The organism is Bradyrhizobium sp. SZCCHNS1050, assembly GCF_032484785.1.
Classification (GTDB): domain Bacteria; phylum Pseudomonadota; class Alphaproteobacteria; order Rhizobiales; family Xanthobacteraceae; genus Bradyrhizobium.
Map to the genome: position 1 here is coordinate 1,905,359 of NZ_JAUETR010000001.1, position 57,671 is coordinate 1,963,029.

The 57,671-nt window shown below is 65.7% G+C and carries 42 protein-coding genes and 1 pseudogene (2 of these 43 running past the window's edge); 23 read left to right on the top strand and 20 right to left on the bottom strand.

The window, feature by feature from the left end; genetic code table 11:
* Positions 1-911 carry the 5' portion of a phosphatase PAP2 family protein gene (locus QX094_RS08685; protein WP_316187814.1) on the bottom strand. The gene continues 223 nt to the left of window position 1, outside the view, so only the first 911 of its 1,134 coding nucleotides appear in the window; its start codon is at positions 909-911; the stop codon falls past the left edge of the window.
* Positions 912-1,141: 230 nt separating this feature from the next.
* On the opposite strand from QX094_RS08685, the gene QX094_RS08690 reads away from it, so the two are divergent.
* From QX094_RS08690 to QX094_RS08775, 18 genes are all read left to right on the top strand, one after another.
* Complete coding sequence (locus QX094_RS08690) at positions 1,142-2,845, top strand: hypothetical protein (RefSeq protein ID WP_315716240.1); 1,704 nt, start codon at positions 1,142-1,144, stop codon at positions 2,843-2,845.
* A gap of 300 nt (positions 2,846-3,145) precedes the next feature.
* Positions 3,146-4,645 (top strand): bacterial transcriptional activator domain-containing protein, encoded by a 1,500-nt coding sequence (locus QX094_RS08695; RefSeq protein ID WP_316185416.1) that lies wholly within the window; start codon positions 3,146-3,148, stop codon positions 4,643-4,645.
* A 196-nt stretch (positions 4,646-4,841) separates the two neighbouring features.
* On the top strand, positions 4,842-6,098 hold the full coding sequence (locus QX094_RS08700; protein ID WP_316175730.1) for a cytochrome P450: 1,257 nt from the start codon (positions 4,842-4,844) through the stop codon (positions 6,096-6,098).
* A gap of 82 nt (positions 6,099-6,180) precedes the next feature.
* On the top strand, positions 6,181-7,260 hold the full coding sequence (locus QX094_RS08705) for a PEP/pyruvate-binding domain-containing protein (protein ID WP_315751486.1): 1,080 nt from the start codon (positions 6,181-6,183) through the stop codon (positions 7,258-7,260).
* 43 nt (positions 7,261-7,303) lie between these two features.
* Complete coding sequence (locus tag QX094_RS08710; RefSeq protein WP_315751484.1) at positions 7,304-9,112, top strand: PEP-utilizing enzyme; 1,809 nt, start codon at positions 7,304-7,306, stop codon at positions 9,110-9,112.
* A 54-nt stretch (positions 9,113-9,166) separates the two neighbouring features.
* Positions 9,167-9,769 (top strand): HD domain-containing protein, encoded by a 603-nt coding sequence (locus tag QX094_RS08715; RefSeq protein WP_315716245.1) that lies wholly within the window; start codon positions 9,167-9,169, stop codon positions 9,767-9,769.
* Between the two features lie 16 nt (positions 9,770-9,785).
* Positions 9,786-11,231, top strand: a complete 1,446-nt coding sequence (locus QX094_RS08720) for an aldehyde dehydrogenase family protein (protein WP_316187815.1) — start codon at positions 9,786-9,788, stop codon at positions 11,229-11,231.
* Complete coding sequence (locus QX094_RS08725) at positions 11,228-11,845, top strand: HD domain-containing protein (protein WP_315751478.1); 618 nt, start codon at positions 11,228-11,230, stop codon at positions 11,843-11,845. Before QX094_RS08720 ends, QX094_RS08725 begins: the two co-directional genes overlap by 4 nt.
* Complete coding sequence (locus QX094_RS08730; protein ID WP_315751476.1) at positions 11,842-12,603, top strand: SDR family NAD(P)-dependent oxidoreductase; 762 nt, start codon at positions 11,842-11,844, stop codon at positions 12,601-12,603. The genes QX094_RS08725 and QX094_RS08730 overlap by 4 nt, the downstream gene beginning before the upstream one ends.
* Before the next feature lie 16 nt (positions 12,604-12,619).
* Entirely contained in the window at positions 12,620-12,943 is a 324-nt protein-coding gene (locus QX094_RS08735; RefSeq protein ID WP_316187816.1) for a 2Fe-2S iron-sulfur cluster-binding protein, read from the top strand.
* A gap of 427 nt (positions 12,944-13,370) precedes the next feature.
* Positions 13,371-14,855: an aromatic/alkene/methane monooxygenase hydroxylase/oxygenase subunit alpha gene (locus tag QX094_RS08740; RefSeq protein WP_316187817.1), complete on the top strand. Its 1,485-nt coding sequence runs from the start codon at positions 13,371-13,373 to the stop codon at positions 14,853-14,855.
* Between the two features lie 89 nt (positions 14,856-14,944).
* On the top strand, positions 14,945-15,190 hold the full coding sequence (locus QX094_RS08745) for a toluene-4-monooxygenase system B family protein (protein WP_316187818.1): 246 nt from the start codon (positions 14,945-14,947) through the stop codon (positions 15,188-15,190).
* Positions 15,183-15,563, top strand: a complete 381-nt coding sequence (locus QX094_RS08750; RefSeq protein WP_316187819.1) for a Rieske 2Fe-2S domain-containing protein — start codon at positions 15,183-15,185, stop codon at positions 15,561-15,563. The genes QX094_RS08745 and QX094_RS08750 overlap by 8 nt, the downstream gene beginning before the upstream one ends.
* A gap of 9 nt (positions 15,564-15,572) precedes the next feature.
* Entirely contained in the window at positions 15,573-15,872 is a 300-nt protein-coding gene (locus tag QX094_RS08755) for an MmoB/DmpM family protein (RefSeq protein ID WP_315716254.1), read from the top strand.
* 21 nt (positions 15,873-15,893) lie between these two features.
* Entirely contained in the window at positions 15,894-16,919 is a 1,026-nt protein-coding gene (locus tag QX094_RS08760; RefSeq protein WP_316187820.1) for an aromatic/alkene monooxygenase hydroxylase subunit beta, read from the top strand.
* 56 nt (positions 16,920-16,975) lie between these two features.
* Positions 16,976-17,965, top strand: a complete 990-nt coding sequence (locus tag QX094_RS08765) for a 2Fe-2S iron-sulfur cluster binding domain-containing protein (protein ID WP_316187821.1) — start codon at positions 16,976-16,978, stop codon at positions 17,963-17,965.
* A gap of 7 nt (positions 17,966-17,972) precedes the next feature.
* Positions 17,973-18,503, top strand: a complete 531-nt coding sequence (locus tag QX094_RS08770) for a luciferase family protein (RefSeq protein WP_315716257.1) — start codon at positions 17,973-17,975, stop codon at positions 18,501-18,503.
* A 21-nt stretch (positions 18,504-18,524) separates the two neighbouring features.
* A complete protein-coding gene (locus tag QX094_RS08775; protein ID WP_316187822.1) occupies positions 18,525-19,022 on the top strand; it encodes a 2Fe-2S iron-sulfur cluster binding domain-containing protein in 498 nt (165 codons plus the stop codon).
* An 82-nt stretch (positions 19,023-19,104) separates the two neighbouring features.
* Here QX094_RS08775 and QX094_RS08780 read toward each other — a convergent pair whose 3' ends face one another.
* From QX094_RS08780 to QX094_RS08805, 6 genes are all read right to left on the bottom strand, one after another.
* Positions 19,105-22,209, bottom strand: a complete 3,105-nt coding sequence (locus tag QX094_RS08780) for a DEAD/DEAH box helicase (RefSeq protein WP_316188202.1) — start codon at positions 22,207-22,209, stop codon at positions 19,105-19,107.
* 875 nt (positions 22,210-23,084) lie between these two features.
* Positions 23,085-24,968, bottom strand: coding sequence for a hypothetical protein (locus QX094_RS08785; protein WP_316187823.1), 1,884 nt, complete (start codon positions 24,966-24,968; stop codon positions 23,085-23,087).
* Positions 24,961-30,630 carry a hypothetical protein gene (locus QX094_RS08790; protein ID WP_316187824.1) on the bottom strand — a complete coding sequence of 1,890 codons (5,670 nt, stop codon included), beginning with the start codon at positions 30,628-30,630 and terminating at the stop codon, positions 24,961-24,963. Before QX094_RS08790 ends, QX094_RS08785 begins: the two co-directional genes overlap by 8 nt.
* A 37-nt stretch (positions 30,631-30,667) precedes the next feature.
* Positions 30,668-33,964 (bottom strand): hypothetical protein, encoded by a 3,297-nt coding sequence (locus QX094_RS08795; RefSeq protein WP_316187825.1) that lies wholly within the window; start codon positions 33,962-33,964, stop codon positions 30,668-30,670.
* Positions 33,965-34,015: 51 nt separating this feature from the next.
* A complete protein-coding gene (locus QX094_RS08800; protein ID WP_316187826.1) occupies positions 34,016-37,522 on the bottom strand; it encodes a DUF6603 domain-containing protein in 3,507 nt (1,168 codons plus the stop codon).
* Complete coding sequence (locus QX094_RS08805; protein WP_315716266.1) at positions 37,515-40,031, bottom strand: M64 family metallopeptidase; 2,517 nt, start codon at positions 40,029-40,031, stop codon at positions 37,515-37,517. Before QX094_RS08805 ends, QX094_RS08800 begins: the two co-directional genes overlap by 8 nt.
* A 1,273-nt stretch (positions 40,032-41,304) precedes the next feature.
* Here QX094_RS08805 and QX094_RS08810 point away from each other — a divergent pair.
* On the top strand, positions 41,305-41,547 hold the full coding sequence (locus QX094_RS08810; protein ID WP_315716267.1) for a hypothetical protein: 243 nt from the start codon (positions 41,305-41,307) through the stop codon (positions 41,545-41,547).
* A 114-nt stretch (positions 41,548-41,661) separates the two neighbouring features.
* On the opposite strand, the gene QX094_RS08815 is transcribed toward QX094_RS08810, so the two are convergent.
* From QX094_RS08815 to QX094_RS08835, 5 genes are all read right to left on the bottom strand, one after another.
* Positions 41,662-42,288: a hypothetical protein gene (locus QX094_RS08815; RefSeq protein ID WP_315716268.1), complete on the bottom strand. Its 627-nt coding sequence runs from the start codon at positions 42,286-42,288 to the stop codon at positions 41,662-41,664.
* Positions 42,289-42,373: 85 nt separating this feature from the next.
* A complete protein-coding gene (locus tag QX094_RS08820; protein ID WP_315716269.1) occupies positions 42,374-42,595 on the bottom strand; it encodes a hypothetical protein in 222 nt (73 codons plus the stop codon).
* A gap of 126 nt (positions 42,596-42,721) precedes the next feature.
* On the bottom strand, positions 42,722-43,954 hold the full coding sequence (locus tag QX094_RS08825; RefSeq protein WP_315716270.1) for an MFS transporter: 1,233 nt from the start codon (positions 43,952-43,954) through the stop codon (positions 42,722-42,724).
* Positions 43,955-44,054: 100 nt separating this feature from the next.
* The gene (locus QX094_RS08830; protein WP_315826569.1) at positions 44,055-44,744 is read right to left on the bottom strand and encodes a substrate-binding domain-containing protein; all 690 of its coding nucleotides are present in this window, start codon (positions 44,742-44,744) and stop codon (positions 44,055-44,057) included.
* Between the two features lie 91 nt (positions 44,745-44,835).
* Positions 44,836-46,875, bottom strand: a complete 2,040-nt coding sequence (locus QX094_RS08835) for an NAD(+) synthase (protein ID WP_316187827.1) — start codon at positions 46,873-46,875, stop codon at positions 44,836-44,838.
* Between the two features lie 189 nt (positions 46,876-47,064).
* On the opposite strand from QX094_RS08835, the gene QX094_RS08840 reads away from it, so the two are divergent.
* Together QX094_RS08840 and QX094_RS08845 are read left to right on the top strand one after the other, a co-directional pair.
* Positions 47,065-47,916 (top strand): SDR family oxidoreductase, encoded by an 852-nt coding sequence (locus tag QX094_RS08840; RefSeq protein WP_316187828.1) that lies wholly within the window; start codon positions 47,065-47,067, stop codon positions 47,914-47,916.
* Positions 47,917-48,042: 126 nt separating this feature from the next.
* Positions 48,043-48,522 (top strand): hypothetical protein, encoded by a 480-nt coding sequence (locus QX094_RS08845; RefSeq protein WP_316188203.1) that lies wholly within the window; start codon positions 48,043-48,045, stop codon positions 48,520-48,522.
* Positions 48,523-48,618: 96 nt separating this feature from the next.
* Here QX094_RS08845 and QX094_RS08850 read toward each other — a convergent pair whose 3' ends face one another.
* From QX094_RS08850 to QX094_RS08865, 4 genes are all read right to left on the bottom strand, one after another.
* The gene (locus QX094_RS08850; protein ID WP_315716458.1) at positions 48,619-49,245 is read right to left on the bottom strand and encodes a hypothetical protein; all 627 of its coding nucleotides are present in this window, start codon (positions 49,243-49,245) and stop codon (positions 48,619-48,621) included.
* A 182-nt stretch (positions 49,246-49,427) separates the two neighbouring features.
* Positions 49,428-49,694 (bottom strand): hypothetical protein, encoded by a 267-nt coding sequence (locus QX094_RS08855; protein ID WP_315716274.1) that lies wholly within the window; start codon positions 49,692-49,694, stop codon positions 49,428-49,430.
* Between the two features lie 82 nt (positions 49,695-49,776).
* Positions 49,777-50,748, bottom strand: a complete 972-nt coding sequence (locus tag QX094_RS08860) for a nitronate monooxygenase (protein ID WP_315751444.1) — start codon at positions 50,746-50,748, stop codon at positions 49,777-49,779.
* Between the two features lie 57 nt (positions 50,749-50,805).
* Positions 50,806-51,435 (bottom strand): hypothetical protein, encoded by a 630-nt coding sequence (locus QX094_RS08865; RefSeq protein WP_315751442.1) that lies wholly within the window; start codon positions 51,433-51,435, stop codon positions 50,806-50,808.
* 154 nt (positions 51,436-51,589) lie between these two features.
* Between QX094_RS08865 and QX094_RS08870 the strand changes: the two genes are divergently transcribed.
* The gene (locus QX094_RS08870; protein WP_316187829.1) at positions 51,590-53,152 is read left to right on the top strand and encodes an AMP-binding protein; all 1,563 of its coding nucleotides are present in this window, start codon (positions 51,590-51,592) and stop codon (positions 53,150-53,152) included.
* A gap of 567 nt (positions 53,153-53,719) precedes the next feature.
* Here QX094_RS08870 and QX094_RS08875 read toward each other — a convergent pair.
* The 3 genes from QX094_RS08875 to QX094_RS08885 all read right to left on the bottom strand — a co-directional run bounded on the left by QX094_RS08875 (position 53,720) and on the right by QX094_RS08885 (position 56,382).
* Positions 53,720-54,127, bottom strand: coding sequence for a hypothetical protein (locus QX094_RS08875; protein WP_316187830.1), 408 nt, complete (start codon positions 54,125-54,127; stop codon positions 53,720-53,722).
* Positions 54,128-54,405: 278 nt separating this feature from the next.
* Complete coding sequence (locus QX094_RS08880; protein WP_315751438.1) at positions 54,406-55,422, bottom strand: hypothetical protein; 1,017 nt, start codon at positions 55,420-55,422, stop codon at positions 54,406-54,408.
* 546 nt (positions 55,423-55,968) lie between these two features.
* Positions 55,969-56,382 (bottom strand): DUF1801 domain-containing protein, encoded by a 414-nt coding sequence (locus tag QX094_RS08885; protein WP_316185446.1) that lies wholly within the window; start codon positions 56,380-56,382, stop codon positions 55,969-55,971.
* A 112-nt stretch (positions 56,383-56,494) separates the two neighbouring features.
* Between QX094_RS08885 and QX094_RS08890 the strand changes: the two are divergent.
* A pseudogene (locus QX094_RS08890) lies at positions 56,495-56,671 on the top strand (methyl-accepting chemotaxis protein); the annotation flags it as partial.
* Between the two features lie 332 nt (positions 56,672-57,003).
* Here the strand turns inward: QX094_RS08890 and QX094_RS08895 are convergent.
* Positions 57,004-57,671, bottom strand: the 3' portion of a protein-coding gene (locus tag QX094_RS08895; protein WP_316185448.1) for a thioesterase family protein. 106 nt of this gene lie beyond the right edge of the window; only the last 668 of its 774 coding nucleotides appear in the window; its start codon lies off the right edge, out of view; the stop codon is at positions 57,004-57,006.

Sequence of the window (57,671 nt, forward strand, 5' to 3'; positions counted from 1 at the left end):
ACCTGGCCGCAGCCAGAGCAGCGCGCAATGAACAGCTCCGCCAAGGTCCAGCCCAGCACCATACCGGCCACGCTGTCGACCGGAAAATGCACGCCGGCGACCGTCCGGTTGATGGCAATGCGCTCGGCGTGGCGCATCAGCTGCACGAACACTGGATCGGTCGCATCGACATCGTCTCGCCCGGTCCTCGCCTTGCGCATGAGCGCGTTGATCACGAAGGCCGCAGCAAAGGATTCCGTGGCATGGCCGCTCGGCAGCGACCCATGCCCCGGCGTCTGGATCATCGGCTGTATCTGCGGTGAATATTCGATTGGGCGCCGGCAGGTGAGCGCATGCTTGACCCGCATTTCGATCGTGGTCGTCACCTGCAGGATCAGCGCCAGCAGCTCGGCAGTGTACGGGCTGCGGCTCGGATTCCAGTATCCGACTAGGCCCAAGAAGCTGGTGAAATCGTGCAGCTCGGCCAGGATCTCGCTGCTGCGTTCCATCCGCAGCGCGGCATAGTTGAACACCCAAGCCGCTTGTTCGGCGAAGTCCGAGGCATTGGGACGGATCATGTGCACGATCGGCGTGAACGTCTCATCGCTGCGGCCACGGTACTGAAGCGAGATCGAGGTCTCGCCTTCGTCATAGACAAGGCCCGACAACAGCTCGCCAGCGAAGATGCGCAGTCGCACGTCGCGCGACCAGCGATCGAGCGCCTCTGGCCCGGCAGTATAGTGATCAGGCGTGTGTGACGGCTGGTTCCAGTAGCCGACGACGCCCTCCCGGCTGGTAATCAGCGCGCGTGCGCGCGATGAGGCGCGGACACGGCGGCCCTCGCCGCTCTCACCGCTTTCGCCGCTTTCGCCGCTTTCGCCGCTCTCACCACTTTCGCCGCTTTCTCCGCTCTCACCGCTTAGCCATGCCATCTGCCGCCTCCCTGCCTGGCCCGGCGGACTTGCTCCGCCCGTTACCACTGAATGGTCGTTTTGACGGCACGCGCGGTCAAGCCGCCCGCCTTCGAAATGACGGCGTTTCACGGATTTTTCACGTTGACAGCAAGGGTGTTGGAGACTTCACTACTCAATCATTGGTTTCCGTATTTTCACGACTGATTACATCATGGTTGTGGGCGACGAATGTGAGCTCAGATCCAAAATTGCTGATCAAGCTTCTTGGTCCGTTTCGCGTGGTCAAGGCTTCTGGCGAGGATTGCACGCCTAGAGGACGCAAGGCTTGCGCCCTCATTGCGATGTTGGCGCTGGCGCGGGAGCACAAGCGATCGCGGGTCTGGATCCAGGACAGGCTCTGGGGGAGCCGCGGCAAGGAGCAGGGCGCGGCTAGCCTTCGCCAAAGCCTGACCGAAATCCGCAAGGCGCTGGCCGACTGCCGCTCCCTGCTGTGCGCCGACAGCTTCGTCATTTCGCTCGATCCAAAGCTATTTGAGACCGACATCGCCCGTTACGCTACCGCGTCACCACTGCAGGAGATGGCGCCTCCCCAAGGTGAGCTTCTTGAAGGCTTTGACATTGCAGAGGAGGAGTTCGAGGATTGGCTGCGCGAGGAGCGTGCGCGATTCCAGATGCACGTCGCACCTTCGCCGGACCTCCGCCACGTCGTCAATCTCGCGACCGACCTTGCAGCGCACCTGCAGCCCGCCGAGGAGCGGCCCTCGCGAAACCGAATCGTCCTGATCCCCGGCTGCCGGACAGGTCCGTCGGATACTGCGGTCGTGACCGACAGCCTCGTCGATTCCATCGCCAAGACGATCAAGGAACTGGGCGTAGCCACGATCCAAGACCGGCGCGACATGAGCGCGTCGGCGGCCTGGCCGGCGGACACTTTGCCTGGCGATGGCTCGATCGGTGACGATGGCTCCTCGGCCGGCACGCTCTCCCTGCGTTCTGATGTGTTCGGGTCTGACACGAGCAAGATCGTTCGGCTCGCGCTGCTGCAGCGCCCCGCCAACACGCTGGCATGGTCGTCGACATTGCAGATCAACGGCGAGGGTACGCTCGACCTGAACGACACCAATGTGATGAGAACCATCAACCTGGTGGTCAACTTCGCCGTCGATCAACTCGCTCATATCAAGGATGGCGCTCCGAGGTCTGCCTCCCATCTATGCTATGCTGGTATCCTGCGCCTGTTTCGACTTGGCAGAGCCAACTTCGAGTCCGCCGACAAGCTGTTCGCGGCTGCTTTCGCGGCCGAGCCCCGCGGCATCTATCTCGCGTGGCGCGCCTATTTGCGCACCTTCATGCTCGCCGAGCGTCAATTCAACTGCCGCCAGACGCTTGAGGCGGAGGCTTTCGATCTGATGTACCGGGCGCTGGAGCTCGAACCCTACAACTCCTATGTTGCTGGCCTGAGCGCGCATGTCCATTCCATGATGCGACGCTCGTACGTTGCCGCCTATGAGCTGGCCGAGCGAGCCATTCAACTGAACCACGCCAACCCGATCGCCTGGGCCTGCCTGGGAATCGCAAAGAGCTATCTCGGCAAACCAGAGGACGGCTTCCAGCACACATTGCTTGCCCGTACGATCGCTGGTGCGGCACCTTTCCGTTTTCAGCTCGATGCCCTGAGCTGCATTGCGGGGACCATGGCGGGAGAACTCGACAAGGCCGTCCATCTTGCAGAAGCCAGCCATGCTCTTGCTCCGACCTTTGCTCCACCCTTGCGATATTTGTCAGCTCTCTATGCCCATAATGGGCACCGTGAGCTTTCTTTCGAGATGGTTCGCAAGCTGCAGACAACGGAGCCGGACTTCTCATATGACAAGCTGAGGGATAAAGCCTACCCCGCGGCTGGCCTCCATCGAACATCAATCATCAACTCGCTGCCAGCCCGACAGTTCTAGCGGCGTCACACTTCATCCGAGAGGTCAGGGAGCGGCGATCCACGAGCGCCTGACGGTCTAGAAGAGCCTCGCGTTGAGGCAATCAGCTCCGCTGGCGTGCTCAATCCGCATGTCGTTCCCGCAAACCCGAACATGCATCGTCGCTGGAAGCGATTCATTTCGCTGCCGCATTTCACGGCTTCTGGATCTCGCCAGCTTGCAGGAATGCTCGCGAAACAGGGCCTTGAAACCTTCCGGCGGCCGCTCTTAGACTACCTCCAGTCTGGCTAACTGCAATGGGGTTGCCTCGGGTGAGTACCCATGACCAAGAATAGTTGTGTCAACCTCGCGCAATTCGCGACGCAGCAAAAGCTTCTTTTTGCGGACTTCTTCAAGCTTTACCAGACTGTCGCACAGCCCTGCCGGATCTTCGTGATCGCGGCGGACGTCAACGCGGTCGCGCGGGTCGAGAAGCTCGCAAAGCGCATCAACAAGACCGGATTCGTCGAGGGCAAGAGCTTTGTCGAGATGGCGCTGCTGCGGGTGCCGATCTCGTTTCGAGATGTCGCAGGCCGAATCGAGAGGTGGGTGGCACCAACCCGCAAACAAGGTCCTGCCCTGCTCGTCGTCGACATGAGCTGGGGCCTCGAGACCAACTCGGCGACGGCCAATTTCGAGGGTTGGCCCGCACTTGCGGAAACGCTCACCCAGCAGTCCGAGGTCTCGATCGCCTCTCTCTATAACCGCCGGGTGCTGATCGACGAGCAGTTGCTCGTCGCGCTGCGCGGCCATCCGCAGATCCTCACCAGCGCCGGACTCGTGGACAATCCGCATTGGCTGCCGTCGCGGCTGCAGACGCGCGGCGCATTGCGCGAGCAGGTCGATTTCTGGCTCGGCGCGATCGCGCCGGAGTTGCGGATCGGGACATCGGTGGCCGCGCTGCACGCAGCCGAAGGCGCCGACCCCATGTGGCTGTTGCGGCGATCGGCGGAAGAGCCCAGTACAGTTCATCTCGACAGCCGCGACCGCTGGAAGATCCGCTGCTTCGGACGCTTGCGGATCTATCGCAACGACGGCAGCCAGGTGAACTGGGACCCGCCCGGCGGAGCGACCCGCAAGACTAAGACCCTGTTCGCCTATCTGCTGCAGAAGGGCGGCCATGGCGCAGCCACCGACGAGCTTGCGGATCTGCTCTGGCCCAACGCCGAGGACATTGAGGCTGCGCGCAACCGCCTCTATCACACCGTGCGCTATCTGCGGCTGGCGCTCGGCCAGCCCAACGGACGCGACGAGACGCGCAACTATGTCCGGCGCGAGGGATCGCGCTACGTGCTGGTGCCCCCGGAGCGCAGCTGGCTCGACATCTCGACCTTCGAACAGCTCTGCCGTCAGTCCCAGGGTCACATCAAGGCCGGCGCGAGCGACGAGGCGCTGATCTGTCTGCAGGCGGCGGACCGTCTGTACACCGGAGACCTGTTCGAGGACATTCCGGTCGAGTACGCCGACGATGGCGAGCGCGACTGGTGCTGGAGCAAGCGCTATTGGCTGCGCGACATGTTCTTCAAGGTGCAACGCGACGCGGCACGGATCTATCTCGAACGCAACGACCACTCGGCCGCGCTCGCGCATTGCCAGAAGGCGCTGGCGATCGACCCCTTGTGCGAGATGGCGCATGCCGAGGCAATGCAGGTGTTCAAGGCGCAAGGCCGACGCGAGGCGATCGACCGCCAGTTCAAGCTGTACCTCGACTCGCTCAAGCATTTCGACAACCGGCCGAAGAGCGCCTCGCTTCAGGAGCTGCACCGCAAGCTCACGGCGTGAGGCCGCTCGTTCGCGACCGGCTCGGTCACGCGACCTTTGCCGGCCAAGCCATGCGCCATGGGGGTGCCGCCGCCAGCAGAATTGACGATTTATCTCAATTTGCCATAGAGTTAGGGGCTAAAGAAAACCCAAAGGCCGCCGCTTAGAGTGAGCCCATGACAACGTCGCCGGCAAAGGCGGCGAATGGGAGGACGACATGCCAGGTTCGGCAGCTCAGCTGGCGCGGTGCCCCTATAGCGACGCCGCCAAAGACTTCGATCCCTTCGAGATGCGCGATCCGTTCCCGTTCTATGAATGGGCCCGCGCCGAGGCGCCGGTCTTCTTCTCCGACGAGCTGAAATACTACGTCGTCGCGCGCCACGCCGACATCAAGGCCGTGTTCGACGACTGGCGCACATTCTCCTCGGAGAACGCCCAGGCCCCGCTTCGCGCGATGTGCGAGGAAGGCAAGCGCATCATGCGCGAGGGCGGCTTCACCGCCTATTCCGGCCTGTCGGCGCGGGTACCGCCCGATCACACCCGCATCCGCAAGCTGGTCCAGGGCTGCTTCGGGCCGCGTCGGTTCAGGGCGATCGAGCCGGAGATCAAGGCGATCGTCAACCAGGCGATCGATGCCTTCGCCGATCGCGGACATGCCGACTTCTTCCGCGAGTTTGCCTATGATGTGCCGGCGCTGGTGCTGTTCAAGCTGGTCGGCATTCCCAATATGGACGTGCCGCGCGTGAAGTCCTGGGCGGTGAGCCGCGCGCTGCTGACCTGGGGCGACCTCAGCGACGACGAGCAGATCGTGCATGCGCGCAACATGGTCGAATACTGGACCTACTGCCGCGCGCTGGTGCGTCAGCGCCACGATGATCCGACCGACGATCTGCCCGGCGATCTGGTCCGACTGCAGAAGGACGGCGCCGAGATCAGCGACGAGGAGATCGCCGGGGTGCTCTACAGCGCACTGTTCGCCGGCCACGAGACCACGACGACCTTGATGGCCAACGGCATGCGCGAGCTGCTGCAGCGGCGCGACAACTGGGAAGCCATCATCGCCGAGCCGCAGCTCATTCCGAATGCGGTCGAGGAGTGCTTGCGCTTCAGCCCGTCGATCGTGGCCTGGCGCCGGCGCGCCCTGAAGGACACCCAGATCGGCGGCGTGCCGGTGCCGAAGGACTCCAATATCCTGCTGCTCATCGGCTCCGCCAATCGCGACGAGGCGGTGTTCTCCGCGCCGACCCGTTTCGACGTCCGGCGCACCGACGCGAGAAGCCATCTGGCCTTCGGCTACGGCATTCACACCTGCGTCGGCCAGCAGCTGGCCCGCATCGAGTTCGCGATCGCGCTCGGCGAGCTGACCCGCAGGCTTCCTGGCCTCCGGCTCGCTGCCGACCAGACCATCGACTTCGTTCACAACATCTCGTTCCGCGTGCCGACGGCGCTTCGGATCGAATGGGACGTGGCCTGACACGACGATCGTCATTGGACCGCGTTTCACAAGCAACAACAAGTCCGGAGCCGATCCGGGCCATAAGGTGGGGAACAGACGCATGGGCGCCAACGCAGCCGCATCCTTCATCGTGCCGTTCGAAGACGCACGCGAGGACGACTTCCCGCGCATCGGCGGCAAATGCGCGAGCCTGGCGCGCATGATCGCACAGGGCGTGCGCGTTCCTGCGGGATTTGCGGTCGCGACCGACGCCTACGCCCTTCATCTTCGAAGCAACGGACTCGAGGCGACGATCAGCGAGCGCCTGTCGCGGATCGTGCTCGACGATGTCGATGACGAAGAGAAGTTGTCGCACGAGATCCGCGACGCAATCATGGCGCAGCCGATGCCGGGCGCGGTCGAGCAGGCGATCCGCGAGGCGTATCGCCGGATGTCGCCCGACGGTCAGTTGCCGGTGGCGGTGCGCTCGTCGGCAACCGCCGAGGATCTGCCCGACGCCAGCTTCGCCGGCCAGCAGGATACCTATCTCTGGGTGGTCGGCGAGGACGCCGTGGTCGAGAAGGTCAAGGCGTGCTGGGCCAGCCTCTTCAACGCGCGCGCGATCTCCTACCGTGCCGAGAACGGGCTCGGCCAGATCGACGTGCTGATGTCGGTCGGCGTCCAGAAGATGGTCAACGCCGCCGCCGCGGGCGTGGCGATGACGCTGGATCCGATCAACGGCGACCGCACCAAGATCGTGATCGATTCCGCCTTCGGGCTCGGCGAGCCGGTGGTCTCCGGCGAAATCACGCCCGACAATTTCGTCGTCGAGAAGGTGCTTCTGCAGGTCATCAAGCACCGCATCGCCGAGAAGGATTTCGAACTCGTCGCCGATCGCGCCGAGCGCCGGACCGTCGAGCGCGTAATCGCGCCGGAGCGCCGCACCCTGCCCTCCCTGACCAATGCCCAGGTGCTCGCCGTCGCCAGGCTCGCCAAGTCGCTCGAGCGCAGCATGGGCTGTCCGCAGGACGTCGAATGGGCGATCGACGCCGATCTCCCTGAAGACGAGAACCTCGTGGCGCTGCAGAGCCGGCCGGAGACCGTCTGGAGCCAGAAGAAGAAGCAGTCGACCGCGATCTACGAGACCGGGATTGCGGGTGTACTTGGAACGCTGCTGGCCCCGGTCCAGGCCAAGCGGTGAGCATCACGACAACAAGCAACAGAGAAACCGAGGGGAAACGACAATGACGGCGCATGCGAAATTCCCAAGTCCCTATGACCTGAAGACGCCGGTCGGCGCCGAGGGCTGGGAGAAGCTCTATCCCTATTATCTCCAGTTCCAGAACAGCCTGCGCGACAAGGAGGACGGCAAGTTCTGGTTCTGCGACTCGCAGCACTGGCCGAGCCCGTTCAAGCCGTTCGACGCCGTCACCGTCGAGTTCGCGGTCAAGTGTCTCGGCCAGTACAACACGCGGCACTATCTGATCCCGCCGGCGAACGGCGTCGAGTACCGCATCCACAATGGCTATTGCTACATGAGCCCGGTGGCGGTGGCGCCCGAGCTGATCGCTGGTCGCGTACCGCATTTCATGGAGCGCGCCGGCTACTACTTCCAGAACTGGGACCGCCTGCTGGCGAACTGGGACAAGAAGGTCCGCGCCAACATCGCCGATCTCGAGGCGCTCAATTTCGAGCCGCTGCCCGAAGCCGTGCCGCTGGAGTGGATCACGGCCGGTGTCGGCCTCGACAACACCTACGCGCTGATGGAGACCTACGACCGGGCGATCCAGCTGCTCTACAAGACCTGGCAGTACCATTTCGAGTTCCTGAATCTCGGCTACGCGGCCTATCTCGACTTCTTCAGCTTCATGAAGGGGCAATTCCCCACCATTCCCGATCAGGCGATCGCCAAGATGGTGCAGGGCGTGGAAGTCGACCTGTTCCGTCCGGACGACGAGTTGAAGAAGCTCGCCAAGCTCGCCGTGAAGCTCGGTGTCGCCGATGCCCTGAAGAGCGGATCGGTCGACGAGGCGCTGGCTGCGGTCGGCCGTGCGCCGAACGGCGCCGAATGGCTGACGGCCTGGAACGAGGCGCAGGATCCCTGGTTCAACTTCACCTCCGGCAACGGCTTCTACTCGACCGACAAGTACTGGATCGAGCATCTCGACATCCCGCTCGGCTATGTCAGGGACTACGTCGTCCGCGTGCAGCGGGGAGAGGAGATCGACCGGCCGACGGAGGCCATTGCCAAAGAGCGCGACCGCATCACGTCCGAATATGCCGAGATGCTCGATGCCGACGCCCGCGCAGCCTTCGAGGGCAAGCTCGGGCTCGCCCGGACCGTGTTCCCCTATGTCGAGAACCACAATTTCTACATCGAGCATTGGTCGATGAGCGTATTCTGGCGCAAGATGCGTGAGCTCGGCGCCATCTTCCGCGATGCCGGCTTCTGGAAGGACGCCGACGACCTGTTCTATCTGAACCGTCAGGAAGTCCGCGACGCGCTGTTCGACTACGGCAACGGCTGGGCCGTTGGCGCACCGGCGATCGGTCCGACCTATTGGCCGCCCGAGATCGAGCGGCGGAAAAAGATCCTGGCTGCGCTCGCGACGACGCCGCCGCAGCCCGCGCTCAACAATCCGCCCGATGTCATCACCGAGCCGTTCACGATCATGCTGTGGGGCATCACCACGGAGAGCATCGGCCGCTGGCTCGATGGCGCCGCCAACACCACCAAGCTGTCCGGCATGGCCGCTTCCCCCGGCATCGTCGAGGGCCGCGCTCGCGTGGTGCGCTCCGCCGATGAGCTCGGCCAGATCCAGCAGGGCGAGATTCTGGTTGCGCCGGTCACAGCGCCGAGCTGGGCACCGATCTTCGGCAAGATCAACGCGATCGTCACCGACATCGGCGGCATGATGTCCCACGCCGCGATCGTGTGCCGCGAATACGGCCTGCCCGCCGTCACCGGCACGGGACGCGCCAGCTCCTCGATCAAGAACGGACAGATGCTGCGCGTCAACGGCTCGACCGGCGAAGTGACCATCCTGTCCTGACCCAATCGAGAGAGGCCGGCGGCGCCGGCCTCTCTCCGCATATGGAACATTGCAATGCTCGATAGGTCCGATGTCGGCAACCGCTATGACGAAGTCTGGCGCATCAGCGAGCCGTACATGCGCGCGCGCAAGAACGACGTCCACATTCCCCTGTCCTATGCGTATGCACGCAAGCTGCTCGCTCAATATCCGGACGCAGACGAGGACATCGTTTCGCTCGCAATCATCCTGCACGACATCGGCTGGTACACGATCGACATGAAGGACATCATCGAGAAGGGATTCGGTCCCAACATGATGCAGTCCGATGTGCGCTTTCTCCACGAAAGCGAAGGCGTCCGCATGTCACGCGACGTCCTCGAACAGGCCGATTGGCCGGAGAACATCATCGTCGCGGTCGGCGAGATCATCGACGGCCACGACACTCGCCCCTACCCGCGCTCGCTGAACGACCGGATCGTGCGCGACGCCGACAAGCTGTGGCGCTACACGACCACCGGCGTTGCGGTGGCCTGCGACTGGTTCAAGATGACGCCGCGCCAATATGCGTCGCGCCTGACGGCGCAGCTCGCCGTGCTCGAGACCGAAGCCGGACGACTGATGGCCGAGGAGGCGTTGGGCGAGACCCGTGCCGCGCTGATGCTCGACCTGATCTGAACCTGGGGCCGCGGACATGGACATGTTCATCGACGGCCGCTGGGTTGCAGCCCAAAGCGGCGCGACCTTCGACGTCGTCGATCCGGCAACGGGCGAGACGGTCGACAGCGTTCCGGAGGCCGGGCGCGCGGATGTCGATGCCGCCATCAACGCGGCCGACATCGCATTCCAATCGTGGAAAACAACGCCCGTGGCAGAGCGCGCCCGCCTGCAGAGGAACGCGGCGCGGCTGATGCGCGAGAGTGCCGGTGAGCTCGGTCGCCTGCTGACCAGGGAGCTCGGCCGTCCGCTGGCGGGAGCCGTCAGCGAAATTCAGCGCTCGGCCGAACTGCTCGACGTCTATGCCGAGGAAGGCCTGCGCCTGCACGCCGAGATGCCGCTGACGGGTGTGGCCGGCGAAAAGATCATCATCACACGCGAGCCGGTCGGCGTCGTGGTCGCGATCACGCCCTTCAACTATCCGGTGACGCTGCTCTGCTTCAAGCTCGGCGCCGCGCTGATGGCCGGTTGCACCGTCGTCGCCAAGCCCGCCGAGGACACGCCGCTGTCGACCTTGCGGCTCGCTGAACTCTTTCGGGCCGCTGGGTTTCCGGACGGCTGCTTCAATGCCGTGACCGGTCGCGGCCCTGACCTCGGCATGCAGATGATCGCGCATCCGACGCCGCGCAAGATTGCGTTCACCGGCGGCACCAGGGCCGGCAAGGCGATCGCTGCTGCTGCAGCCGGAACGATGAAGCGCGTCACCCTCGAGCTCGGCGGCCAGTGTCCGGCCATCGTCCGCGCCGACGCCGATATCGGCGCAGCGGCTGCTGCGATCGCCCGTCACGCCTTCGCCAATTCCGGCCAGTTTTGCTACCGCGTCAATCGCGTCTATGTCGAGCGCCCCATCTACGCGGCCTTTCTCGCTGCGCTCGCCGACAAGGTCGCGCAGCTCGACGTCGGCAACGGCCTGACCTCGAATTGCGCGCTGGGACCGCTCATCAACGAGAAGATATACCGCAACAGCGAGCGGCAGATCGCCGATGCCCGTGCCAATGGCGCAACCGTGCTGACCGGCGGCGTTCGGTTGACGGGCGGACTCTACGACAAGGGCTGGTTCCTGCCGCCGACCGTGATCGCCGATGCGCCCCCCTCCGCGCTCGTCATGACCGAGGAAACGTTCGGCCCCGTGCTTGGTGTCGCCCCGTTCGACGATCGCACCGAGGCGCTGCGGCTCGCGAATGCGACGGTCTATGGACTGGCCGCCTTCGTGTTCTCGCGCAACCTGGCGACAGGACTGACCCTGGCCGAGCGCCTCGAAGCCGGCTCCGTGTGGGTCAACGACATCCAGCGCTCGAACCAGCGCGCGCCGTTCGGCGGCATGAAGCAGAGCGGAATCGGCCGCGAGAAGGGCCGCTACGGCATCGAGGACTACCTCGAATACAAGACGATTTATCTCAGCTACGACACGGAGCTGCGATGATGCATTTTCTGCGCGAACAGGATTTGCCGATTTGGCTTGCGGCGCGGCCGTGGCTGGACGTCCGCTCCAACGACGAGCATACGCTGATCTCCTATCGTCTTGGCCAGGCGCTGCTACGGATCCATCCCGAAGCGGACGCCGCCGTGGTGCTGCCGGCGATCCTCATGCACGACGTCGGCTGGAAGAAATTCCCGCCCGAGCAGCTCGCCGCCGCCGTCGGCCCCAATCCCAGATATCCCGAGCTGCAACGTGCCCACGAGATCGAAGGCGTGAAGATCGCAGCCGAGGCGTTCGCACGGCTGGCGATCCCCGGGCTAAGAGTCGAGACCATCCTGGCGATCATCGACGGCCACGACACCCGAAAGACGGCGATCTCGCATGAGGATGCGCTGATGAAAGACGCCGACAAGCTGTGGCGCTTCACCGGCCATGGGGTCGCGACGATCGGCGGCTGGTTCGATACGCCGCCGAAGGAGACGCTCGCGATGCTGGAAAGCTTCGTGCTGCCGTCGATGCTGACCGAGGCCGGCACCACCATGGCCCGGGCGCTGATCGCCGAGGGCACGGCGTCTGCGTTCATGGCGGATCTGCTGCACATCGAGGTTGCCACATGAGTCCGATCCAACTGCAAGGCAAGCGCGTCATCGTCACCGGCGCGGCCGGCGGGCTGGGCCGCGGATTCGCGCTCGCCTTTGCTGCGGCCGGCGCCGAGGTCGTCGCCGCCGACATCCGTCTCGGCGGCGCCGACGACACCGCGCGGCTGATCCGCGACCGCGGCGGCAAGGCGCACGCGGCGGAGGTCGACGTCGCGAACGAGACGTCCACCGCGGCGCTGGCGCAATTCGCGCTGGCGCGCATGAGCGGCCTCGACGTGCTGGTCAACAATGCCGCGATCTATGCCGGGCTCGAACGCCGCGGCTTCGAGGCAATCCCGGAGGCCGAGTGGGACCGGGTGATGCGCGTCAACATCAAGGGCGTATGGATGATGAGCAAGGCGGCCGCGCCACTGCTGCGACGCGCCGGCGGTGGCGCGATCGTCAACGTCTCGTCGGCCACCGTCATGAGCGGCTCGCCGATGTGGCTGCACTACGTCTCGTCGAAGGGCGCCGTCATTGCGATGACGCGTGCGCTGGCGCGCGAGCTCGGCGACGACAAGATCACGGTCAACGTCATCGCGCCCGGCTTCACGCTCACCGAGGCCAGCCTCGGCCTGATGGAGAATGCCGCCGAATATGGCGTGTCCCGCGGAGCCCTGAAGCGCGCGGCCGACGTCGACGACATGGTCGGCGGCGCGCTGTTCTTCGCGTCGCCGGCCGCGACCTTCATCACCGGTCAGACCCTGATCATCGACGGCGGCCGGCAGTTCATCTAGGGACACGCAACGACCCATGCCCAGAATCACCTTCATCGAGACGGACGGCACCGTGCGCCTTGTCGAGGCCGAGCCCGGCGAGAGCGCCATGCAGGCGGCGAAGCGCAATGGTGTCGATGGCATCATCGGCGAATGCGGCGGGTCCTGCATCTGCGCCACGTGCCATTGCCACGTCGACAAGGCATGGCTGGAGCGCGTCGGCCCCGCCGGCGACATCGAGGTCGACCTGCTCGAATTCGAGGCCACCGACGTGCGCCCGGAGAGCCGCCTCGCGTGCCAGATCTCGATCACCGACGCGCTCGACGGTCTGGTGCTGCAGGTCGTCGGCCTCAGCCGCTGAACGGCCGGAGAGTTGCACCGGTCTTTGATCACGCCGCACGCATCATCGGCAGTAGGACGATGACGGGCATCGAGCTGCTCGCTTGAACAGATCGACCCGCTTGGTCGATACGGCCGCGCCGATCCTCGCCGCCGCTTTCCCTTCGCATTGCATCATCTCGTCGCTTGCGCAGCAGCAGGAATGCGGTCGACTGCGCTCACAATCGCGCCCGAATACGCCCGATGTTCATGCGCACCCGCGGCCTAAAGAAAAACCAAAGAATGCGGCCTACACTGGATCCTACAACATCGCGCGACGATCTATCAGGTCTAACCGCCTGACTCGTACGCCACCGCCACGCGCCGCACAACGTTCGCCCGTTCAAGGGCGGCAGCGGACCGCAACGAAGAGCAACAAACGCGATCACATCGCTCGGGAGGAGCAACGCATGCCGAAGCTGCAGCGGCGGGACTATTACGACACAGCCCGCGACATGAACTGGGCCTTCTCCTATGTCAGCGAGGACGAGGTCTTTCCCGAGGAGCTGTCGAAGAGCTTCGGCATCCATGGCGAGCAATGGTGGGGCTGGGACGAGCCGTACAAGCTGACCTATCGCGAGTACGTCCACAACCAAGCCGGCAAGGACGACGGCATCTGCTCGATCCGCTCGACGATCGCGCGCTCCAATCTGTATGACAATCTCGATGCCGGCTGGAAGTCGGCGATCAAGGCGCATTACGGCGCCATTCCGGTTCCGGAATATTTCGCCTCGATCGGCGAGGCGCGCATGGCGCGGTTCGGCCGCGCCGCTGCCTGGCGCAACATGGCGACCTTCGGCACCCTCGACGAATGCCGCCACGGCCAGGCGCAGATCTACTTCCCCTATTGCCTGCTGGCGAAGGATCCGCAATTCGACTGGGCCCACAAGGCGATGCACACCAACGAGTGGGGCGTGATCGCGGCGCGCAGCCTGTTCGACGACATGTTCACCGCCAATGATGCGGTGTCGACGGCGATCCAGCTGACATTCACCTTCGAGACCGGCTTCACCAACCTGCAGTTCCTCGGCATGGCCTCCGATGCGCTGCATGTCGGCGACATCGAGTTCGGTGCGCTGATCTCCTCGATCCAGACCGACGAGGCGCGGCATTCGCAGCAGGGCGAGCCGACCTTGAAGATCATGATCAACAACGGCAAGAAGGCCGAGGCGCAGAAGATGGTCGACCAGATGTTCTGGCGGTCGTGGAAGCTGTTCGCGCTGCTGACCGGCATCTCCATGGACTACTACACGCCGCTGGAAAGCCGGACGATGTCGTTCAAGGAGTTCATGAATGACTGGATCTGCCGGCAGTTCATGGACCAGTTCAAGGACCTCGGCATGAACGTGCCATGGTACTGGGAGGAGCACTTCCTGCCCGAGCTCGACTGGGTCCATCACGCCTATCACATGGGCGTCTGGTTCTGGCGGCCGACGGTGTGGTGGAATCCCGATGCGGGCGTGTCCGCGGCCGAGCGCGACTGGCTCGAGCAGAAATATCCCGGCTGGAACGATCGCTTCGGCAAGCTGTGGGACGTGATCGGCGACAATGTCCGCACCGGCCAGATCGAGAAGACCTATCCGGCGACGCTGCCGGTCGTCTGCAACTGCTGCCACATTCCGATCTGCAGCCCGAGCATCGGCCAGGCGCCGCGGATCACCACGCACAACGGTCGCAAGCTGAACTTCTGCTGCGAAGTCTGCGAGTGGGTGTGGAAGAGCCAGCCCGAGCGCTACGACACCCATCTCTCGATCGTGGACCGTTTCCTGGCCGGACACATCCAGCCGCCGACCCTGGAAGGCGCGCTGCAATATATGGGCATCACGCCCGATGTCGCCGGCAATGACGCGCAGAGCTACGCCTGGAATGGCGCGTCTCGCCTCGCGGCCGAATGATCCGCCCAGCATGAATTGACAGGCGCCGCTTACGAGCGACGCACCACCCGACACGACCACAGATATAACAACACATCTGGGAGGTAAGCGTGGCCCTGTTCCCGCTCCAAGCCAACTTCCGCGGCGACTTCGTCGTCCTGCTGATCCCCGTCGACGACGGCGATAGCATGAGCATCGTGGCCGACAAGGTCGCCCAGCACGCGGTCGGACTGCGCGTCGCCGAGAAGAACGCGTGGAAATGCGTCTACTACAACGGCCGTGAGCTGCCGTCCGCGATGACGGTGGCACAGTCCGGAATCCAGCCGATGGATTGGATCGAGGTGGCCTATGTCTGACGATGCCGGCGTGACGTGGAGGCAGGTCGCGACCTTGGACGACCTTTGGGAAGGTGATTTCATCGGCGTCGAGGTCGACGGTGAGGAAGTGATCGTGATGCACCTTCCTGGCGGCGAGCTGCGTTGCTTCCAGGGCATGTGCCCGCACCAGGAGATCCTGCTGGCGGACGGCAAGGTCGATTTCGAATCCGGCACCATCACCTGCTCGGCCCATGAGTGGGAGTTCAGCATGGATGACGGCCGCGGCCTCAACCCGCGCGACTGCCGCCTCTTCCGCTACGCGGTGAAGAAGGACGGCGAAGCGATTCTGGTCGGCGTGCCCAACGACGGACGGCTGCGCCGCCTCCGCCACAAGACCGAGCAGGACGCATAGGACAAGCCCATGACCACGACAGCAGCACCGAAACTGGTCGGCCCCGTCATCAGGGGCGTCGACGAGGACATCATCGACGCCGTGATCGCGGCGAGCGAGCAGGACAATCCGGACGTCGAGATCGTCATCGAGGACCGCGGCGGCTATGTCCGCGTCCAGGCCGACCGGAATTTCCGCCTGACGCAGAAGAGCATGCAGGCGGCGCTGGGGCGGCCATTCCGGCTCGCCGAGATCGAGCCGAGCCTGGTGTCGTTCGGCGGGCGGCTCGAGTCGATGGACGACGAATGGGTCTGGACCATCCACACATAAGAAATCCCGGGAGGATATGTCATGACCGCGATGACCGCGAAGCCGGCTGCGCGCAAGCAGAAGAAGACCTGGAGCCTGTGGACCGAGCGCCGGCTGCCGTCGGAATACGAGGCCGTCACCTACAAGTTCCACAGCCATTTCCGGCGGGCGCCGGCGCCGTTCGAGCTGTCCGAGAACTGGTCGATCAACCAGTTCTATCTCAGGAATCGCGAAGGCTCGAGGCTCACGCTGGACGATTGGGAGGGCTATCGCGATCCCCTCACCTACACCTATCGCCGCTATGTCACCGACCAGAAGGATCGCGAGGTCTATTGCGACAACCTGATCGACGAGTTCGAGCGCCAGGACAGCTACCGCAAGCTTCCCGCGGCGTGGCTCGACTTCCTCGGCCAATCCTATCTGCCGGTCCGGTTTCCCGGACATGCGATGCAGATGAGCGCGGCCTATGTGGCGCAGATGGCGCCATCGGCCTTCGTCACCAACACCTTCTATTTCCAGATGGGCAACGAGATGCGGCGGGTGCAGCGGCAGGCCTATCTGGCCAAGGCGCTGGCGCTCGACACCGGCCGCCCGGAGCTCGCCGACAGCAACATTGCCCGTACCGTCTGGACGCAGGCGCCGCAATGGCAGGGCCTGCGCGAGCTGATCGAGAAGCAGCTGATCGCCTACGATTGGGGCGAAGCGTTCGTCTCCCGCAATCTGGTGCTGAGGCCGATCTTCGATCACGTCTTCAACCGCGAGATCGCCGATCTGGCGCGCACGAACGACGATGACCTGCTGGCGCTGCTGCACGACGACTTCCGCAACTACGACGAAGCCTATGCCGTCGAGACCACCAAGGCCCTGGTGCGCTACGCCACCGGCAAGGTCCCGGAGCACGCGGTTCTGCTGCGGGAGTGGGTCGCGAAGTGGATGCCGCTCGGCGAACGCGCCGCGCGCGGCCTCAGCGAGGCACTTTCGACCGCGCCCGGCGCCGACGGTGCACGGGCGATCCTGGAGCGGACCATGACGGCCCAGGCAAGGCTGATCGCGGATTGCGGCTTGTAGTCTGGCGGACGCGATCGGCGTGCTGCGCCGACCGCCAAGCCGAAAGGATGGCGTGGATGACCCGGCAACTCCGCATCGAGCCTGACGGTGTCGCGATCGACGCGGCCGGCCATGACACCATCCTGCAGGCAGCACGACGCGGGGGCGTCGCGCTGCCTTACGAATGCGGCTGGGGCAGTTGCGGCGCCTGCAAGGTGACGCTCGTCGACGGCCAGGTCGATCTGGTCTTTCCCGGCGCGCCAGCGATCAATCCGCGCGACGCACGACGCAGCCGCATCCTGGCCTGTCAATCACGCGCGATCTCCGACGTCACGATCGCGCGTGGTCCCGGCGACTGGTCCGCGCCGACGCCGCGATGCGTCGAGCAACAGGCGATCCTGCGCGGCGTCGACGATCTCGCGCCGGAGATCCGCCAGTTCAGCTTCGAGACGGCCGAGCCGATCGACTTCCGGCCGGGTCAGTATGCGATCCTGCATCTCGGCGAAGGGCTGCGGCGCTGCTACTCGATGTGCAACCTGCCGGGCAGCAACGTCCTGCAGTTCATTGCCAGGCGCTACGATGGCGGCACGGGCAGCAACGCGCTCGCCGCGTTGATCCCAGGCGCGCAGATCACCATCGAGGCGCCGTTCGGCGCCTGCACGCTGCGTCGACAGCCGGGCCGCAAGGTGTTCGTGGCGGGAGGCACCGGCATTGCGCCGATCCTGGCGATGCTGCGCGAGGCTGCGGCTGCGCGCCTCGATTTCGGATCGCCCGCGGACGTCATCTACGGCGCCCGTACACCGGCGGATCTCGCCGCTGATGACATGCTGGCGGCGGCGATCGCGCAAACGCCCCGGACGCGCTACCTGCCCGTGGTCGAGCACGCGCCGTCCGGCTGGCCGCATGCGGCCGGCTTCGTCACCGATGTCATCAAGGCCGCGATCCCGGATCCCGCGGCGGCCGAGTTCTATGTCGCCGGCCCGCCGGTCATGGTGAACGCGGTCAGGTCGCTGCTGCGCGCCGCCGATGTTCCGATCACGCAGGTTCATTATGACAGCTTCGGCTAGAGCAGGCGTGCGCAGTGCTGCACCCGTCTGGGCGATGGCGCCTGGACTGCGCCGTCTCGCCACACGTCCCGGCAGCGCGCCGCGGCTCGCACCGACATGGCCCTGCCACCAGCTCGGCGACACCTCGCCCGCCGGATACGCCGCACAGCTCGTGTCCTGCGCCTGCGCGCTGGCTGGCGTCGAAGAGGTGCCGGCGCCGATGAACGCCGCAGGCCGCGCCTTCGCGCTCGATGACATCCATGCCATGGGCCAGCCGGAGGCCTTCGTGTTCGCGCCGGTGTGGCTCATTGTTCGCCCCGACGGGTCGCTGCACCTGACCTTGCGGCCGGAATGGGCGCAGAAGGTGGCGGCCAAGGGCTGGGGCACGGTGCATCCGTTCGCACGCTACATGGCCGGCGCCGTGCCGCCGCAGAGCCTCGTGGTCTACGCGCCGCGCGATCAAAGCGAGCTGGCGGTTGCTGCGCGGATCATCGCGGCCGCGCACTGCTACGCGAGCGGCCGCATCGGCGACGTCGCATTGCCCGACAGCCGGTGGTGAGCGATGACGGAGCTCTCGGCCATGACCAATGAAGGCGACATCAGGCGGTTTCGCATACGGCTGGAACGTCCGGAGGGGACGTTCACATTCGACGCCATATCCGACGAATATCTGCTGTACAGCATGATCGACGCCGGCATCGAGACGCCCTACATCTGCGAGCAGGGCTGGTGCCTCGCATGCGCCGCGCGCTTGGTGTCGGGCAACGTCGACCGCTCCGATGCGCTGACGGTCTACCCTCAGGACGCTGAAGCCGGCTTTCTGCTGCTGTGTTCGACCAAGCCCTGCTCGGATCTGGTCCTGATGCTCGACGAGCGCCAGACCCGACGGGACATGATGCAACACCGGATCGAGCACAATCAGTTGGCGCGAGCCTATCCGCCCGGCGCACGGCTCCGGTTTCGCCGCGGACGCGCTAAGGCGCGAGTCTGCGCGTGCACCCGTTCAGCGACAGGGACTCGAACAGATGAGCCGGCGACATCCGCTCAGATGGGGCTGATTGGATCAAAACCCAAATAGCCTCGTTTCAAGCGCCTCGCTTTCATTTCGGGGCCCGAGGAGGGCACACAGGACCGTTTCGACTTGAGTGGCGCATCCCTCGTCATTCGTCCAGCAGATCCAAGAACTGTTCGACCCGTCGTAAAGCAGGTTCATCGCTGCGCCCGGGATAGACGACGCGATCGCCCTCGCGCTGCAGTGACCGCGAGCGTAATTTACCGATCCTCCCTGCGAGCATCGTTGCAGCAATCGCATCCGGGCCGACATCGAGACGCATGATCCCCCGTTGCCTGCAACTTATCCTGAGCTTGGCGACAGCAAAGAAATTGCTGGCCTCGGATGGCAGCTTGCCGAATCGGCGGTGCGTTTCATCCTCGAGCTCCTCCAGCTCGTCATCACTCCGGCACCGAGCGGCTCGAGCGTAGATCTCCAGCCTGACCGCCTCCGATTGCACATAGCTCGAAGGAAGCAGCTCAGGAATGGGAAGATTCAACTCGGGGATCCAGAGCGCGGACATTCCATCGCGGTCTCCCTCCAGGGCAAGCGTAAGAAGGTGGCCGTAGAGCGTCGGTCCGAACACCTGCATGTGGCCGGATTGTCGATCGGAGCGCAGGTCGCCGCCGCCGCGGAGATCGAGGTCGCGAGCGCTGATCGCGAAGCCAGCGCCCGGACGGCTCAATTCCTCGAGAACGGAAAGCCGCTTTTCCGAGCGTTCAGAGCCACCTTCCGTCAGGAAATGTGCAAACGCCCGGATGCCGCCCCGTCCTACTCGCCCCCTGAGCTGATGCAATTGTGCCAGGCCGAATCTTTCGGGCCAGCACACAACGATGGTGTTCGCACGTGGGATGTCGAGGCCACTTTCCACGATGTTGGTCGCAAGTAGTACATCGGCACGGCCTTCGACGAACCCCATCAACCTCTCGTCAATCTCGTCCGTCGGCATCTTGCCGTGAATGGCAATGATACGTAGTTCCGGAGCCAGCGCATGGATCCTGGCGAGCATGGGATCGAGATCCTGGATCCGCGGACAAACGACAAAACTCTGACCGTTACGTCTGTGCTCACGAACCAGCGCAGCGGCGATAGCTATGTCCGAAAGCGGTGCGACCTTGGTGGCAACCGGAACACGATGGACCGGCGGGGTTGCGATCACGCTGAGATCCCTCAAGCCCGTCAAGCCGGCCGCAAGTGTGCGGGGGATCGGTGTCGCACTCATCCAGAGCCGGTGGCCGTTCTTATTGAGGCCCGACAGCATGGCTTTCTCGGCAGCGCCGAAATGCTGCTCCTCGTCAATGATGATCAGGCCAAGTTCGGCAAATCTCACTTCCTTGGATGCGAGCGCGAGGGTCCCGACGACGACCCTGAGTTCTCCGCTCTTGAGGCGCTCCCTTACCTCTCGCGCTTCGGCGGTCGAGGCCACCCGCGACAGGTTTCCAACATCGATGCCAAGAGGCGCAAAGCGCTTGCGGAAGGTTTCGACATGCTGTCGTGCCAGCACTGTCGTCGGCACGACGATAGCGACCTGCTTTCCGGCCAGCACGGCGGCTGCCGCTGCGCGCAGCGCCACCTCGGTTTTGCCAAAGCCGACGTCTCCACAGACGATCCGGTCCATCGGGTGCCCCGATGCAAGATCATCCAGAACGTCGCGGATGGCCTTCGCCTGATCGGAGGTGGTGAAATAGGGAAACCGCGCGACGAACTTCTCATAGACAGCAGGGCGCGGCACGAGCTTCGGAGCCGGGCGCCGCCGGCGCTGACTCATCTGCTTGGCCAGCTCCTTTGCGACCACGTGAATCTCCGTCTCGGCAGCGGCTCGCCGCGGCCGCCACGAGCTGCCGTCGGCCTTGTCCAGCGAGGTGTCTCCGAGCTCAGCGGCGTAAGGCCAGATCAGCGCCAATTCTGCGAGAGGAACGAGAACGGCGTCGTTTCCGGCAAATACCAACCTGACCATCTCGCGCGCCGAAAGATCTCCCGTGCCCATGGATCTCAGGCCGCCAAGGCGTGCGAGTCCACGTTGCAGATGAACGACCACGGATCCGAGTTCGGGGAGATCTCCCGAATCGAAGCCGGGCGTCCATGCCCAGTTCATCGGTTGCGGTTGGTGTGCCCTGCTGCCGAGCACGTCGGCAGCAGTGATGACCACGAGCGGCTTCTTTCCAGGAACGACAAAGCCCGCATCGAAGCCTGCCAACAATGCGGCCTGCTGCCTGCCCCTTGCGGTCGCGTGCGTCCAATCGGGCACGCATTCGGCCTTGATAGCGCTCATCCGGGCCATCACACGCAAATCAGCTTCGACCGCAGCGACGAAAAGCACACGTGCGCTTCCGCGCTGGGCTTCCTCGATAAATGCACGGAGCGCCTTCCGCGGAGAGGCTGCCTTGTAGAACTCTGGCGTCGCACGATACGGAGTGGTTGGCGGCAACACAGTGATCTTCTTGGCCGCCAGCTCCCATTCGCGTCGGCTGAGATAGGCACGGTCACGCTCACTGCGGGCGGCCGCATCCTCGATCGTGCTCAACCAGGTGTCGGCGTGCCTGGGCACGGTGCTGTCGGCGATCCATTTGGCGCGCGCACAATAGTCCAATAGGCTGGACCTTCTTCGAGCCCGGCCCGTGAACGCCAGCCGCTCGGACATCGGGTCAATCAGGAGTTCCTTCGTTTCGGAAATCACCTCTTGGTCTATCGGATTGATCGCTGCAATACGCCGGATTCTCCCTCCGGAATGCTCTATCCTAAAAGGTCCGAACGCGCCGGCCGGGAAGATCTCGAAGGTGTTGCCGTGAAACAAAACTCCACCGGGATAATCCGGACTGTCGTCCAGGTCGTACCCGAGAGCTTTCAGACGGGCCTCGAGGTCTTCCTCGGAAAAGACGGCCCCGGTCCGAAGGAGAAATCCGATACGAGACCAGTTCGCAGGCAACGGCAGGAGCTCCATTATGGCCTCCGCCGTCGCGATCAGCAGGATCGGCTTCTTTGCCCTGGCAAGGCGTCTCAAGACGGAGCTCCGCCGGCCCGCGATATCACGTGAAGGCTCAAGCTGATCGAACGGAAGCGTGTTCAAACGGGGATAGACGAGCACATCACAGGCCGGCTCGATAACTGGGATGATCGAACCCAACAGCTCGGCTCGGCTCTCATTTTCGGCGAGAAACACAAGTCCGCCCCGGCCCGAAGCGCGCCATTGCGCCGTAAGATACAGCGCCAACATGCCCAGCGGCGACGAGGAGGAAATGCCAGTCCGGATCGGAGCCTTCGTTGTTGCCGCAACAGATGTCTTCTTCCGCGGGGCGGCCTTTGGTGACGCGGAGCGCTTTGCTGATGTGTTCTTGCGCGGCATTGAGCCACGGGGCGTACGAAGAGCAGTGGTCACTGAATTCTCGTGCTGAATTGACGAATGCGAGGCAAGCCTGCGAATCTTTGTCGAGCTTTAGCGGATTCGACGGCTTCAAGGGATCCAAACTTCGGAGTGTCGATCACCGTTCTCCCCTTAAGTGCGACGGTGTCACCAACCAGCACCATCGTCGCGCTCCGCGTGGCAGACTGAGGTGCCATGACAACTATGACGCAGAGGATTCGTTCTTGAATGACCATGGTACGAGCGCGTTGATAAGCGTGATTACCGCCTTGGTGACTGGGCTGCACAGAATTCACGAGCCCGGCTGAGACGGCCTGCGGCGGGACTACCCGTCACCAGGTTTGAGCAGAGCCGGCGGTTGCCCATGCTATAAGCGATCCCGCGTGATCTCTGCCCTTATGGCTAAGGGCTTCTGCCGAAGCTGCTGAAGCCGCAACGTACAATAACGCAGTGACCCTCGATTCGGCACAATCAAGGCGAACTTCTCCGCGCTCAATCTTGAACGGCGTTCCTCGTGCTCGCTCTCCGTTGCGCCTATGTCATGAAGGAAGCGCTGAGGTTGAGAACGGGTCTTCGGATATTCACACTTGCTGGCCGCTACGTAATCTTGGGGTGCCGGGCGTCTGCCGTCGCGTGAGAAATTGCCGACTTGGGAATGACGCGCGCCCGTTCACCCCTCCACCGCCGGCGGCCGCGCCACGCCATATCGACGGTGACGTTTCATGCGTTCATGCCTTCCGCTTCGGAAGGATCGCGTCGAAAGCAAGCTTGCTCGACCGCTCGCCGCGATCGGTCTCCTTGCGGATGCCGAGCCAGACGAAAGTGCGGCCGTTGTACCAGCGCGTGCGCTGGAAGCTCTGGGTGACACGAATGCCCGCGCGCGGCACCTCCTCCTCATGGAGATTGTAGCCCTGCTGCTGCGGGAGGTCGAGACCGTGGCGCAGCAGATCGGTGCGAGGTTCGACGCGCACCGGCGGATCCAGGTCACGGTCGATGACCCGCAGCATTGCGGCGCGACGCAGCTGGATCTCGCGGCTGTCGTTGTCGATGTGCACCGGGATGAATGGGATCCAGTTCTCCGGCATCTCGCTCATCAGCCGATAGCGGATCGCGGCGTCGTTCTCGATCGGCGGCGCAGGTGCTGGGTCCGGCGGCAGGCTCTCCTCCACCAGGCGACGGAAATAGCGGCGGGTGTCGAGCGCGGCGCTGCGCCCGCTCTTGCTGTCGCCCGAAGCCAACATCACCCGCGACTCGACACCCCACACCATGTTGGCCATCTCGTCGCGGAACAGTTCCACCGACTCCAGCGGCTCGCTCTCCTGGATCTTCGGCACGCTGGGCACGATGAACAGGCTGAGATCGGCGGGAATGTCGTCGCTCCCCTTCGTCGCCAGCGTAAACATCGACCAGCGTTGCCAATCGGCGTCCGTGCCCTTGCCCGCGGCTTCGACCCAGATCCGCTCGCCGAAGACGTTGGTCACGCTCATGCCGGCGACCCGGGTGATCGCCCCGGCCGGCACGGTGAACGGCATCAGGAACCAATCGTTGGCGTAGACGAGGCCGAATTCGATCAGCAGCAGCTTGTTGACGTCCGTCGTCTCCGGATCGATGTCGCCGAAATTCGTTCGTCCCTCCTCAAAGGTCCACCAGCGTGTGTTCGGCATGCCGTCGAACTGGATCGGCGCCGGGATGAACGACGCCGTAAAGGTCGTCTCGACGGCGGCCGGCGGCGGCGCGTCCGCCAGGTCACCGAGTCCTGCGCCGGAGGCGTCGACGTCGAAGTTGTACCAGTCGAGATGCCCCTGGAAGTATTCGTCGGCGACCACGAGCTTCTCGCCGCCCGCCTTGGGCGCCGACGCTGCAAAGGCGTATTCGAGGCGATCGGGCAGCCAGGCATCGGCGGCACCCGCGGCGGGCTGGTAGAACGCCTCCCGGTACCAGCCAAGGAATTCCGCCTCCGCCGTCTCGATCGCAGCAGTGCTGGCCGGATTGCCGAGCACGACGAGGTCGTGCGCGTGATTGCCGGGCGCGGCCGTCAGATGCTCGACGAGGTCGTAGCCGTCCATCGACCGGCCGGCCAGCGCCGCCATCGTCTGCCAGGCTTCGCGATGGGCGGCGACCGGCGCATCGGCCTTGAGCGCCGGATCTGGCATGGCGACCGGTAGCGCCGCGATGAATTGCTGGGCAAGCCCCGGCTCGATGCCGGCGACGAGCTTCAGCCAGCGCCGGCCCAGGGCGATGCGGAGATCGAACGCGATCTTCTGGCCGGCGAGACGGAACGGGATCGGCCGCCGCTCGACCTTGGCTTCGAGCGGCACGTCGTCGGCGAACGCTTCCGGCGGATTGCCGGCCGCGCGGTATTTCGTCAGTTCGGTGGTCTCGATGTGTACCTTGGCGACGACGGGCGAGCCGGCGTCGTCGCCCTGAAACTCGCCCATCTGCCACTGCTTCGTCAGCAGCCACAGCGGATCACGGACCTCAGCCTTGAGCGCGCGGTCGAAATCGTGCGTGCGTGGACGGCCCTCGAGCCTGTTCCACAACGTGATGGTGGGCAGCTTCACCTTGCCGGAGAACACGGCGGAGAGGTTCTGAACCGCGACATAGTCAGCCATTGCCCGTCTCCGTCTCGGCCAGCACCGCGGCGAGGTTGTTGTTGAAAGCGAAGTTGAGCGAGGCCGTGATCGGATGGAAGGCCACGGCGGACACCAGCGCCGGCAGGAAGCGGGCATAGGCGGTCGTGTCGACGTGGTCGGGCTCGATCGCGCGCTTCTTGGCGAGGTCCATCGTCTCGCGTACCGTGTCGACGAGATCCTGCCACTGCCACGAGCCGACAAATTTCGGCGGCAACGCCAGCAGCAGAGTCTGCGGCGGTTCGGCGTTTGGCCGGTCGAAGTGGAACGCCAGACCGGTATCCTCGGTCGGGCGCGGGATCACTTCGGTCCACTCGTCGAGCAACAGCCCGAGTTGCCGCCGCGCCGGGTCGAAGCTTTCGGCGAAATGCGCGGTATAGAGCAGCTTGTCTTCGTCGATCACGAACGGCTTTCCGTCGGCATCGGTCTCCGGGAATTCGAGTCCGAGCCACGGCAACTCGGGGCGATGCGGAAATTGCAGCGCCTGCAGCGCGACGCCCGCCCCCGTGAACGCGTCGGCGAGATGCTGCGAAGCTTCCAGATCGCGCAGCTTCGACCGCACCCGCGCGACGCCCGTGAACCAGTCGTCGAGCGGAAAGCGGCGTCCGATCGTCGTCTTGAGGAACCCGAGAATGGTCTCGTCCGCCTGCGCCCCCGCGCCCCAGGCGTTGCTCCATTCACCGGCCTGCGCCGCTGGCAGACCGAAATCCGGAACGATCTTGAAATCTTCGCCGAACAGCAGCTTCGCCGCGGCGGTCAATGCCTCGATCTTGTTCTTCGCCTCCGCCGCGGCATCGTATTGATCGAGCCGGGCCTGGATCGCCGGCAGCCGCGTCGTCAGTTCGAGCGCGAGCGCGGCGGTGCGCTTCGCCATGTCCTCTGCGAGGGCGACGATCGCCGTGCGCTGTGCCGCGATGTCGATCGCCGCCGCGTCGAACGCGGCGTTCGCAGCCTTCGACGCCTCGATGCCATCATGCAGGGCGGCGAGATCGGACGCATTGTCGTAGAGCATGATCAGAACGGCGCGCTGTCCAACGAAGGCGGCGCGCTTGCCGCTCATGAGATCGTCGCGGAAATCGTCCGGCTGCGCCGGTAGAGGGTCGGTCGCCGTGGTCGCGATCAGCTTTTCGGCCACCCGCAGCGCCAGGAACTTCGCCGCGTCCGGCGCGCCGGAATCAGCGTCGTAGGCGAGTATGCGTGCGTCGAACTCGGCGAGTTGCCTGGTCCATCGAGCGATGTAGCCGGCGAGTACGGCGTGCAACTGGGAGAAGATCCGCCGCCGGTCGGCGTAGACGGCACCGGTACCGGTCTGCAACGCCGCGAATGGACCGAGACCCTGCATCACCGATACGAAGCCGGTGATCGTCTGCTCGATCTCCGTGGCGATCTGGGCCTCCTGCTTGGCGTCGAGGCGGGCCTGCAGCGCCGTACGGAAGGCGTCGAGATCCGCAAGCCGCGCGGCGAGCAGATCGCGCGGCAGCGTTGCCCGCTCGCGCGCGAGCGCCGCGTCGAGATCGACCGCCTCGTTCGCCTCGCCGGCCATCGCCATGTCGCTCGCCTTGAGCGGACGTGAACGCAGTAGCAGGCTTCTGAGATGCCGCACCAACGCCGACAGTTCGAACAGCGGCACATGCCCGGCGATCGCCGCAATCCTCTCGCGGTAGGCGATCGTCAGCATTGCGTCCGGGCGCGGTGCATGGACGGCGATCACATGCGCTTCGATCAGATCGTCGAGCGCCTTGGCGGCTGGATCGTTGTCCGGATCGAGCAGATACAGCAGGTCGATCGGCAGCAGGCCGAGATCGGCCTGCGTCACGTTGTAGGTGACGGAGGAGAGATCGAGCGGGTCGGTGACCGTCACCGAGCAGGCGACCGCTGCCGGCGGCGGCAGAATGCCCGCGAGCCAGGCGTTGAGCGCGGGCTCCGCCTTCGCCCGCGGCGATGTCAGCGCGCCGTCGTTCGGGTCGAGCCCGGCCTTGAGATGCAGCGCCACCCGATGGGTCAGCGTCACCCCCGACCGCGGCGTGCGCACCACGTCGGGGGTCGCCGGGAATTTTCCCTTGGAGTAGGTGTCGAGCACGGCGCCGGCGCGGTCGTAATTGCCCTGCACCACCTGATGCACGCTCTCTGCCATCGCGAGGTCGGCGACCGCGTCGGCGATGTCGGCAATCCGCGCGGCCTCGGCGGTGATCGCTGCGGCCTGCTGCGGGCTCGCCGCCGGCAGGTCGGCATCGTGGCCGAACGGGTAGCTGCTCACGCCGCTGGTCTTGATGTGTTCGACCAAAGCAAGGCCGTCGATGACGTTGCGCGCCTCCACCCGGTTGATCCGCAGTCGCCGACCGAACGCGTCGAGCCGGCCGGTAAGCGTCGGAGCCAGCCGGTCGCCGACCAGCGGGAACACCTTGCGGAGGTCGTAGATGAACCCGTCCACTTCGACGTCGTGGCGATCGTGCAGGCCGCGCTCGAACTGGTAGCCGAGCAGCGCGCCGAGGCTCTGCTCGCCCTTCATTCCCTCGATGATCGACAGCGCGATGCAGACTCGTTCCGAGCTGAGATTGACGGCGAGGCTGCCGGGATTGTCGGGCGTGGCGTTGGACAGATAGCCGTTGCGCAGCACCGCGGCGGTCACCGCTTGGTTCAGCGACGGCGCGTGGATGTAGCCCTGGTTGCTGCGGTCGCGCATCAGCGGCGGCGCATCCGGATCGGCGAAGATCGCCGCGAGGTTTGCCGGCAGTTCGACCGCCGTCAGCTTCTTGAACTCCGGCTTGACGTTCTCGAGCCAGCCATAGGCGCCGAGATAGATTCCGGTCTTCGCCTCGCCGGCCGGTGCGCCCGGCTGAGCGGTCCCCCGGCCGGCACCGTGCGGATAGCGCATCCGTTCCAATTGGCGGCTCATGATGCCGCCGTACCAGGCGTCGAACCGGTAGGTGCAGAGGTCGAGATGCTCGGCGAACACCCGTTCCAGAACCGCTGTCGGGGACCTCTTCAGCCGTTCGAGCGCATCGAGCTGGCGCTTGAGATACGCGGTGGCGACCATCGAGGTCAGCACCGTCGGGATGAACTCGCCGACCGTCCTCAGTCCCGTTCCGGTGACCGCGGCGTCGCTGCGGTGGAGGTAGCGCCAGCGGCTGCCGCCGGCCGCAGCCGGCACGGCGAGGCTCGCCTCCTCGACCTGAAAGAACTTCGGCTCGCGCCGCGCCGCCTTCAACTCGGTCTCGCCGATCAGCCCGGCATTGAAGAACAGGCGGATGCTGGTCTCGACGAAGCTCAGGTCGAGCGCGTGATGCAGCATGAGATACAGCAGCGCGTTCGGGCGCTGGGTGAAGCCCTGCTGCAGCCGCAGCGCATCGTGTGAGGTCGCCGCAGCCTTGATCAGCCAGCCGATGTAGTTGTCGCCGCCGGCGGTGTAGGCGCGGATCTGCTCGGTCTCCGACAACGGACGGTCGTCGATCAGCGGGCCCTTGAGCTGGTTGGGCGCCTTGAGAAAGAGTTTCTCGAGGATGTCCGGCACCTCGATCCCCTCGGGCGGCGTGTAGCCGAGCTGCTTCAGCAGATCGAGCCCGCTTCCGACATAGCCCGCGGCGAGCAGGAGCGCGACCAAGGCGCCGCCCGCCCCCTGCATCGCGAGGCGGTTGTACAGTTCCTTGAAGCTTTCGGCGAAGCGTTGCTGGAATTCCACCGATCCGGCGTGCAGGCCGAGGACATCGAGCAATATCTGATGACGGTCGCCGCCCGGCTTGCCGATGTAGGACACCCGCGACATCAGCGGCTCCAGATCGGCCTCGACCTTGCGCAGCAACTGATACAACCGCGTCAGGAACCGCAATTCCGGATCGTCCGGCGCGTGCGCGGCCCCGACTGCGACGTTCGCCCCCGCGAAGATCCACTGGATGCGCGAGCGCGGCGTCGCCGGCAGGATGCCGTAGGGCTGACGACCGACGCGGATCGTGGGCATCGGCCCGCGTGCCGACACGTGCCGGACGAAGAAGTCGCGGGTCCGCTCCACCGTCGAATCGTCGAAGATCGGATGAAGCATGCTCTCCATGAAATAACCGAGCGTGGCCGGCCACAGCGCCGTGTTCATGGCGCGGGCGTCGTTGACGTCGTGGCGATGGTAGAAGGGGATCACCGCCAGCGCGGCCGGATCGAGACCGAGCGTGGCGGCGAGGCAGCGTCCGTCTGTCCGCTCGAACCATCCGTCGGGGTCCAGGGGCGGAGTGCCGAAGTAGTGATCGAAGCTGACGTCGGACTCCTCGCGCCAGCTGTAGGCGGCGCCCTCGCCCTCGACGTTGTTGGTCGGCTGGCCCTGCGGCAGGATCGAGAACCCCGCCTTCGACTGATGATGATGGGCGAACAACTGCTCCAGCGCGACCCGGCCGGCGTCTGCATCGGCCCCGAGCCGCACACCGAGCACCATCAACTGATCGAAGCCACGGCGGAAGGCGGGCGGCGTCAGCGGCACCCGGAATCCCATGCCGATCTCGACGGCGCGGTCGAAGTTGCGCACCCATTCGAGCTCCGGACCGAACGTGATGTCGTCGCCGTCGTGCGCGACCGACGCGTCGTCCGTTCCGGTCGGCGACGGCGTGACCGGTAGCGGCGACGGAATCGGTTTTCCGAGTTGCTCGAGTTCGAGCGTTCCGCCGTTGTAACCGAGCAGGACGAGGCGATCAGGCACGATCCGGGCGGTCGCCGGCTGCGACCAGCCGGTCTCCCGCATCGGCGTGGCGTCCGCGGCGGGAAACTCCAGATACGCGGCGATGACCGTGGTGGTCGCGCGGTCCGCGCCCTCGGGCGGCGCGTCGGCGAGATTCCGCGGCCGGTACGCCTCACGGACCGCCGCGGCGCGCTCGGCGCCGAGCGCGTTGTCGAGCGCGGCGATCGCGTCCGTCTGCGCGGCCACGTCCGTGCCGGCGAGCCACAGCGCGATCCAGAATGCGCTGACCGCACCTCGCTCGGAATCGGCCAGCGGCGCGCTGGTCACCACCGTCAGGATCACGGTCGGCACGCCTTCCACCCTGGCCGGTCGCGCCGCCTCGTTGAGCGGACGATGAGTCTGGGTCACGTAGTAGGACCGCCCCGAGCCCTGTCCGCTCACGAGCGTTCGCCAGGCGGCCCGCTCCCCGGCGGGGTCGTGGTTCGCCCGCCAGACGTCGGCCCAATAGGCCTGGGCGCGCTTCACCTCGTCTTCCGACAACGCCTCCTCGAAGCTGTCGACGGCGATGTCGTCCGGATAAACCCGGACCCACAGCTCGTCGCGGTCGCCGCCGAATTCCGCCGCCTGCTTGAAGCGCGTTTCGATCCGCAGCGGCATCAGCAGGATCGGCGTCTGATCGGACAGCAGGCCGATGTTGCGGCGTGGGTCGCTGAAGTTCGCGAACAGCCCGCTATTGCGGACCACTTCGTCCTTCGCCGCCTTCAGCGCGCCGCCCAGCCGCTCGATCTCGGAGGCCGCCGCCTTGGTCTCCTTGTCGATCGCCGCCAGCGCCGGATCATCGGCGCCCTTGCTGACGCGCGCGGCCCGTGCGCGGTCGCGGATCAGCCGCGCGCGGGTGTGGCGAAGCCGGCCGATCTCGCGCGACGTCGCATCGGCCGCGGCGCGCGACGCTTCCAGCTCCTTGCGGATATCATCGAACTCGGACATTTCGCCTCCGCCGCCCCCTGTCGTGTCCGCTGCGCGATCAGTTCGGCAGCATCTCGCTGCCGTGCACCGCGACCAGCACGGGAACCTGGTAGAGGATGTAGGCGAGCTCCGCGGAGTTGCTGTCCGGATGCCAGCGTAGCGCCTTGTCCTCGTCGTACTGTTGTTTCTTCTCCTGCAGCTCCGGCGCCACCGGATCGTCCAGGGTGAGGGTCGGCCCGCCCGGCCTGATCTGCAGAAAGCCCTTGTCGGCGTCGGACAGCACGTCAGGCCAGGCGAGGTCGTTCCAGACGTTGAGCGGCCCGTCGCGAGAAATATCGAGGCCGAAGCGCGGCTCGCCGGGCCGCTCCTTGATGACGAAGAACCAGCCCGGCGCCGTCGAATTGCCGCGGCCGGTGCCTCCCTTTGCCTCCTTCGAGGTCAGGTCGAAGCCAATGAAGGTGATGTCGGGATCGACCTTGGCTTCGTAGAGCGGTGTGCGCAGGCGGTCTTCCACCGGACCGTCGGTCTCCAGCACCCGCTCGACGCGGGGATTGATCGCGCCGCCGTCGTCGCGCTGCCAGCGCGCCTTCTGGGCGTAGATCACCGCGGTGGGATATTTCTTCAGCAGCTCGCCGCGGATGACGAGGACGACTTCCTCCTCGTTCTCGCCCGGCTTCTCGCGATGGTCGTGATCGCCGAGCTTGGAGAACAGCGACCAGGTGTGGAGCGGCGGAATATCGCGGAGCTTTTCGCGCAGTTCGTCCTTCGACAGGCCCTCCCGGTCGATCACGCCGCTCGGGTCCCAGAACTGGCGGAAGCAGCTGCCGCGCTGGTCGGTGGGATATTCGCGCCACAGCAGCTCGCGGGCGAATTCATGGTTGAGGCCGACCATGTAGGCCTCGATGAAACGCTGATTGGTCTCGAGCAGCGTGATCGTGTTCTGCGGAATCTTGTCGATGTTCGGCAGGAAGTGCTCGTCGGACAGACCGAGAAGCGGCTTGTACATCGGCAGGTCGATTTCCGGATATGCCATCACAGGCTTGAACACTTCCGGCTGCAGCAGCGTCGCGATCCCGTTGATGGCCAGCACTCGCGGCGGAATGGTGATCGAGGAGAAGGTGAAGGCGGGCACCGTCTTGTCGGGATCAATCGCAGCGAAAGTCGACGCTCCGAGCGCGGCGATGTCGATCGGCTTGCGCAACGGCGGCTTGCCGAGATCGGCGCTGACCGTGAGCAGCCGGTTGAGATCCTTGAGAGCCAGTTTGAAGCGCGCCGCCTCCGGGCTGTCGGCGGACGAAGCGCCGCCGACGGGCTCAGGCGCGGCGGGATCGGGATCGCGGATGGTGAACGACGGAAAGCCCGGCAGCGCGTCGATGATCTCGGGCGAAGCCCCTTGCGGCAACACGCCGGTCGCGATGCCGGCCTGCCTCTCCAGCCGCACCAGCCATCGGAACAGCGCCAGCGCCGCTGCCGCGACCACGATCGCGAGCGGGATCGCGACGGCCAGCAGCAGCACGGCGAGCAGTAGCAGAACGACCAGTAGGACCCACTTCGCCCAGCGGTGCTTGGTGAGCCAGTTGGTCAGCTCCGCGGGCAGCGACTTCGGCTGAAGCTGCGCGGCGACATCCTCCACCACCGGCAAGGCGTCCGGGGTGACCCGCGGCGGCGCCGCGCTGACCTCGCCGCGATTGACCTTCTCCAGTAGCTCTTCGGCGCCTTTCGGCGAGTCGAAGCCGAGCGTCGCCGCGAGTTGGTCGCGCGGCCGGACCGCGCGCCGGAACGGCGCAGACAGCGCCGCGCGGGGCACCGTGCTTTCCTTGAGCCGATGGCGCAGCGTGAAGCCGTCGGCGATCACCCGGCGCTGCACCGGCGCCATCATCGTCAGCCCGCGTTCCGCACTGAGATCCTTCAGCGGCCCGAGATGGCGCGCATGCCAGATCGCGGCCGCCGCCTTGGCGAATTGCGCCAGCCTGATCCGCCGGTTCGCCGCAAGGATGTCGCCGACCTGGTCCCAGGCGGCGTCCATATAGGCCTCCTGATTCTTCTGCACGACCGCGGTGCCGAACGCGGCGGGAACGCGAAACCGCGGGTCCAGATTGAGCTCGTGCACCCAGTTGCGCGGCTGCGGCGCGTCGCTGCCGTCCGCCTCCTCAAGCAGCCGCTCGGTGAGCGCGTGCCAGCGGCCGTACAGCGGCGGCGTGATCACTGGGTCGGGCGCGCCTTCGCGGGCATAGTCGTCGGTCAGGTTGACGAAGCCCGCCAGCGCCTTCTCGAATTCGTGCGCGTAGGGTTCATCCCAGCCCTCGTAGGCCGCAGCCTCCGCCTCCTGCGCGCCGGTCAGCGCCTCGTCCGGCACCTTGAGCGCGCCGCCGAGCCGCAGCACCCCGTGGAGCCCGGCGACCGCGATGGGCGGCATCCCGGAGCCGGGCGTCTGCGTGTCCATGTCGCGGCGGCCGAGCCGCGAGTCCGGCGGACGCGGCTTCAACAGGCGGACGAGGTACTCGAAATCGCCCACCGTCCCGGTCTTGAAGTACCACCGCTTGTACACCGGATGCAGCGTCGGGGACGGCCGGTCGGTATAGTCCGCCCAGGCCGACAGGGTGGCGAAGAATGCGGGATTCGCCGCGGGCGCGATTCCGAGGCCGGCGAGACGGCCGCTCTCGAAGGTCGGCACCACGAATGCATGGTAGGACGTATTCGGCTCCAACTGACGCGGCGACAGGACGCGCGAATAGGCGTAGTCCGGATTGCTGGCCAGCAGGCTCTCTAGCCGTGCCCTCGCCTGGTCGGCATTGGTCGATTCCACCACGCCGTCCTGCTGGATCAGGTCGCGGTTGACGTGGACGTGCGCCCAGGCCCAAAGCTGGTCGGCGGGCGGAAATACCGAGGCCGGATCGCCCGTCACGTCGATCGCCGGCAGCGGCCGCGCCGACGACACCGCGACTTCCTTGAACTCCTCCACCTCGAGCACCAGGAGTGCGAGCCACGGGCGCAGCCGGTGGCGCGACTCGTCCGGCGCCGCTGGCGTGTAGCGCCACGGAAAATCCTCGTCGTAGAACTCAACGAAGGGCAGGTAGTTCGGCTCGAAATTGGTGATCCAGTCGCGCGGCTCCACCTTCACCACCGCCATCGGATCGATGCCGACGATGTCCCCGGGACCATAGAGCGCGACATCGCGCGAAATCGTCGCCGTCAGATCCGTGTCGCCCTGGACCGGTCGCCCGGCCAGCGACAAGTCGACCTTGATCGTCGCGCGCAGCGCCACCGAGTTGTCGTTGTCGGACGCCGTGATGCTGTTCGCCACGCCGAGCCGCAGCCAGGGCAGGAAGGAATAGGTGCCGATCGTGTCGCTCATCCCGCTCCTCCCCGCCGCCTCGCCGGATCGCCCGCCATCATCGTGCCTCCGCTACGCCGCGCGCTTCATCTCGTGCGGGCGCACGATATGGGCCTCGCTTGCGAAGTTCGGATTGCGCCGCGTCTCCGCCGCCATGAATTCGCCGGCGCTGGCGCGCGATTGGAACGACGCAGGCGCGCCGGCGATCGGCGAATTGTCGGCCAGGCTCACCACCACATAGGACGTCTGATCGACCGCGATCTTGTCGTCGAATACGTGCTTCAGATCGCGCGACTTCGCCGAGATCTCGGACCGCGCCACGGCGTTGTTGGCCAGGAAGTGCGTGAACAGCCCGGAGATGAGCGTGACGAAGCGCCGGCGTGCCCGCTTGAAATTGTTGTCGACGATGATCTCTTCGTAGCGGGCGATGCGCTTGGTGACATAGCTGGTCTTTGCCTGGTCGCCAGTGACCGACAGCTCCAGCCCCGCCTCCTCGGCCTCGTAGTCGGACGCGCTGAGCTTCTCGCCGTCCTTGAGGTCCTTGAACTGGGCGATCGCGAACGACTCCCGGATGGTGGCGCGCTTCTCGATGCCCGACGTCGCGGTCGCGACCGAGAAGTAATTGGCGTCGTCCGGGCGCTGCGCGCCGATCTTGTCGAGGGTGATGCCGAGCGGGATCGCACGCTGGGTGATCTTGAGCGAACCGACCGGATGCAGGACAAGATCGGAGCCCGCGTCCACGGTCTTGAGCGTCACCAACAGCCTGCTGCTGTTCTGCAGCGCGGCAGTCCAATTCTCCGCCTTCGAGTATTCCGCCACCAGCAGGGGCAGCACGGAGACCGGCGGCAGGCTGGTGTCCTCCTTGTCGCCCCAGGTGTGGGAGAAGTCGACGTCGACGTCCCAGAACAGCAGCGAGATGCTCCCGGTGCCCTCGACGTGCCAGGGCGATGTGCCTTCGAGCGAGCCGCGGAAGCGGATACTGAACAGCCCCGCGCCGAACAGCTTCACCGACAGCGAGGCAGAGATCGTGATGATGAAATAGAACGGCGAGAACTGGAACAGCGCGTCGAAGGCGAGATGGCCCTCGATGTTGGCAATCGAGACGCCGAAATACAGCTCCGCATGTGCGCCGAACTGCACGGTGTTCGACGTCACCGCGAAATAGGCGTCGACCCGGATGCGGGCCACCGGCGTGTTGAGAATGTTGATCGCGATCCGGGGGATCGGCGGGAACGGCAGCGCCGGTGGATTGTAGGCCGGGTGGAAGCCGCCGACGGAGACGATGAAAGTGGCGTCGCCGCCGAACGACGCGAGCACGCCCATGCCGCCGTCGAGCGGCATGAAGATCACGCGGGATTCGTACAGGATGGCGAAGAACCAGCCGCGCTTCTTGTCGAACTCGATCGCGCCCATGAAGGCGACCTGGATGATGATGAGCGGCAGCCGCTCGTCCGGGATCGCCACCGTCAACTTGCCGATGATGGCTATGTTGCCGGGAATCTCGATGATGATCCCGAGCGACAGGCTGATCAGCGTCGGCGTGCCCCAGCCCAACTTCGCCATCGGGCCGATGAGGAAGGTCCCCTGCTCTGGCGGGAAGAATGTACGGAGGTCGGAGATGATCCGGTGCGCGTTGGCGACGACGTCGTGCGGGAACAGCACCGAGTCCAGCGAGCCGGCGCGCACGCCGTTGACTAGCGCGTCGAGGTCCATCGAGCGGTTGAGCCCGACCAGTCCGCCGACTCCCAGCAGGGTGAAGCCGAAACCGAGCTGCAATCCGGGATTGAACTCGACCGCGATGATGGCGATGAAGGAAAAGCCCTTTGACCCGTCCGGCATCTTGGTGGTGATGACGCCGATTGCCGTCACCGAGAGGAAGTCGAGGATCTTCAGTTCCAGCGCGCCGGCATATTCGCCGCGGTCCGGATCGATGAAGAGATAGCCGCCGCCCTTCACCGCCCCGGCATCGATCGACAGCCCGACGCCGTTCGGTGGCTTGAAGCCGAAGGATAGATCGATCGGGCCGAGGTTGCCGCCGCTCCCCGGAAAAGCGAGATCGGTCCGCAGCCCGATGTTTTCCACCACCGCGACCAGCGGACCGAGCGCCGCCTTCAGCGTCGCGCCGATATCGATCGGGAGGCCGTCAGCCGACGGTGTCACCGCGAGCGTCAGTCCCTGCACCTGGATCGGACCGAGGTCGATATGCGCTGGGATCTGGATCTCGAGATGCGAGGTGCCGCGGAAATACACGCCGCGCGGATAGGCGGCGCCGAGGCCGAGATCGAACTCGAACCGCGTCGAGATGCCCGACAGGATGGTCGAGATGAAGCCGTCCGAGCCGGACGCGTCGAGGACGAAAGCGAGGCCCTTGAGGTCCGCCTCGGCGAACACCTCGACGTCCTTGCCCGCCACCAGTGTGAAACCGCCGGCACCGCTCACCGATTGGTATTCGAGCCGCGTGCCCTCGCCGGTGCCAAGAACGATGGTCGGGCTGCCGGAGATGGCGGAGTATTCCACTTCGACGCGCGCGGTGCCCTTGGCCGACGTCGGCGCGCCGCTGCCTGCGAAGCCGATCACCATGTCGATGCCGCTACCCGGCCGCACCATCAGGCCGACACCGCCGGTGAGATCGAGGTCGCTCGAGATCGTCACCGCGATCGTCGGACCGAGCTGCATCCGCACCGACAGCAGCCCGCTGAACGACGGCAGCAGCGCGAAGCCCGGCTTCTTGCTCCCGGACTTTGGCAGCGGGAACAGTCCGAGCTCGGCCGATAGCCGCCCTGCGTCGCGCGCCCGCTCGAAGAACACCAAGCGCAGCCGTTTGCGCACGGCGGCGCGCCCGGTCGGGGGGCCGCCTTCGAGCGCGCGCGCGACCCGATCCGGCACCTCCACCATCCGGACGTCGAGCCCGAGCCCGGCCGCGAGGCTGTCGATCTGCCGCGCGAAGCTGGAGAAGTCGAAGCTGTCGGTGCCCCAGCCGAAGGCGTTCTCGAACAGTGTCACCGGGTCGGAGACGATCTTCGGCAGGTCCGGGAAGCTGAACCTGTAGTCGATGTAGTCCGGGCGGTTGCCGGCGGGCGCGGTATAGCGGGTGCGGATGACGCCGAGCGCCTGCAGCGCGAAACCGATGCCCGGATGATGGTTGCGCAGATAGGTGATGAAGAGATAGCCGACGAGCTGCCCCGGAAACTCGCCCTTGAAATTATCGGCGTTCAGCGTCGCCGAAAATGCACCGCCGGGCGCCGAGACGAGGTCGTCGATCGCCTGCACGACGCCGGCGATCGCCTCGATGGTCTTGAAGGCGTCTTCGAGCGAGCCGGACACGACCGTCGTCTCGCCGTCGGACGCCACTTCGCCGTCGAGCGACAGCCCGCCGCCGACCAGCGCCTGGAGCCGATCGAACAGCAGCTGCAAGTCGACCGCGAGATCGGCGATCGGCTTCGGAATCACGTCGGAATCCCAGCCCAGCTTGAGCAGCAGGCCCTGGAACGCGGCCGGCGACTCCACCGCCGCCCGCAGCGGCAGCAGCAGCTTGCCGATCTCGGCGACGATCGTTTCGAGGGCACCCGGTTCAGCCATTTTTCTTGGCCTCCGGATAGAATTCGCGGTCGACGACGTCGTGCAGCGCGGGATCGACGCGGTTGGTGATCAGCCATTTGCAGACATGGCAAAAGGTGCCGCTGTTGTTCCGCATCTTGCAGTCGCCAGCCGGACGATAGACCAGCCCGGTGAAGTTGTATGCGCCTTCGTACAGGCCGACCAGCCGCTGCGCCTTGCATGGCGGCTTGAAATTCGGGATGTCCTTCGGGTCGTCGCCCTCGTCGTTCACATGAGCGAAGTCGGGATCCTTGTTGAGCGGCAGATGGTTGCCTGCGATGAAGTCGCGCACCTTCTTTTCCACCACATAGACCAGCGCGTCCGCATCGTCGCGGCGCGGCACGAACAGCAGCGAGCCTTTCGGAAACACGGGAAACGGCGCCGGCGGCAATTCCAGCCCGCCGAGCCGGATCGAGCCGAGGTTCTGGTCGATGTCGCCGATGTCGAGTCTGACGAGATAATCGGAATCGGTGAACGTGAGCGGCAGTTGCCGGCCGATCGCCGTGATCTGGATGCGGCGGAGAAACGCCTGGCGGCCGGCCGCCTTCGCCTGCACCCAGCGCGGGATCTGGCGCGGGTCGATCCTGACCTCGATCGAGCCACCCTGCTGGGTCGAAGCCTGGGTCAGCCTGGCCGAAAGCTGGACCCTGAGAAGTTCGAACCATTTCACCTTGGACGGATCGACCAGACGGGAGTGATTGGCGGCGTAGCTCGGATCCTGAAAGATGTCGGCGAGCGCGACGATGTTGTCCTGCTCGCTCGAAGCGGTCGCATTGTCTTCGGCGCTCGTCTCGTATTCGTCGCCGAGATTGAAGGAATGGCCGAATTCGTGCGCGACCGTGTCGATGATATCGGTGAGGTCGGCGTCGATGTCGCTGGCAGGCTTGCGCCGCATCACCTTCTTCGTCGCCGTGTTGGTCGCCGGATACTCGAAGTCGAGCGTCTTCAGGCTCTGCAACGAATTGGCGGTCACGGTCGACTGGTTGAAATTGGTGCCGCCGATCATGTCCTCGTTGGTGATCATGGCGATCAGGCCGCGGCTGCGCTTGAAGGTGCCGTCCGGTATCCACTCGGCGCCGAGCGCGGTATGCGGCGACGACCCGAGCCGCAGTCCGGACAGGTAGGCCATGATCGGCGCCGCAACGTTCGCGCGGCCGTTCCGAGCGAGCTCCGGCGGATGCCGGCGCGGATCCGGGGCAAGGTGCCGGGTGACGCTGGCCGGCTTGAAGAACTGATAGGCGCGGGCGATCAGTGGCGCGAGGTTGGCATCGCCCGCCGCATCCGCCGCCGGCATCGTCAAAGCGGCCCCGGACTTCGCCGACCGGTCGCCCCAGCGGGAGCCGAGCATCAGGCCGTAGAAAGTGTCACGTGCCTCCAGGATGCCGAGCGATTTCTGCTTCCTCCACGCTTCGATCAGGGTGTCGTTGACCTTCGCCGCATCGTAGTTGGGCAGCGACTGACCCGCCCAGCGCGCCTTCAATTGCGCCGGCGTCGCAGTCTCGTTGCGGAGCGGCAGGCCGACGCGGGCCACGAGCTCGTCGACCTCGTAGATGCTCTTGTCGTCCGAAACGCTGTAATTCCACGGAATCGGTCCGCCCCTGCTAAGCTCCGAGGTCTCCTCGTCGTTGACGCGCCAGCCGCAGGTCACCGCCTGCTCTTCCGACGCCTGGAACGCCTTGAATACGTTGAAACTGCCCGCGAGCGTGCCGTAGGGCTCGTGGCGCTTCTGCGAGAACAGACCGTCCGCCGCTTCCTGCACGATCTTGTCGAACTTGTCCTTCTCGGACGCGCGAAAGCCTTCGGCGAGGAACAGGATGTTGTGCATCTCGGCGGCATTGGCGAGGTCGCCGGCGCGCACCGTTGAGATGTTGTCGCGGATCTTGGCGTAGTCGACCACCTTCACCGGCAGGCTCTGGTTGACACCGAGGAAGCTGCCGTCGAGCTGGGCCGCCCCCTCGCTCACGCCCCTCAACCGTCCCTCATTGTTCGTATTTGCCACCACGAAGGTACCGGGACTTGCCGAGCTGAGCGTGACGAAGCCGTGCCCGGTGATGTCGCCGACGAGATCGGTCCCGGTCGGATCGTCGCTGAACAGCGCGCACAGCGTCGGCTGGCTGTGGGCGACCGTCGGATGCAGCGCCGTGGTGATCGAGGAGTTGCCGAACCACCAGCCGAGCACATCGTCGTGCACCTGGATACGCGCGACGATGTAGCCGGGGCCGTATTCGATCACCACGAGGTTGGTGCCGACGTCGTCGCCGGTGATGGTGCGCGCCGCAGGATCGATCGTCACGAAGCTGGTCAGCCGGGACCCGACCGGGTTGTACGGCGCCAGGATTCGAAAATTGCAGTCCGCGGTGACGTCGGTCAGCGTGTAGGTCGTCGAGCCGTTCGGCAGATCCTGGTCGAACACGCGGAACGGCAGCACCTTGGTCGCGGGCTTCTTCAGCGCGACGTGCATGTCGCAATGCGGATAGACGATGAGAGGCATGCCGGCACAACCCTCTCAGCCAGCAGAACTATTGGGAAGCCCGTCGTTCCCATCGGAAATCTGGCATCACGAAGATTGTACACCCAAGCCTTCTCAATACAACCTCAACGTGATACTGTTTCGATATCCTTCTGCAATCGTCGTTTGCCGAGTGGAGCTCTCCATCACTGGGGCCAATCCTGCTGCATATGCCGGCGGCGTAGAGCATCTCGTTGTCATCGTTCACAGATGAACACGAACGCTCCGTGGTTTCCGATGAGAAGCGATTGGAAGGCGCTGGGTTCGTCGCTGTCCCCGCGGGGTACGAGACCGATGCGTGACCCGGTTTCTGACCGCGTCACGCCTCTTGAGACGCACTGCGACTGACCGCGTCTCCTATCCATGGGTTCGGCCCGACGCTGCTCGGCGTTGTCACGGGCGCCGACAGGCATCGTCACGTCACTCAGATGTCAAACAGCCACTTGCGGTCGGTTCAGGCGTGCGCGCGCGGTCTCGCGGCTCGATGAGTCCGAGGAATGCGTTGGTCGCGCGCGTCTCGAAACACGAGAGGCGCAGGGAGAACCGGACCTCGACTGAGGCCCGTGGCCCGCCTGCGAAAAAAAATGCAGGCGGCAGGTACCACAGGTCCAGCCGGACGACCCGGCCCTCCCTGCGCGATCAGTTTTAACGGTGTCCTTCGTGCTCTCCTTGGGGACCGGGCTTTCTTGCCCCCATCGCCCGCGTGACGCTTGCGCATCAACAGCAGGCTTGACCTCAGCATCGGGAGGCCGGGACCACACGACTTCGCCGTCCGCGACGCAAGCGCTCGTCTGGCGCAGCATCCACGTCCATCGCAGCCCACCTCCACGTATCGTGACGACGCGTACGCCCTCTGCATGAGGCGGGATGAACGGAGTAAAGCATGATTTCCGATAAAAAGAACGAGGGATTTTTGGCCAGCGTCGAGCGGCCCGGCGATCGCATCCAAGAACCCGGGTTTCCGCCCAGATATCTTTCCACCGTCATAGCCTGGCTCCGTCCCGGCCATTCACTTCGACCAACATGATTGAACGACGTGCATGCCCGAGCCTTCGCCGAGTCGAGGCGGTTGCGGCCGCGCAGGAAGGACGGAGCCCGGTATGACAAGCAACTCATTCGCAGATTCTCTTGGTGCACCGCGCGTGAACCCCGTGTATCACGCCGCAGCATTGCCAATCTCATCGATTGAGCGCAGGCTCCCCTTCCTAAGCGCGCAAGTCGCATTACGGCACCAGCCGCATCAGGGGAGAGACGCATGAAGGAACCGGGCCTCGACGGCCGCCACCGCGACAAGGATGGCGAGATCAGCAGGAAGCATGGCAACACGCTGGTCGGCACGTTGCGCAAGATCTACGGAAAGTCGTTCGCGGCCGGTTATCCGGATTCGACCAAACTCAGCGACGTGCTGCTTCAGCTCAACGAGACCTCGCTGAGCCAGCTGCGTAGGGATCACGGCACCGGGCATCTGGAGCACAAGATCAAGGAGGCGTCGAAATGATCGGCAGCGTGCATCGCACGTTGCCGTCACCTGCTGGACCCACGCAAGATGGGGGATGCTGACCGAGACTGACGGCACATCGCCGACCAGTGCCTCGCCCTTGACCGTCAAACCTCAGTCAGCCGACCTCAGGACGTCGGCGAACTGCTGCTCGAACCTTTTCTGCTGTCCCGTGCTCGGAAAATAGACCGGGCGGCCGGCGTTGATCACGTTGAAGCCGTCCTTTGTCAGTCGAGGCTCCAGAATCCGGCAGACGTTTGCCTTGATCAAGATCAGGGGAACGCCGCGATCCGACACAAGGCTGGATAGGTCCGCGACGAGCAGCGGGTAATCGTCTTCGATCAACGCATTCCTATCCTGACTCGCGTCTTTCGGCAGCTTGTCCACTTGCTGGTAGGTCGCATCGACCAGCACCCATCCCTTGCGCTGAAATTGTCGCAGCCCCTCTTCTTTCGTCGCAGGGGTGGCTCCCATCTGGCGCATGAGGGCCGTGAACAACGGCTCGCTGATCGAGCCGGCCGAGTCATAGAAGTATTTTCCTGAGGCCGGCGGCGATTCCGCGACGATGACAAGCTTGGCGACGTCCGGCTCATAGCGGCGTCTCAGCCCGAGATAATAATCTCGCCCCCTCGCCAACATCGACGATGCACCTCCACCGCACGAATTCGCAACACGGCGATCACTGACGTCACTGAACGTTCGTTTAGCATCAAGCGCCAACGATGGCAGCAAGGTCTGCAACACGCCGTCTGGAAAAGAATGCTGTCCAGCGGCGACGGGAAGGCCAGCGCTGCTTTCCCGTCGCTGAACGAAAGTGCCCGGCTTGTTACTTCCCCATGCTTCCCGCCTGGTTCGTGCCCGGGCCGACATTGCCCTGGCTCGACGAGGTGGAATCGCGGCCGGACTTCATGTTGCTGCCGGTGGTCTGCGACGAGGTGGTCGACGTCGCGGCGTTGTGCTTCTTGTGGTGCTTCGCTTGCGCGGCGAGCGGGACGGCGGCGAGGGTGGCGGCGACGAGGGTGGCAATGGCAAGCTGGGTCTTCTTCATGGATCCGATCTCCATCCGGTTGAACTCCACGCCGCCCAACCCGGCTGCGACATCACAGTTCCTGCCGGGGGATCAAGCGTTGTTGTTCGATTCCGACGGCGCGCGTGAAGGTGCGATGCAGCAGCGTCAGGCCGGCGCTTGCATGGGCACGGCGCCAGGCTGCGACACAGGCTTGGGAAACGGCCGGAAGGTCATCATCATCATGACAGCGCCGAGGCCCATCACCCACGAGCCGACATAGAGCCAAGTGTAGCTCGCAAAGCTGTCGTAGATCAGGCCGCCGGCCAGCGGGCCGGTCGCCATGCCGAGGCTGCCGGCCATCGCCGTGCCGCCGATCACCGTGCCCATGATGCCTTGCGGAAAATTGTCACGCGCGATCGCGGCGTAGAGCGGCATGGTGCCGGCATAGAGGAAGCCGAAGGTGGCCGCAACCGCATAGAACGCGGCGAGGTCGCGCACGACCACGTAGGAGAGCGCGCCGAACGCCTGCGCGAGCAGGCCGAGAACGAGCACGCGCTTGGCGCCGAAGCGGTCGCCGAGCAGGCCGAAGGCGATGCGGCCGCCGAGCCCGGCGAGCCCCTCGATGCTGTAGATCGTCACCGCCGCCATCAGCGGGATGCCGCAGGTGACGGCGTAGCTCACGGTGTGGATGATGGGGCCGGAATGCGTGGCGCAGCAGAAGAAGTTGGTGGCGAGCAGGATCAGGAACTGCGGCGAGCGCAGCGCTGCCGATCGCGTCATCTCGGCCGGCCCGGCGGCGGGACCCGACGCGACGGCGTCGCCGGGCGCGGACGATGGCGGACGGCCCACGAGCAGCGACGTGGGAATCATGATGGCGGCCACGATCGCGGCGATGCACTGCATCGCGGTCCGCCAGTCGTAGCTGGAGACGAGCCAGGCCGCGAGCGGCGACATCGTCATCGGCGCCACGCCCATGCCGGCCGAGACCAGCGACACCGCGAGGCTGCGATGGGTGTCGAACCAGCCGGTGACGGTCGCCATGACCGGCGGGAAGATCGCCGCCGTCGCGATGCCTGCGATCAGGCCGAACAGCAGTTGGAACGCCAACAGCGAGGATGTCAGGCTTGCCAGCAGCAGGCTGACGGCGAGCAGGATCGATCCGATCAGCAGCACGGGACGCGGGCCGATGCGGTCGGACAGCGTGCCCCAGCCCATGCTGGTGACGGCCATCGCCAGGAAGCCGATCGTCATCGCGGTGGAGATCCCCGCGACCGACCATCCGGTCTCGGCGGCCATCGGCTTGAGGAACACCGGCAGCGAGAACAGGCCGCCGACGGCGACGCAGCCGAGCACGCCCCCGGCCGCCACGATCACCCAGCGATAGTACGATGTGCTCATCCGCCGTCTCCTTCCCGATTGTTCGGTTGGAAGACGATCGGGACAAGGCCGAGACGACACGCGGCGATCGGATTTTTTCGCGGGCTGTGGGGCCGGCGCCTCACACCGGCGTCATGCCGTGCTGGCGCTTGGTTTCGGCGGTCTCCTCCGAGACCAGATATTCGATGAAGGCCCGCGCCGCCTCGGTATGCGCGCCGGCCTTGCACAACGCCGCCGCGAACACGGTGCCGGGCTGCAGCGACGCGGGCAGCAGGCCGACGATATCGATGCCGGGCGCGCCGAGCATCTCGCTGAGCTGCTGGAAGCCGACGTCGACCTCGCCATCGGCGAGCAGCCTGGCGACGGGAATGCCGGGCTTGGCCTGGACCAGGCGCGAAGTGCCCTCGCTCTCCAGGCCCCAGTCGCGGGCGAGCTTCTGCACATACGTGCCGCTCGGGCCGGTGGAGATGCCGATCGCCCTGGCGTTCTCCATCGCCCTGCGCACGGCGGCCTCGTCGAGCGGATCGGGCTTGGGGCTGCCGGCGCGCACCGCCATCGCCATCGGCGATTCCGCGATTTCGATGATGCTGCCGGGAACGAGATGGCCGTCGCTTTCAAGCTTCTGCAGCGCATCGGAGGCGAGCACGGCGAAGTCGAACGCTTCGCCGGCGCGGATGCGCTTGGCGGCATCGACGCCGCCGACGGATTCGATCGTGATCACCTCGCCGGTCGCCTCCTCATAGGCGGCGGCGAGCTCAGCGAGGATCTGCCTCGTCGCCATCGAGGAAATGCCGGCGGCGGTCACGCTCATGATCTGCTCCGTTCAACGATGTCGATGACGCCGCAAAGGCGGACGCGCACGTCTCGGATATGGCAAGCGCGGCGGCGGAGCAAGATGGTCGTCACTTCGGCACGTTGCGCTCCAGGTCCTCCAGCCACGCGGTGGCGTTGCCGTCGGACGGGGCGCGCCAGTCGCCGCGCGGCGACAGGGCGCCGCCGGCCACCACCTTCGGGCCGTTCGGCATCGCCGAGCGCTTGAACTGGCTGAAGGCGAAGAAGCGCTTGAGGAACACCTCCAGCCACTTCCTGATCTCGGGAAGCGTATAGGCGTGGCGCTTGTCGGCAGGGAAATGCGGCGGCCAGGCGCCGTCGCCGACATTCTTCCAGGCGTGATGCGCCATGAAGGCGATCTTCGACGGGCGCATGCCGTAGCGCAGCGTGTAGAACAAATTGAAGTCCTGCAGCTCATAGGGGCCGATCGTGGCCTGGGTGCTCTGCGGCGTCTCGCCCTCCTTCACCGGGACCAGCTCCGGCGAGATCTCGGCCGACAGCACCGCCTCGAGCGTGCGGTCGACATCGGCCGAGAACTGATGCGAGGCGATGACCCAGCGGATGAGATGCTGGATCAGGGTCTTCGGCACGCCGGCATTGACGTTGTAGTGCGCCATCTGATCGCCGACGCCATAGGTGCACCAGCCCAGCGCCAGCTCGGAGAGATCGCCGGTGCCGAGCACGAGGCCGCCGCGGTCGTTGGCGAGGCGGAACAGATAGTCGGTGCGCAGCCCGGCCTGCACGTTCTCGAAGGTGACGTCGTAGACCTGTTCGCTGCGGCCGAAGGGATGGCCGATGTCCTTCAGCATCTGCGTCGCCGCGGGGCGGATGTCGAGTTCGGCGGCGCTGACTTGAAGCGACGACATCAGCGCATGCGCGTAGGACTTGCTCTGCGCGCCCGTGGCGAAGCCGGGCATCGTGTAGGCCAGGATGTTGGTGCGGGGAAGGCCGAGCAGGTCGATCGCCTTCGCCGCGACGATCAGCGCATGAGTGGAATCGAGCCCGCCGGAGACGCCGATCACGATGCGCTTGGTGCCGGTTGCGCGCAGCCGCTGCGTCAGGCCGGCGACCTGGATGTTGTAGGCCTCGTAGCAGTCCTGATCGAGCCGCGCGGCATCGCTCGGCACGAACGGAAAGCGCTCGATGCTGCGCATGAAGCCGATGTCGCCCTCGGCCGGCTGCAGCTCGAAGCCGATGCGGCGCCAGTGCATGCCGGCGCCTTGCGCGCGCGCATTGTCGTCGAACGTGCCCATCAGCGCCCGCTCCTGGCGCAGCAGATCGAGATCGACGTCGGCGAAGATGGTCTGTCCGGTCTGGCGGAAGCGCTCGCTCTCGGCGAGCAGCACGCCATTCTCGAAGATCGAGGTCTGGCCGTCCCAGGCGAGATCCGTGGTGGATTCGCCGACGCCCGCCGCCGCATAGACATAGGCCGCGAGGCAGCGCGCCGAGGTCGAGCGGCACAACAGTGAGCGGGACTCGGCGCGGCCGACCGTGATCGGGCTGCCCGAGAGATTGGCGAGCACGGTGGCGCCGGCGAGCGCGAGCTCGGACGCCGGCGTCACCGGGATCCACATGTCCTCGCAGATCTCGACGCCGATGACGAGGCCGGCGACATCCGCGGCGGCGAACAGAAGGTCGGTGCCGAACGGCGCCATGGTCTCGGCGACCTCGATCATCTCGCCGCGGATGCCGGCGCCGGAGGCGAAGTGGCGGCCTTCGTAGAATTCGCGATAGGTCGGCAGGTAGCTCTTGGGAATAACGCCGAGCACCTCGCCGCGGTGGATCACGACGGCGCAATTGTAGACGCGATGCGCAAAGCGCAGCGGCGCACCGACGATCAGGACGGGCATCAGGTCGTGCGAGGCTTCGACGAGGGTGAGCAGCCCGCGCTGGACGGCGTCGAGCAGCGGGTCCTGCTTGACGAGGTCCTCGATCGCGTAGCCGGACAGACAGAGCTCCGGAAACACCGCGACCGCCGCGCCCTGGTCATGGCAGGCGCGCGCCGCGGCCAGGATCGCCGCCGCATTGGCGGTCGGGTTGGCGACGCTCGAGGCGGTGACGCAGGCAGCAACGCGGGCAAAGCCGTGGCGGTAGATCGAATGGAAATTCATCGTGGCAGTCCATCTCCTGTCGCCTGATCATACGACATGGACCATGACGGGAGCCATAACAAGCGCGGCAGGTCAGCACCGCCCCGTCCGCAGGCTGACTCCGTGGGCGTCATTTGAATTGCGCGGGCCACCCGGTGCCGGGTAACTCGAAGGCTCGCTCCTTCGCTCAAGTCCAGGTGAACGGCATCCATGAACCTCTTCGTCATCGGCTTCGGCTACACCGCCCAGCGCTTCGTCGAGCTGCACCGTGGCGCATTCGCCCGCATCGGCGGCACGGTCCGCAGCGCCGACAAGCGTGCGCGACTGGCGCATGATGACATCGACCTGTTCGACGGCACGGCCCCCGCGGCCGCGACGCTGGCGAAGGCGGCGCAGGCCGACGTCGTGCTGATCTCGGTGCCGCCTGGAGGAGGCGACGACCCAGTGCTGGCCGCATTCGGCGACGCCATCACGGCGGGGCGCGCGCGGCACGTGGTCTATCTCTCGACCGTCGGCGTCTATGGCGACCATCAGGGCGGCTGGATCGACGAGGACACGCCGCTGGCACCCGAGCACGACCGGGTGCAGGCCCGGGTCCGCGTCGAGCAGGACTGGCGCGCGCGGATCGGTGACCGGCTCGCGGTGCTCCGGCTCGGCGGCATCTACGGGCCGGGCCGCAACGCGCTGGTCGAGCTGCGGGCCGGGCGGGCGCGGCGCATCGTCAAGCCGGGACAGGTGTTCAACCGTATCCATGTCGATGACGCGGCCAGCGCGATCATGGGCGCGATCCAGCGCGGGTCAGGCGGCGCCTGGAACATCGTCGACGACGAGCCTGCGCCGCCGCAGGACGTCATCGCCTATGCCGCTGCGTTGATGGGCATCGCCCCGCCGCCGGAACTGCCGTTCGACCGCGCCGAGCTGTCGCCGATGGCGCGCAGCTTCTATGCCAGCAGCCGGCGCATCCGGAATATCCGCGCCAGGCAGGAGCTCGGCGTCGGCTTCGCCTACCCGACCTATCGCGCCGGGCTCGAGGCGCTATGGGCCGCCGGCGAAGGGCGCTGACGCGAGATTTCCGCCGCCGGGCGGGAAACCTTTCACGCCACTGACGATTGCAACGAACAGAGATTGTCATGCGGGTTTGACGCGGCTGCACGTCGCGCAGCCCTCACGGATCAAAGGATGTTCGACATGCAAGGCGATCAACCCATCAGCTGGCTGATGTTCTTCACGCTCGCGGCCGCGATCATCATCGCCGCCGGCGCGTTCCTGGCCTTCCTGCGGTCGCGGCACAACCGAGAGATCGCGGCGGTGGCGCTCGAGGGAGACGGCCGGGGCCGCGGCGTGGCCCCGTCCGGTGCCCTGCCCGAGCTCGGCGGCCTGTTCGTGCTCGCGCTGGTGGTCGCCGGCCTGCTGGTTGCCGGCTATCAGAGCGGCGACGCGACGCGCTTCGCCGGCGGCGACAAGCCGACGCCAGTGCCGTCAGCGCCGACCAACACCGACCGCGGCACCACGGTCGGCGCCGGCGCCGCGATCACCCCGCCGGAAGCCCCGACCATGACCCAGCCGGCACGGCCCGGCCCGGACCTGCGTACCGCGCCCGCGTCGTCGCCGACGGGAGCCGGCCCCGAGAGCGGCGGGCATCCGGAGGCCAATCCCCCGGCGAGGTGAAAAAGCGCCTCTCGAAAGCAAGAAGGCCGCGCAATGCGCGGCCTTCTTGATGTTCACTCCAAGTTTGATGTTCACGCCGGGAGGATCCCCCCCCGATCAGATCGCGGCTGCGACCTTGTCGAGGCCGATGGTGCGCGCAAGCCGCCGCACTTCGTCCTTCTGATCCTCGCGCAACTGCCATAGCAGCGGCATCGCGGCTGACTTCAGCTGTTGCACCTCATCCGAATCCGGATCGAGCGCCACCGCGCCCGGCTTCGCCGCGCCCTGGCGTCCGGCGTGGATCTTGCGGGCCACGGCGCGCAGCGCCGTCTCGACCGCCGGCCAATAATATTCCTGGCTCGACGAGAGCCGCAGCCGTTCCTTGATGCCTGCGATCTGGCCGTCCGACAGCAACGAATAGGCCTTCTGCACCTCCGGCTTCAGCGGCGCCGGGGCCGGCTCGCTCCTGGCGAGAATCTTGGACTTCGGCACCATCGGCTCGGCAGCGACGACCGCGGCAGCCGACGCCTTTGCCATCTCCGGCTCGGACGGCGCATAGGCATAGGCCTGACGCAGCGTCGCCTTCGACGGGGCACTCGGCTGCTGCACCTCGGGGGTCGCAAGTGTGACCATCGCCAGGCGGTCGCCCTTGGCTTCACGATTGGAGAGCGGGCTCTTCGCCACCACCGGCGGCATCATCGCACCGGCCGAAGGCACGCTGTCCTGCATCAGGACGCTCGTCACGGCCGCGCCTGCAATCAGCACGCCCAGCAAAGCGACAAAAGCGATCGACTTCGTCACGCAATTCTCCGTATCCCGGCGGAAAGCCGCACTTTGCCGAAAAGTGGGAGTTAATTAAGGCTTTACGATGCCACAGAAACACAGAGGCCACCATTCTGCCCTGTGAACATGACGGACATTTTTTTTCACGCCGCCGAAGACAGCTCGGCCGGCATCAGCAGATCGTACGCGGCCTGGATGTCGGCAACGATGTCGGAGGCTTCCCAAAGCGCGGCCGGTTCCACCGAATGCAAGCTGATGGTCCAGTTCCCGCCGCGGGCGGTGCGGGGAACGCTCATGATGTCGAACTGGACGTTGCGGCATAGCGGATGCCGCTGCAGAGCATGCCCGACGCGGATCCGGATCTCCTCGAGCGTCACCCGCTCTTTGTCCTGCCGTAGCCCGATGCCCATCGCACGATTCCGCCAAGTTCAAGCTCCGCGGATTGTGGGACCCGATGGTTAATGGTGCCTTAAGGACACACATCACGTTTTCTCATGGCCGGAGGCCACCCGCGCCGCCGTACTCATCAGCCGTGCGCGCCACCAGCACGGCGACCGACGGGATGTCGGTGACCCCCGAGGTCGCGTGCCCGGCGCTCCAGATGTCGCGCCAGCGTTTCGGCCGCGCCTCGCGCGCAGCGATGTCGATGTCACTGCCGATCTCGATCGCGCCACGCGCCGGCAAGGCTTCGGGATCGAGCCCGGCCGCGACGATCGACGGCCGGAGCATGCTGGTCGGCAGGCCGGTGAAGGCCGAGGTGAGCAGCACGTCGTCGGCCGAACTCGCGACCAGCATCGACTTGTACCGGTCATCGGCCAGGCTTTCGCGCGTGGCGATGAACTTCGTGCCCATGTAAGCGAGATCGCAGCCGAGCACCTCGGCCGCCCGCAACGCCACGCCGTCGCTGATGCCGCCGGCGAGCACGATCGGCCCGGCGAAGAACGCCCTGACCGCGCGCACGAAGGCGAATGGATTGAGCCAGCCGGTCTGGCCGCCCGCCCCGGCCGTGAGCAGCACCAGGCCATCTGCGCCGGCCTCGACCGCGCGCTCTGCATGACGGATCGAGGCGACGTCAGCGAACACCAGCGCACCCGCATCATGCAAGGGCGCAACAACCTTTGCCGGCGAGCCGACCGAGGTAATCACGATCTCCGGGCGGCGCCGCAACAGCACCGCGAGATCGTCCTGCAGCCGCGCGTTTGATTGATGCACGATCAGATTCGGGCAGACCGGCGCAGCCGCAGCGCCGCTCGCATCGCTGCTGCGCGCAAGCCGATCGGCAATCTGGAGCAGCCAGGCGTCGAGCTCGTCGGGGGTTCGACAATTGACCGTCGGGAACGCGCCGATCACGCCGTTGGTGCAGGCCGTGCTCACCAGCTCGATTCCCGACACCAGGAACATCGGCGCTGCGATCAGCGGCAGGCGCAGCCGCGCCCGCAGCCCGTCCCATCGAGTGTCCTGCACGGCGCGTCCCTCCCTGATCCTTGTTGGGCTCAGGGATAACGGCGCCGCCGCGTGCGATCAATCGTCGCCGAAGAAGCTGAAGCGCGGCCCCTCCATGCCGACCGGCTGCGCCGCATAGGCACGCGGCGTCGTATCCTCACGCACGGCCTGCTCGACCGCGCGCAGATCCTGCTCGCGGCGCTGGCGCCGGCGCTCGACATATTGCCGGTGCCGCTCGGTGCGGCGCTGCTCCGCGACGCGCTTGCGCTCCGCCCCGCGCGCCTTGAGATCCGCGTCCTCGGCCTTCGCTGCGGCCTTGTCCTGTCCCTTCTCCTGAACGTCCTCGGCGGTACCGGCCTGCGTGCTGGCCGGCGCCGAAGAGGCGGCGGGCACAGCCGTCGCGTCCGGCACGGCAGCCTGCGGCGAGGGCGAGGGATTGGGCGATACCGGCGTCGCCGGCCCCGTCTCCGCTGCTGCGGGCGCCACCTTGATCGGCGTGGTCGCGGCCGCCTGCGTTGCCGCAAGATACGAGGTGGTCGTCGGACTTGGCGACGGCGTCTCCGGCACGGAACGCGCGAGCTTGGCCTGCTCGAACACCTGCGAACTCGGATGCATGCCCTCCGCGATCATGAGCCCGCCGCCGAGACCGGCCGCGACGGCGATGGCGACCGTTCCGGCTCCCGCAAAAAAAGCTGTCGAGGTGCGCATGGCCTTGCTCCGCTATTGTTCGGCCGGGCAACGCGGCGCGCGCAGCGATGTTCCGAGGACGACAAGCGCGCCTTGAGCGCGATGGGCTTTCTGATAGCGTCGGCAACAAGCCCCGCGACGCCATAACGATCGCGGCATCTCGGGAGGATCGTCCATGAGCCTACAGCTTCATTCGTTTCCGGTCGTCTGCGAGCAGACCCTGCTCACGCTGTCGCGTCATCCGTCGCGCACCGCCTTCAGCTGGCCGGACGGATCGCTGACCTATCAGGGCGCGATCGACCTGATCGGCCGCATGCAGTCCGTGTTCATGCGGCTCGGCCTGCCGCCGGGAACACGCGTCGCGTTCCTCAGCGCGAACCGCGCCGATGCCTGGTGCGCCGGCACGGCGGCGCAGCTGTCGCGGCTCGCCATCACCTGGCTGCATCCGCTGGGCTCGCTCGACGATCAGCTGTTCCAGCTCGCCGATTCCGAATCGCAGGTGCTGGTGATCGATGCCGCCGCGTTCCACGACCGCGGCGGCGAACTGGCCGCGCGCTCGGGCGGCCTGCGCCACGTGTTGACGCTGGGCGCAGCCGGCTATGGCGTCGACCTCCTCGCCGCGATCGAGCAGTCAGGCCACGCCAGCGCGCGCAACTTCGCCACGCCCGAGGACATCGCGACCTTGAACTACACCGGCGGCACCACCGGAAAGTCGAAGGGCGCGCTGCGCCATCACCGGGAATATGGCGGCTTCGCCACCGCGATCCTCGCCGATTTCGAGATCCCGGAGCGCGCCCGCTATCTGACGGTCGCCCCGATCAGCCATGTCGCCGGCACCAAGGTGCTGCCGACCCTGATGCGGGGCGGCACCGTGCACATGCTGAAGGGATTTGATCCTGAGGCCGTGCTCGCGACCATCGCGCGCGAGCGCATCAACTTCACGCTGTTCGTGCCGACGATGATCTACGTGCTGCTCGATCATCCCGCGTTAGCTAAGACAGATCTCTCCTCGCTCGAGCTCGTGCTGTACGGCGCCTCGGCGATGTCGCCGACGCGGCTGGTCGAAGGCATCGAGCGCATCGGCCCGGTGTTCTCGCAGCTCTATGGCCAGACCGAATGCTATCCCGTCTCGGTGCTGCGGAAGGCCGATCATGATCCGAAGCAGCCGGAGCTGTTCCTGTCCTGCGGCTTCCCGATCGCGGCCTGCGAGGTCAAGATTCTCGATGACCATGATCAGGAGGTCGCGCTGGGCGAGGCCGGCGAGATCTGCGTGCGCGCGCCGCATGTGATGGCGGAGTATTGGCAGCGGCCGGACATCACCGCCGAGACCTTGAAGAACGGCTGGCTGCACACCGGCGACATCGCCCGCCGCGACGAGCGCGGCTACATGTACATCCTCGACCGCAAGAAGGACATGATCGTCTCCGGCGGCTTCAACATCTTCCCGCGCGAGATCGAGGACGTGCTGACGCAACATGCCGACGTGGCGATGTGCGCGGTGGTCGGCGTGCCCGACGACAAATGGGGCGAGGCGGTCACCGCGATCGTGGTGCCGCGCGCCGGCGCGCAGATCGACGCTGCCGAGCTGATCGAGCTCGTGAAGGCGCGCAAGGGCTCGGCCCATGCGCCCAAGAGCATCTCGTTCGTCAAGGAGCTGCCGATGACCGGCGTCGGCAAGGTCGACAAGAAGGTGCTGCGCGCACGGTTCTGGGAGGGCCGCGGGCGGATGGTGGGGTAGCGGCATCATCAGCTCCCTCGATCGCCACCGTCATTGCGAGGCGCTCTTGCGCCGAAGCAATCCAGGGCCGCGGATGAGGCCCTGGATTGCTTCGCTCCGCTCGCAACGACGGCAATCCAGACTCGCGGCTTTGCAATGCCGATGGAAGCTCTCGCCCGTAGCCGCCGCGCTCCGCTGTCGTCCCGGGCAAGTGAAGCGCGACCCGGGATCCATAACCACAGGGCAGCGTCGTAAGCGCTGACGTAGCGACCCGCGTGCCTCGACCGTCGTCTTATGATCATGGGTCCCGGCGTTCGCCGGGACGACAGCCTTTGTGTGGCGCGATACTCGCCACGCGATCCGCTGTATCCAAACAACACTGAATGCGCTGCCCCCATTGCAGACATGACATTGCTGCCTCGCGGCGCATCTGCGTCCGAGTCTTGCTGGTGTCGTTCCCCTCCAACTCACGGAGGGTGCAGGGAAGGCCAGGCCTCGACCGAGGCCTGCGGTCCGCGTGCAGCAAAAAAGCACGCGGCAGAACCACAGGTTCGGCCGGATAGACCCGGCCTTCCCTGCGCGATGGCTTTACGATTTATACGCAGTCTCCTCGGTGACCGGCTTGTTTGCCACCGTGGCGACAACGCGTTTCACGCGTTGCGCGGACCTCAGCTTCGGGAGGCCAGGACCCTGCGACTTCACCGTCCGCGACGTGGCGTACGTCGGCATGCCCAAAGCATGCTGCGCCCCATCGCGGCCACCGCATCCCACCCAACGCATCGTGACGTTCGCGAAGCGCCCCTCGTCAGTGAAGCGGGATGCGGAGAAGAGACCATGGATTTCTGAAAATGCAAAGTCGAATATTTTTCGCTCCGCATCTGGACAGCCCAAATCAGCTTGATCGCGCGAGCGAATTTCGTCTTTGCGCGCGCCGCTGCGGACGCCCGACCTGCGCCGGAAAGTATCGATGGGGAAGCAAGCCTGCTCGTCGGCCAAATCAACCTCGCTGCGGCACAACGAATCCCAGGCGACGCGCGACAGAGGGCCCAACGAAAAGCCGGTCTGCACTCCGACCCGCTGTCGTGCCGAACAAGCGAAGCCGGACGATGTGCAGGCATCGTCGCGTTCGCGCGACCCAGGACCGAGACCCCAGGACGTGGCGAGCCCGGATGCATCAATGCGCGTGCCTCGAATATGGCCCTGGGTTATGGGTCCCGGCGTTCGCCGGGACGACATTGATTTTGTCGGACGAGCGTCCAGACACGACAACCATCTCACAACGCCGCGAACGCAGCGCGCGACGGTGCGAGCGGCAACCAGTCCGGGATGCGGCGCTTGGCGAGCCAATACGGCCGCCACAGCATTCGCCATGTGGTGAGATCCACAGGGGCCTGGCGCCATTTCATTCGACCGGTCTCGATCTGCGACAGATCGTGCAGGTGCAGCCAGCGCCGCGCGATCCACCAGAGCTCGCGGGCGACGTCAGCATTCCCCCGTCCCTTGAGCTGGACGATGCCCAACAACGGATCAGGAAAACGGACGGCGACCTCCAGCGTCGCGACGCGTTCGCCCAGGTGCCGGACGCTCCACAGCCGAGAGCGATTGTGGGCGATGTCGGAGCCATAGGTGCGGACACAATTGCGCATAGTCATCGCTTCGTCGACCAGATCCGGGATGTCATCCAGCGGCCGAAACTCATAGTCCCCGACGCGACCGGGATGGAGCCACATGTCGCGGATTGGCCGTTGACCGAGATTGAGATGCAGCGAGACTTTCCCTCGCCAAGCGAGGGCAGCCGTCATTGCGGCATCGAGCTTCATGGCTGGCGTCCACGGCCTTTCGACGAGCTCGCGGCCGAAGCCGGCGGGCTGCCCCGAGAACCAGATCCACAGACCGAGCAGATGCATGCGGTCGCGCTTCAGCACCAGCGGCGCCCGCAGATACTCACGGGCGATCCACACCGCGGCCGGCTCATGCGCCAGCGCCGCCATCTCCGCCACGAGCTGCAGCCAGGTCGGCATCAGCTTCGGCGAGCGCGGCAAATGGTTGCCGATCTGCCGCCGGAACAGCTCGCCGTCTGGCAATGGTGGGATCGGACGGACGAACGCCTCCGGTGGCAGCTTGCGCAGCCAGAGCGGCAGACCGGCCGCGGCCGCCGCCTCGGCCAGCGGACGCCCCGCGATCACGCACGCGATCGCCCGCTCCGGATCGACATCCGGGCGCGGCACCGCCAGCGCGAACAGCAGCGCCGGAAAGCTCAACGCGAGGTCGGCGAGATGAGGATGTCGCATCGCGCATGCGCGCACGCGGGATTGCAGACGAGATGAATAGCGCCGCAGCCGGCGTTCGCGCAGGTCGGAACGCTCCGGCTCCCGGCTGGGAGTCAGCAAGAGATTTGATGTCATGACACGACGGTTCAAGCGCAGGCCACGAGGGCCGCGGGCTTTTCGATGAGATGCGAAAGGGTCAAATCATGGCCGGGACAATCATCCCGGTCGGCCGCGTCAATGATCGCGCAGCGAGCCCGGGAAGCGCGTGAGTCTGAACATCGTCGCCTCCTGCGTTGAAGTTGGGATGCGCTGAACTAGCGTGTTTCTCGGCAGAGCGCAACCATGGCCGCCGCCTCCTCCCACCTCGATGCACACGGGTCATCCTTGCGAAAGGTTGTCGGCGACCGGCACACCGCCGGCGCGAGCCCCCGAAACGACGAGGCGATCCAGGCCTTCCAGACAGATGATTCGACTTGGCCCTGGATTGCTCGCTGCGCTCGCGACGACGTGGTGAGTGAGCAGCGACCTGGATCGTTGATACTGACTGCGCGGAGCGATGCACCAGCCCTACCGCTTCCCCTTCGTCATGTTCAGCGCCACCGCGGCGCGGATCAGCGCCATGAACGCAGTCTCATCGATCACGTCGCCTTCATGAAGGTCGATCGCCCGGCGGGTATTGCCGTCGAGGCTGGCGTTGAACAGGCCGGAAGGGTCCGGCAGCGAGGCTCCTTTGGCGAAGGTCAGCTTCACCGCGGCCTTGTAGGTCTCGCCGGTGCAGACGATGCCGGCATGCGACCATACGGGAACGCCACGCCACTTCCACTCTTCGACGATATCGGGATCGGCCCGTTTGATGAGATCGCGGACGTAGCTGAGCATGACGCCGCGCCAATCCCCGAGCTCCTTGATCCGGGCGTCGATCAGCTCCGACGGAGACTGGTTCCCCTCGCCGACGCTCGTAGCCTTCGTTGGTTTCGCCATGACGCTTATTCCCATCCACCTGCTTGTCGTTTCACCTGCGTGTAGTCCGCGTCGTAGTTATACGACCATCTTGGCCTGCTCAAGTTTATAGCAATATTGATAACTCCACGGCCAAGCGGCACAGTGCACCAACGAGGTGTCGTCCAACATCACCGAGGTGCAGCACGACGCCAGCGAAACCGGCTCGGCCTCGTCCCAGGTGCTGTCGGCGGCGCAGTCGCTGTCACAGGACAGCAACCGGCTGAAGCTGGAGGTCGGGCGATTCTTGAGCACGGTGCGGGCGGCGTAAGAGCGAAATCGTTCGTCGTTGAACTCGTTCGCTCGCGACAACGGCAGTGTGTTCCCTCTCCCGCTTGCGGGGGAGGGCTAGGGAGGGGGCCGCTCCAGCGGCGGTGTGCGTGGCGCCCCCTCTCCAACTCTCCCCCGCAAGCGGGGGAGAGGGCGCAGCGGAGCTTGGCGCGGGGTTGATCGGTTCACCGGAAACGAAGCAGGCAACTGCCGATCACCGGCCCGACTTAATAACACCGCGCCGCAGCGCGCCGTTGGAAACGAAGCAGCGCCGGTGCGGTGATCAGTTCGCCAACTCGCTGTGAACGCAATCCGGACGGCTGACCGCCCCCCTCACCGCTTCTCGATCACGAGGCTCTGCACCACGCGGCCGAAATAGCCTCTCGCATCACCCAGCCGCGCCATCGCCAGCCCCGCGCCGTCCGGGCCGATCCAGCTTTCGGCGTCGAGCAGGATCCAGTCGCCGACCGGCTCGCGGGCCATGTTCACGGTGAGGTCGGCGTTGAGGAACGTGTAGCTGTGGAAGTCGAGCGCAGCGGAGGTGCCGTTGCAGAAGTCGCTGGCGACCACGGCGCGCATCGCCTGTGAGACGGCGTGGCCTTCGACCAGCGGCCAGTCGACGCGGTACCAGATCGCGCCGGGCCCCTTGACGCCGAACCGGCCGCGCGCGGCGCGCAGCGTCATGCCGCGCACGAACGGGCTGGTGGAGAAATCAGCAGGCTCCGGCAACGCATCGTCAGGACCGACCAGATCAACCGGCAGCTCGCGGACATCGTCCGGAAGCGGCACCGCATCCTGCCTGATCTTGAGCACCGTCGCCGTGACGACCACCGTGTCGCCGGCGCGCAAGCGCACCGCGCAGAGCTGGATCTTGCGGCCCTCGCGCAGCACCTCGGTCTCGATGAGGAGCTCTGCGAGCGGCACCGGGCGCATCAGGTCGATGGTGACGCGGGCAATGCGCATCGGCGACTTCGTCGGAATGCGCTCGGCCGCCCAAACGG

What these genes read in the sequence shown, in the direction of transcription:
- QX094_RS08695 (WP_316185416.1), top strand. Translation starts at nt 3,146, where the DNA reads ATGACCAAGAATAGTTGTGTCAACCTCGCGCAATTCGCGACGCAGCAA.
- QX094_RS08700 (WP_316175730.1), top strand. Translation starts at nt 4,842, where the DNA reads ATGCCAGGTTCGGCAGCTCAGCTGGCGCGGTGCCCCTATAGCGACGCC.
- QX094_RS08705 (WP_315751486.1), top strand. Translation starts at nt 6,181, where the DNA reads ATGGGCGCCAACGCAGCCGCATCCTTCATCGTGCCGTTCGAAGACGCA.
- QX094_RS08710 (WP_315751484.1), top strand. Translation starts at nt 7,304, where the DNA reads ATGACGGCGCATGCGAAATTCCCAAGTCCCTATGACCTGAAGACGCCG.
- QX094_RS08715 (WP_315716245.1), top strand. Translation starts at nt 9,167, where the DNA reads ATGCTCGATAGGTCCGATGTCGGCAACCGCTATGACGAAGTCTGGCGC.
- QX094_RS08720 (WP_316187815.1), top strand. Translation starts at nt 9,786, where the DNA reads ATGGACATGTTCATCGACGGCCGCTGGGTTGCAGCCCAAAGCGGCGCG.
- QX094_RS08725 (WP_315751478.1), top strand. Translation starts at nt 11,228, where the DNA reads ATGATGCATTTTCTGCGCGAACAGGATTTGCCGATTTGGCTTGCGGCG.
- QX094_RS08730 (WP_315751476.1), top strand. Translation starts at nt 11,842, where the DNA reads ATGAGTCCGATCCAACTGCAAGGCAAGCGCGTCATCGTCACCGGCGCG.
- QX094_RS08735 (WP_316187816.1), top strand. Translation starts at nt 12,620, where the DNA reads ATGCCCAGAATCACCTTCATCGAGACGGACGGCACCGTGCGCCTTGTC.
- QX094_RS08740 (WP_316187817.1), top strand. Translation starts at nt 13,371, where the DNA reads ATGCCGAAGCTGCAGCGGCGGGACTATTACGACACAGCCCGCGACATG.
- QX094_RS08750 (WP_316187819.1), top strand. Translation starts at nt 15,183, where the DNA reads ATGTCTGACGATGCCGGCGTGACGTGGAGGCAGGTCGCGACCTTGGAC.
- QX094_RS08755 (WP_315716254.1), top strand. Translation starts at nt 15,573, where the DNA reads ATGACCACGACAGCAGCACCGAAACTGGTCGGCCCCGTCATCAGGGGC.
- QX094_RS08760 (WP_316187820.1), top strand. Translation starts at nt 15,894, where the DNA reads ATGACCGCGATGACCGCGAAGCCGGCTGCGCGCAAGCAGAAGAAGACC.
- QX094_RS08765 (WP_316187821.1), top strand. Translation starts at nt 16,976, where the DNA reads ATGACCCGGCAACTCCGCATCGAGCCTGACGGTGTCGCGATCGACGCG.
- QX094_RS08775 (WP_316187822.1), top strand. Translation starts at nt 18,525, where the DNA reads ATGACCAATGAAGGCGACATCAGGCGGTTTCGCATACGGCTGGAACGT.
- QX094_RS08780 (WP_316188202.1), bottom strand. Translation starts at nt 22,209, where the DNA reads ATGTTGGCGCTGTATCTTACGGCGCAATGGCGCGCTTCGGGCCGGGGC.
- QX094_RS08785 (WP_316187823.1), bottom strand. Translation starts at nt 24,968, where the DNA reads ATGGCTGACTATGTCGCGGTTCAGAACCTCTCCGCCGTGTTCTCCGGC.
- QX094_RS08790 (WP_316187824.1), bottom strand. Translation starts at nt 30,630, where the DNA reads ATGTCCGAGTTCGATGATATCCGCAAGGAGCTGGAAGCGTCGCGCGCC.
- QX094_RS08795 (WP_316187825.1), bottom strand. Translation starts at nt 33,964, where the DNA reads ATGAGCGACACGATCGGCACCTATTCCTTCCTGCCCTGGCTGCGGCTC.
- QX094_RS08800 (WP_316187826.1), bottom strand. Translation starts at nt 37,522, where the DNA reads ATGGCTGAACCGGGTGCCCTCGAAACGATCGTCGCCGAGATCGGCAAG.
- QX094_RS08805 (WP_315716266.1), bottom strand. Translation starts at nt 40,031, where the DNA reads ATGCCTCTCATCGTCTATCCGCATTGCGACATGCACGTCGCGCTGAAG.
- QX094_RS08810 (WP_315716267.1), top strand. Translation starts at nt 41,305, where the DNA reads ATGAAGGAACCGGGCCTCGACGGCCGCCACCGCGACAAGGATGGCGAG.
- QX094_RS08820 (WP_315716269.1), bottom strand. Translation starts at nt 42,595, where the DNA reads ATGAAGAAGACCCAGCTTGCCATTGCCACCCTCGTCGCCGCCACCCTC.
- QX094_RS08825 (WP_315716270.1), bottom strand. Translation starts at nt 43,954, where the DNA reads ATGAGCACATCGTACTATCGCTGGGTGATCGTGGCGGCCGGGGGCGTG.
- QX094_RS08830 (WP_315826569.1), bottom strand. Translation starts at nt 44,744, where the DNA reads ATGAGCGTGACCGCCGCCGGCATTTCCTCGATGGCGACGAGGCAGATC.
- QX094_RS08835 (WP_316187827.1), bottom strand. Translation starts at nt 46,875, where the DNA reads ATGAATTTCCATTCGATCTACCGCCACGGCTTTGCCCGCGTTGCTGCC.
- QX094_RS08840 (WP_316187828.1), top strand. Translation starts at nt 47,065, where the DNA reads ATGAACCTCTTCGTCATCGGCTTCGGCTACACCGCCCAGCGCTTCGTC.
- QX094_RS08845 (WP_316188203.1), top strand. Translation starts at nt 48,043, where the DNA reads ATGCAAGGCGATCAACCCATCAGCTGGCTGATGTTCTTCACGCTCGCG.
- QX094_RS08855 (WP_315716274.1), bottom strand. Translation starts at nt 49,694, where the DNA reads ATGGGCATCGGGCTACGGCAGGACAAAGAGCGGGTGACGCTCGAGGAG.
- QX094_RS08865 (WP_315751442.1), bottom strand. Translation starts at nt 51,435, where the DNA reads ATGCGCACCTCGACAGCTTTTTTTGCGGGAGCCGGAACGGTCGCCATC.
- QX094_RS08870 (WP_316187829.1), top strand. Translation starts at nt 51,590, where the DNA reads ATGAGCCTACAGCTTCATTCGTTTCCGGTCGTCTGCGAGCAGACCCTG.
- QX094_RS08880 (WP_315751438.1), bottom strand. Translation starts at nt 55,422, where the DNA reads ATGCGACATCCTCATCTCGCCGACCTCGCGTTGAGCTTTCCGGCGCTG.
- QX094_RS08885 (WP_316185446.1), bottom strand. Translation starts at nt 56,382, where the DNA reads ATGGCGAAACCAACGAAGGCTACGAGCGTCGGCGAGGGGAACCAGTCT.